At 36.2% G+C, this 48,539-nt stretch carries 40 protein-coding genes and 1 tRNA gene (1 of these 41 only partly in view); 29 read left to right on the plus strand and 12 right to left on the minus strand.

Annotated features, from left to right (window positions below; all coding sequences use genetic code 11):
* A protein-coding gene (gene bcp / locus DCS95_RS18305; protein ID WP_116772246.1) for a thioredoxin-dependent thiol peroxidase crosses the window boundary here: on the plus strand, nucleotides 1-98 show its 3' portion. Its footprint begins 355 nt before the window's first position; only the last 98 of its 453 coding nucleotides appear in the window; its start codon lies off the left edge, out of view; its stop codon occupies nucleotides 96-98.
* A gap of 76 nt (nucleotides 99-174) precedes the next feature.
* Here bcp and DCS95_RS18310 read toward each other — a convergent pair whose 3' ends face one another.
* The gene (locus DCS95_RS18310) at nucleotides 175-1,629 is read right to left on the minus strand and encodes a TonB-dependent receptor (protein WP_116772247.1); all 1,455 of its coding nucleotides are present in this window, start codon (nucleotides 1,627-1,629) and stop codon (nucleotides 175-177) included.
* Between the two features lie 171 nt (nucleotides 1,630-1,800).
* Here DCS95_RS18310 and DCS95_RS18315 point away from each other — a divergent pair, with 171 nt between their 5' ends.
* Both DCS95_RS18315 and DCS95_RS18320 read left to right on the plus strand, forming a co-directional pair.
* Nucleotides 1,801-2,577: an MBL fold metallo-hydrolase gene (locus tag DCS95_RS18315; RefSeq protein WP_116772248.1), complete on the plus strand. Its 777-nt coding sequence runs from the start codon at nucleotides 1,801-1,803 to the stop codon at nucleotides 2,575-2,577.
* A 2-nt stretch (nucleotides 2,578-2,579) separates the two neighbouring features.
* Nucleotides 2,580-3,074 (plus strand): hydrolase, encoded by a 495-nt coding sequence (locus DCS95_RS18320; protein ID WP_116772249.1) that lies wholly within the window; start codon nucleotides 2,580-2,582, stop codon nucleotides 3,072-3,074.
* On the opposite strand, the gene DCS95_RS18325 is transcribed toward DCS95_RS18320, so the two are convergent.
* From DCS95_RS18325 to DCS95_RS18345, 5 genes are all read right to left on the minus strand, one after another.
* Nucleotides 3,071-3,730: an alpha/beta hydrolase gene (locus DCS95_RS18325; RefSeq protein ID WP_116772250.1), complete on the minus strand. Its 660-nt coding sequence runs from the start codon at nucleotides 3,728-3,730 to the stop codon at nucleotides 3,071-3,073. The two genes, DCS95_RS18320 and DCS95_RS18325, sit on opposite strands and share 4 nt — an antisense overlap.
* 4 nt (nucleotides 3,731-3,734) lie before the next feature.
* A complete protein-coding gene (locus DCS95_RS18330) occupies nucleotides 3,735-4,064 on the minus strand; it encodes a hypothetical protein (RefSeq protein WP_116772251.1) in 330 nt (109 codons plus the stop codon).
* Nucleotides 4,065-4,067: 3 nt separating this feature from the next.
* Nucleotides 4,068-5,327: a dihydroorotase gene (locus DCS95_RS18335; protein WP_116772252.1), complete on the minus strand. Its 1,260-nt coding sequence runs from the start codon at nucleotides 5,325-5,327 to the stop codon at nucleotides 4,068-4,070.
* Nucleotides 5,328-5,353: 26 nt separating this feature from the next.
* Entirely contained in the window at nucleotides 5,354-7,267 is a 1,914-nt protein-coding gene (locus DCS95_RS18340) for a BatA domain-containing protein (RefSeq protein WP_116772253.1), read from the minus strand.
* A gap of 82 nt (nucleotides 7,268-7,349) precedes the next feature.
* Complete coding sequence (locus tag DCS95_RS18345) at nucleotides 7,350-8,357, minus strand: glycosyltransferase family 2 protein (protein WP_116772254.1); 1,008 nt, start codon at nucleotides 8,355-8,357, stop codon at nucleotides 7,350-7,352.
* A 158-nt stretch (nucleotides 8,358-8,515) separates the two neighbouring features.
* Here DCS95_RS18345 and DCS95_RS18350 point away from each other — a divergent pair.
* Together DCS95_RS18350 and DCS95_RS18355 are read left to right on the plus strand one after the other, a co-directional pair.
* A tRNA-Ser gene (locus DCS95_RS18350) sits at nucleotides 8,516-8,600 on the plus strand.
* 238 nt (nucleotides 8,601-8,838) lie between these two features.
* Nucleotides 8,839-10,050, plus strand: a complete 1,212-nt coding sequence (locus DCS95_RS18355; protein WP_027066583.1) for a site-specific integrase — start codon at nucleotides 8,839-8,841, stop codon at nucleotides 10,048-10,050.
* Nucleotides 10,051-10,054: 4 nt separating this feature from the next.
* Here the strand turns inward: DCS95_RS18355 and DCS95_RS18360 are convergent, their stop codons facing one another.
* From DCS95_RS18360 to DCS95_RS20355, 3 genes are all read right to left on the minus strand, one after another.
* Nucleotides 10,055-10,738 (minus strand): hypothetical protein, encoded by a 684-nt coding sequence (locus DCS95_RS18360; RefSeq protein ID WP_116772255.1) that lies wholly within the window; start codon nucleotides 10,736-10,738, stop codon nucleotides 10,055-10,057.
* A complete protein-coding gene (locus tag DCS95_RS18365) occupies nucleotides 10,738-11,154 on the minus strand; it encodes a BfmA/BtgA family mobilization protein (protein WP_027066584.1) in 417 nt (138 codons plus the stop codon). Before DCS95_RS18365 ends, DCS95_RS18360 begins: the two co-directional genes overlap by 1 nt.
* A 1,067-nt stretch (nucleotides 11,155-12,221) precedes the next feature.
* On the minus strand, nucleotides 12,222-12,515 hold the full coding sequence (locus DCS95_RS20355) for a hypothetical protein (protein WP_164674239.1): 294 nt from the start codon (nucleotides 12,513-12,515) through the stop codon (nucleotides 12,222-12,224).
* A 178-nt stretch (nucleotides 12,516-12,693) separates the two neighbouring features.
* On the opposite strand from DCS95_RS20355, the gene DCS95_RS18370 reads away from it, so the two are divergent.
* The 10 genes from DCS95_RS18370 to DCS95_RS18415 all read left to right on the plus strand — a co-directional run bounded on the left by DCS95_RS18370 (nucleotide 12,694) and on the right by DCS95_RS18415 (nucleotide 27,455).
* Nucleotides 12,694-13,053 carry a hypothetical protein gene (locus DCS95_RS18370; protein WP_027066585.1) on the plus strand — a complete coding sequence of 120 codons (360 nt, stop codon included), beginning with the start codon at nucleotides 12,694-12,696 and terminating at the stop codon, nucleotides 13,051-13,053.
* 17 nt (nucleotides 13,054-13,070) lie between these two features.
* Complete coding sequence (locus DCS95_RS18375) at nucleotides 13,071-14,636, plus strand: trypsin-like serine protease (RefSeq protein ID WP_027066586.1); 1,566 nt, start codon at nucleotides 13,071-13,073, stop codon at nucleotides 14,634-14,636.
* A 460-nt stretch (nucleotides 14,637-15,096) separates the two neighbouring features.
* The gene (locus tag DCS95_RS18380) at nucleotides 15,097-15,762 is read left to right on the plus strand and encodes a recombinase family protein (protein WP_116772256.1); all 666 of its coding nucleotides are present in this window, start codon (nucleotides 15,097-15,099) and stop codon (nucleotides 15,760-15,762) included.
* Between the two features lie 55 nt (nucleotides 15,763-15,817).
* Nucleotides 15,818-18,574 carry a class I SAM-dependent DNA methyltransferase gene (locus DCS95_RS18385; RefSeq protein WP_116772257.1) on the plus strand — a complete coding sequence of 919 codons (2,757 nt, stop codon included), beginning with the start codon at nucleotides 15,818-15,820 and terminating at the stop codon, nucleotides 18,572-18,574.
* Complete coding sequence (locus DCS95_RS18390; RefSeq protein WP_116772258.1) at nucleotides 18,571-20,619, plus strand: DEAD/DEAH box helicase; 2,049 nt, start codon at nucleotides 18,571-18,573, stop codon at nucleotides 20,617-20,619. Before DCS95_RS18385 ends, DCS95_RS18390 begins: the two co-directional genes overlap by 4 nt.
* Nucleotides 20,612-21,823: a GIY-YIG nuclease family protein gene (locus tag DCS95_RS18395; protein ID WP_116772259.1), complete on the plus strand. Its 1,212-nt coding sequence runs from the start codon at nucleotides 20,612-20,614 to the stop codon at nucleotides 21,821-21,823. The genes DCS95_RS18390 and DCS95_RS18395 overlap by 8 nt, the downstream gene beginning before the upstream one ends.
* Before the next feature lie 97 nt (nucleotides 21,824-21,920).
* A complete protein-coding gene (locus DCS95_RS18400; protein WP_116772260.1) occupies nucleotides 21,921-22,301 on the plus strand; it encodes a hypothetical protein in 381 nt (126 codons plus the stop codon).
* Between the two features lie 151 nt (nucleotides 22,302-22,452).
* Nucleotides 22,453-24,231 carry an ATP-dependent nuclease gene (locus DCS95_RS18405; RefSeq protein WP_116772261.1) on the plus strand — a complete coding sequence of 593 codons (1,779 nt, stop codon included), beginning with the start codon at nucleotides 22,453-22,455 and terminating at the stop codon, nucleotides 24,229-24,231.
* A gap of 16 nt (nucleotides 24,232-24,247) precedes the next feature.
* Nucleotides 24,248-26,665, plus strand: coding sequence for an HD domain-containing protein (locus DCS95_RS18410; protein WP_116772262.1), 2,418 nt, complete (start codon nucleotides 24,248-24,250; stop codon nucleotides 26,663-26,665).
* A complete protein-coding gene (locus DCS95_RS18415) occupies nucleotides 26,610-27,455 on the plus strand; it encodes a DJ-1/PfpI family protein (protein WP_244178492.1) in 846 nt (281 codons plus the stop codon). Before DCS95_RS18410 ends, DCS95_RS18415 begins: the two co-directional genes overlap by 56 nt.
* Before the next feature lie 139 nt (nucleotides 27,456-27,594).
* Here the strand turns inward: DCS95_RS18415 and DCS95_RS18420 are convergent, their stop codons facing one another.
* Nucleotides 27,595-28,065 carry a response regulator gene (locus DCS95_RS18420; protein ID WP_116772264.1) on the minus strand — a complete coding sequence of 157 codons (471 nt, stop codon included), beginning with the start codon at nucleotides 28,063-28,065 and terminating at the stop codon, nucleotides 27,595-27,597.
* Nucleotides 28,066-29,412: 1,347 nt separating this feature from the next.
* Here DCS95_RS18420 and DCS95_RS18425 point away from each other — a divergent pair.
* Nucleotides 29,413-30,414, plus strand: coding sequence for a sensor histidine kinase (locus tag DCS95_RS18425; protein WP_116772265.1), 1,002 nt, complete (start codon nucleotides 29,413-29,415; stop codon nucleotides 30,412-30,414).
* Nucleotides 30,415-31,526: 1,112 nt separating this feature from the next.
* Here the strand turns inward: DCS95_RS18425 and DCS95_RS18430 are convergent.
* Nucleotides 31,527-31,910 carry a response regulator gene (locus tag DCS95_RS18430; protein WP_164674240.1) on the minus strand — a complete coding sequence of 128 codons (384 nt, stop codon included), beginning with the start codon at nucleotides 31,908-31,910 and terminating at the stop codon, nucleotides 31,527-31,529.
* 627 nt (nucleotides 31,911-32,537) lie between these two features.
* Between DCS95_RS18430 and DCS95_RS18435 the strand changes: the two genes are divergently transcribed.
* The 5 genes from DCS95_RS18435 (at nucleotide 32,538) to DCS95_RS18455 (ending at nucleotide 36,181) form a co-directional block, all read left to right on the plus strand.
* A complete protein-coding gene (locus tag DCS95_RS18435; RefSeq protein ID WP_116772267.1) occupies nucleotides 32,538-33,113 on the plus strand; it encodes a Crp/Fnr family transcriptional regulator in 576 nt (191 codons plus the stop codon).
* Between the two features lie 63 nt (nucleotides 33,114-33,176).
* Nucleotides 33,177-33,953, plus strand: coding sequence for an MBL fold metallo-hydrolase (locus tag DCS95_RS18440; RefSeq protein WP_116772268.1), 777 nt, complete (start codon nucleotides 33,177-33,179; stop codon nucleotides 33,951-33,953).
* Nucleotides 33,954-34,149: 196 nt separating this feature from the next.
* The gene (locus DCS95_RS18445; RefSeq protein WP_116772269.1) at nucleotides 34,150-34,407 is read left to right on the plus strand and encodes a type II toxin-antitoxin system HicA family toxin; all 258 of its coding nucleotides are present in this window, start codon (nucleotides 34,150-34,152) and stop codon (nucleotides 34,405-34,407) included.
* Nucleotides 34,392-34,745, plus strand: a complete 354-nt coding sequence (locus DCS95_RS18450) for a type II toxin-antitoxin system HicB family antitoxin (RefSeq protein WP_116772270.1) — start codon at nucleotides 34,392-34,394, stop codon at nucleotides 34,743-34,745. The genes DCS95_RS18445 and DCS95_RS18450 overlap by 16 nt, the downstream gene beginning before the upstream one ends.
* A 329-nt stretch (nucleotides 34,746-35,074) precedes the next feature.
* Nucleotides 35,075-36,181: a RelA/SpoT domain-containing protein gene (locus tag DCS95_RS18455; RefSeq protein WP_116772271.1), complete on the plus strand. Its 1,107-nt coding sequence runs from the start codon at nucleotides 35,075-35,077 to the stop codon at nucleotides 36,179-36,181.
* Between the two features lie 265 nt (nucleotides 36,182-36,446).
* Here the strand turns inward: DCS95_RS18455 and DCS95_RS18460 are convergent, their stop codons facing one another.
* Nucleotides 36,447-37,196, minus strand: a complete 750-nt coding sequence (locus tag DCS95_RS18460) for a DeoR/GlpR family DNA-binding transcription regulator (protein ID WP_116772272.1) — start codon at nucleotides 37,194-37,196, stop codon at nucleotides 36,447-36,449.
* Between the two features lie 208 nt (nucleotides 37,197-37,404).
* Here DCS95_RS18460 and DCS95_RS18465 point away from each other — a divergent pair, with 208 nt between their 5' ends.
* The 8 genes from DCS95_RS18465 to DCS95_RS18500 all read left to right on the plus strand — a co-directional run bounded on the left by DCS95_RS18465 (nucleotide 37,405) and on the right by DCS95_RS18500 (nucleotide 48,288).
* Nucleotides 37,405-40,383: a SusC/RagA family TonB-linked outer membrane protein gene (locus DCS95_RS18465; RefSeq protein WP_116772273.1), complete on the plus strand. Its 2,979-nt coding sequence runs from the start codon at nucleotides 37,405-37,407 to the stop codon at nucleotides 40,381-40,383.
* The gene (locus DCS95_RS18470; RefSeq protein ID WP_116772274.1) at nucleotides 40,370-41,731 is read left to right on the plus strand and encodes a RagB/SusD family nutrient uptake outer membrane protein; all 1,362 of its coding nucleotides are present in this window, start codon (nucleotides 40,370-40,372) and stop codon (nucleotides 41,729-41,731) included. The genes DCS95_RS18465 and DCS95_RS18470 overlap by 14 nt, the downstream gene beginning before the upstream one ends.
* Before the next feature lie 123 nt (nucleotides 41,732-41,854).
* Nucleotides 41,855-42,514: a class I SAM-dependent methyltransferase gene (locus DCS95_RS18475; RefSeq protein WP_116772275.1), complete on the plus strand. Its 660-nt coding sequence runs from the start codon at nucleotides 41,855-41,857 to the stop codon at nucleotides 42,512-42,514.
* Nucleotide 42,515: 1 nt separating this feature from the next.
* Nucleotides 42,516-43,592, plus strand: coding sequence for an anhydro-N-acetylmuramic acid kinase (locus DCS95_RS18480; protein ID WP_116772276.1), 1,077 nt, complete (start codon nucleotides 42,516-42,518; stop codon nucleotides 43,590-43,592).
* Nucleotides 43,593-43,623: 31 nt separating this feature from the next.
* A complete protein-coding gene (locus DCS95_RS18485; RefSeq protein ID WP_244178493.1) occupies nucleotides 43,624-45,078 on the plus strand; it encodes a sodium:solute symporter in 1,455 nt (484 codons plus the stop codon).
* Between the two features lie 2 nt (nucleotides 45,079-45,080).
* The gene (murQ, locus tag DCS95_RS18490) at nucleotides 45,081-45,902 is read left to right on the plus strand and encodes an N-acetylmuramic acid 6-phosphate etherase (protein WP_116772278.1); all 822 of its coding nucleotides are present in this window, start codon (nucleotides 45,081-45,083) and stop codon (nucleotides 45,900-45,902) included.
* Between the two features lie 211 nt (nucleotides 45,903-46,113).
* A complete protein-coding gene (locus tag DCS95_RS18495) occupies nucleotides 46,114-47,484 on the plus strand; it encodes a S41 family peptidase (protein WP_116772279.1) in 1,371 nt (456 codons plus the stop codon).
* Between the two features lie 198 nt (nucleotides 47,485-47,682).
* Nucleotides 47,683-48,288, plus strand: a complete 606-nt coding sequence (locus DCS95_RS18500) for a hypothetical protein (RefSeq protein WP_116772280.1) — start codon at nucleotides 47,683-47,685, stop codon at nucleotides 48,286-48,288.
* The last annotated feature ends 251 nt before the right edge of the window (nucleotides 48,289-48,539 follow it).

A 48,539-nucleotide genomic window follows, 5' to 3' on the forward strand; every position in this document is an offset into this window, starting at 1 on the left:
TTCATAGAAAAACCTTTGTAATTGATGGTGATGGAATTGTTACGAAAGTGATTGATAAGGTAAAAACAAAAGACCATGCAGCTCAGTTATTAGATTGATTGTCAATATTTATAAATAAATAAAAAGCCCACTAGTAGTGGGCTTTTATACTTTGTATCAGTATTGTTTAGATGCTTATTTTGTTTCTTGTTCTTCAGTTTTTCTAGTGAACAATTGTTTTTGCTTTATAATTTCCGCAATACCTTCAGGTAACATTTCTTCCCAACCATCTTCATTGTTCATAAGCTTCTTAAGAACATCTCTAGAGAAAATATGCATAACATCTGGTTCGTAATCTATAATGTCCATTACCTTTCCATTGTATTTAAAGAATTTGTACAACTCTTTCATACGTGGGTGTACTTTAACATTGTTACTTGTCATGATCTGCCCGGTATCTGGGTTTTTCATTGGGTACAAGTATACCTGTAAATCCTTAAAGAATAATTTACCAAAAGCTTCAAGTATACCACCACTTAAATGGCGGTAATATTTCTCATCGAATATATCTACCAGGTTGTTGACACCCATGGTAAGACCAATTCTGTTCTTGGTATAATTGTTAAAATATTCTACTAATTTATAATACTCTTGAAATTTAGAAATCATTACAGAATGACCTAGAGAACACAGTAATTCTGCTCTGTCCATAAAGTCTTGCTCGTCAATTTCACCAGAAGCTTTTAGGTTTGAAAGTGTTATTTCAAAAATTACAATAGTATTGTTTTGATCAACACCTTTATCTCTAATGAAAATGTCATATGACTTTTCAAACATGTCTAAATTGACCTTGGTAACGGGTCTAAAACTACCACGTAAAGCCAATATGTTCTTTTTGTAAAGAACGGCAGCAGGTAAAAGGTTATTACCATCTGGACCGAACATTACGGCATCTGTCATATCATTTTTAATAAGCTGTAAGCTCATTAAACGATTATCTACCTCTTTAAAATTTGGTCCGGAGAAATTGATCATGTCAATTTCCAATATATCTTTATCTATATGGTCATATAGATATTTCAACATTTTCTTTGGTTTATGATATTTGTAAAAAGCACCATAAATTAAGTTAACGCCCAGTATACCCAAAGTTTCTTGTTGTAATCTTGCTTCGTTCTGCTTAAAACGAATGTGAAGAATGATCTCGTCGAATTCTTTTTGATTAGGGTCTAATTGGTACCTAATTCCTACCCATCCATGACCTTTGTAACGCTTTGAAAAATCTATGGTCGCTACTGTATTTGCATATGAGAAAAACAATCTTTCAGGGTGGTTTTCTCTGCTAATACGTTCTTCCATTAACTGCATTTCGTAATCCAGCATTGTTTTTAATCTTGCTTGGGTTACATAGCGTCCATCAGATTCTATGCCGTAAATAGCATCACTAAAATCTTTATCATAAGCACTCATTGCCTTGGCAATGGTGCCAGATGCACCACCGGACCTAAAGAAATGACGGGCAGTTTCTTGCCCGGCGCCAATTTCTGCAAAAGTTCCGTAGATATCCGGATTTAAATTTATTCTTAAGGTTTTTGCCTTTATAGAGGGAATATTTTCAAAAACACTATCTCTTTTTAATACCGATGCCATTTTGTTAGCTGTTTAACTTTTAACAAAGTTATAAAGAATGGTTGTGACAACGAGCAATAGCCGTGAAAAATTGGAAGAAGTTTTGGTAATTGTTTTAATTGCCTTTCATTTCTGTCAATCTATTTAAATTCCATCATCAATTTTATTAAAAAGGAATTAAATTTGTAGCACATGACCAATGAATTAAGTGTTACTTTTTTAGGAACGGGAACTTCTCAAGGTATTCCAATTATTGGCAGTACGCATCCTGTTTGTTTGAGTAGTGATCAAAAAGATAAAAGACTTCGGGTTTCGGTATTACTTTCATGGAAAGAATATAACTATGTTATTGATTGTGGTCCAGATTTTAGGCAACAAATGCTGAAGCAGAACGTAACTCGACTTGACGGTATTTTGTATACTCATGAGCATTCTGATCATACTGCCGGTTTAGATGATATTCGCCCCTATTTTTTTAGACAGGGTAACATTCCGCTGTATGCACATAGTAGGGTAGTGGCCTCTTTAAAGAAAAGATTTGACTACATTTTTGTGGAAAAAGATAAATACCCTGGGGCACCCACTGTTGATATTCATTTGGTAAATAATAATCACCCATTTACAATTGGCGATAGGTTGGTAACACCCATTAATGTTATGCATAATAAAGTGCAGGTTTTTGGGTATAGAATAGGCGATTTTACCTATTTAACGGATGTTAAAACTATAGCGCCAGAAGAATTGGAAAAAATTAAAGGTTCTAAAGTGGTAGTGGTAAACGCATTACGACAAGAGCCTCATATTTCACATTTTAATTTAGAAGAGGCTCTGGACTTTATTGAATTAATTAAACCAGAAAAAGCATATTTAACACACATAAGTCACTTACTTGGTTTTCATAATGAGGTAGAAAAATCTTTACCTAATAATGTACATTTGGCTTATGATAATTTAAAAATTACCATTTAACTATGAAGAGCAAAATATTTCTTTACCTGTTTTTATTTGTATCATTAATTTGTCTGTACTTATTTGTAAGTAGTAATAACATAGTAAAAGCCGGATCGGAGAAAATTTTAAAATTGGAGGACCAAGTGGAACTTTTAAAAGATTCTGTACAGAAATCTTCTTTAAAAGTATTGGATATGCAGTACTTTTCATTGGAAAATAATGATGACGCCTTAGCTTATTTTGATCATTTAGATTTGGAAAATCCTGCTGGCTATATTGCTGATAAATTATTGGAAACCAATGCCCAAAAGGGTGATAATCCTTTAGTGCCTTATGAAGGCATGCAAAACGATTTTAAAATCAATAAGATAAAAGTTCTTAACCATAAATGGATATTGACCGATTTTTCCGATGGAAAATATTGGGGAGAACTATTGATTAGATATGAGCTAAAAGATGATCTCGGAGTGGATTTCACTTTAATAGATCACTTGTTATATACCCGTAGCAATTAGAGTTTAGTAGAAATCCATTTTTGTAGCGAATAAAAATTTTGCGGTGCTACACCATGCCCAGCGGGAAATTCTTCAAAAACATGTTTTATATTTAATTTCTCTAATAATAAAGGAGCTTTTCGTGCCCATTCTATTGGGATAACCTGATCCATGTCTCCATGAGAACAATAAAAGTTAAGATGTTCAAAATTGTTCTCTTTATAGGTTTCTACGAGAATATTTTCATTGATATAACCACTTAAAGCAATAATGTTATTAACCTTTTCGGGGTATGACAAAGCCACGGCATAACTAAGTATGGTACCTTGACTAAACCCTAAAAGGCTCACATTGTTTTCATCTAAGCCATAGGTAGAACAAGCTTCATCAATAAAGCTTTTTATTTTATCACGAGATTCAATGGCTTGATCGTCATCGCTCCATTTTCCTTTGTCATTATCAAAATTTATGGCATACCATGCATAACCGTAGGGTTGTAAAACGTAAGGTGCGCGCACGGATATTATACATAATTCCTCAGGTAATTCAGACGCAAAAGAGAATAAATCTTCTTCATTGCTACCGTAACCGTGCAGCATAAAAAGTACTGGTGGTTTTTTATCGGTAAGGCTAGAAGGTCTAATAATGTGTTCTAAAGATAGGGGAGCTGTTGTCATGATATTAATTGATAAAAGTGAACCATTTTTGGAAATAGGGGCCCAAAACGGGAACCGATTGTTCTTTGTTTGCCAATGCGCCTATAAAGCCATAAAACCAAAGTACAATATAGAATATGTAAAGACCATAAAAGCCATAAACATTTCCCCATTGCGCATTTAATAGAGCAAAAGCAATAAAAATTAGGTGAAGTCCGAAAGCTTGTCTTGTATGAAACCGAGCAAATTTGTGCTGTGGTTCGGCATTCATAGAAAGGGCAATTAAAGCCCCTACAATTGTTAGGTAGGCTACAATAGCCGTAGTTTTCCCAGGTATGTTAGAATTTTTTTCCACTACTTATGCATTTAATACTAATTGGTTATTTGCAATGGCGCCTACTACTTTTCCTTTCATTTGTTTGCCGATTGCGATGGAGTTTTTACTAGAACTAAAAATGTGATCTTTTGAAAATTCGTAAGTATCATTTACTGTAAAAAGCGAAAGATTCGCTTTTTGACCCACTTCCAATAGTGGTTCTTCCATGCCAAAGATAGAGCGACCTTTTGTTAGTATTGCAATGGTCTCTTCTACATTGAATAATTCATTAAGCATACCAAAAGCACTTTCTAAACCAATGGTACCAAAATCGGCATTATCGAACTCCACATGTTTTAGTTCAACATTCAAAGGGGTATGGTCTGTGGTAACTAAATCTATTGTTCCGTTTGCAACACCTTTTTGTAAAGCTTTTATATCTGCTGAAGTTCTAAGTGGCGGTAATACTTTATATTGTGTGTCAAAATCTTCTAGGTCACTATCGGTTATCACAAGGTTATGTGCTGCAACACTACAGGTTACTTGTAAACCTTTCTTCTTTGCATCAGCAATAAGCTTTACTGATTTGGCAGTGGAAATCGTTGGTATAAAAAGTTTGCCGCCAGTATATTCCAACACGAATAAATCTCTTGCAATCTGTAATTCTTCCGCTAAAGCCGGTATTCCTTTTAAACCTAATTTGGTACTTGTAATTCCTTCGTTTACGATACCTTTTCCGGAAATACTTTTATCCAGCGGAAACGAAAATACCATTCCGTCAAAATTTTGAGCATATTGCAAGGCTATCTTTAACATGTTGGCATTTGCCAAAGAATGCTTGTAATCGTAAAATCCTAAAGCTCCTGCATTTTTCATATCATAAAGTTCGGCAAGAACCTCTCCTTCACCGCCCACAGTTAAATTTCCTAAAGGATGCAAGGTTGTCAATTGGTCTTTTCCTGCATTTTTTAAGTATACTATATCTGAAGCTGAATCTGGTGTTGGGTGGCTACTGGTATTTAAGACCACATCTGTAAATCCGCTTTTTGCAGCCGTTTGTAGTCCGTTTTCAATAGTTTCCCTTTCTTCATAACCTGGTTCGCCAAAACTTACACCGCTATCGAACCAGCCTAAAGAAACATGTAGGTTTTTTATATCGATTACCTTGATTTTTCCAGTAGGTTCAATTTGGTTCTCTATAGCCTCAATGACCCCGTTCTTAATGAGAATGTCTCTCTTTTTTAAATGAAGATCTGTAGTGTTCCCATTTATTATAGTAACTGATTTTAAGAGTGCATTCATAGGGTTATGGGTAGTTCGTTATTAGCTTATTTTAAGAATCTTTGAAGTGCCGTTTCAATCAAAACAAATGCCAGTGCTAAAATAGCAAACCATTTCCAAAACTCGTTTATGGCGTTGTTTTTTTGACTTTCTAAAAAGAAATTCGACAATGATGTATTACTGTTTTCTGGAAGTGCTGCATAAAGTAACTCACTTTCCTTTCTGTTGTCATTAAAGCTGATATGCCTTAGAATTTTTTTATTATGCATTATTTTATAAATGCCCGCATCTGTAGGATTGTCCATAAAATTAATCTGTACTTTTTTAGGAAGCACACGTTGTTGCGGAATAAACTCATTGTTTTCGTTTGATATTTTTATAATATCATCTTGTTGCAATGTAATTGGTACCTCCACCTCTGTGTTATTACCAATGCTGGTATATAAAGGAGGGAGCTTTAAACTGTTCATGCCCATGTTATAAAAGACGGGAACAATTAGCGGGGAGTTTTTAAAATTAGAGTTATCATTATTTAACGCTGCAGAAAAGAAATACGAACCATCGTTGCCAATTATAAAAGGGTCTTTATTTTGAAATTCAATAGCTATTGGTGCCTTAGTATTGATCTTAAAATGCCCACTTGCTTTTGGAAACTGAAAATTGGTTACCTGTTTTTCAAAAACATTTGTAAATAGGGAATGTGCCGTTATAACGTTGGAAATTGCTGCTTCTTGAGCAATGGTATTGCTGTATTGGCTATTGTAATAAGATGTTGCTAAGGTATTGTATGAATTGGTGTCGCCATTGGTTGCCGGTATTAAAACAAAACTTCCACCATTTTTACTTAAAGTGTTTATTGCTGTAACCAGTGAACTTGGTAAGTTTTCAATTTCATTGAGTATTACTAAATCTTGATTTTCGATACTACTATAATTCAACTGACTTAATGAACTTGTAGAAAAATTGAATTCATCATCGGTGTAAATACGCTTTAAAAAGTCGGCAGAAGAATTACCGATTGCCAACACATTAATTTTCGACTTTTCGTCAATATTAAAGTAGAACTGGTTGTCATAGTCCAACCCTGTATCGGTAATGGCTACTTTACCCAAAAGAATATCTTTAGCGTTGATGGTAAAACTTACTTCAGCCTTTTTTCCATTATTGAACTTGGCGGCAGTTTTGGCAATAAGTTTATCATCGTTAAATAAGGAAACGGGTATTGTTTCATCTTCCGTATTTGTACTCAATTGTGCTATTAACTCTATGTTCTCATTTGTTCGATCGCCTATGAAAACAGAGTCAATTGAGGTGTTTTTAATTTGAGAATTAATTGGTTTAATAAACTCAATGTTGATATTCTCTAAAGTATCTATTTCAGTAGGATTGCCCATGCGCTGTTGAAAATCCGATATGAGAACAAGGTTCTTTTGTGATGCATTGTTTTTGGAAAAGAAAGTATTTCCTTTTAAAACAATTTCGTTAATATCTAGTTGTTCAGAAGAAACGGTAAGATTCAGCAGTTCGTTTTGAATATCACTCACTACTACATTCTTAAAGACCTGTTTATTGGTAAATAGTGTAAATCGTTTGTCTTTTGGTATATATTTAATAAAATCTTGAATGGTGTTATTAAAGAGATTGCTGCCTTCCACTTGTCCATTCATACTATATGAATCGTCTAAATAAAATACCGTTTCCTTTTCTTGAAGTGCGGTACTATTGGCAATAAAGGGCTGGGCAAAGGCGATTACCAAAGCTGCCAATAACCCCATTCTGGCAAATAACAATAGCCATTTTTTTAATGAGCTACTCTTTCTAGATTCAGAAACTACTAGTTTTAAGAATTTTACATTGGTAAATGGTGTTTTCTTAAAACGGCGTAATTGAAATAAATGAATTAATATAGGAATAAGTAGTAGTAAAAGACCCCAAAGAAGTTCTGGATATTTAAATTGCATTCCTAATTTTGATTAGGTCAAAGATAATTATTTTGAATTTAGAAGTTTGTGAGAATACAACTATTATTTTTTGAAACTGAGATTAGCAAAAGAAGTAGTAATCTATTGCAGGTTTTAGATTCAATTTTTGAAAAAAGGATTTGATCTGCACTTGTTCTTCTTCATTGGCAACGGTTATTATTGTTTTGGAATGGTCAAGGTTCTTCAATGCGGAATAGTGTAGCAACTTAACACCATAAATATCTTTCCCTATTTTCTTTTGGTTATCGCAGACCCAATGAAATGGAATGTCTTTTTCCACTAAAGAACTTGCTATTGTCTTCCCTTTTTTACCTGCTCCCCAAACCACTAACTTGTGAGTTGGTTGCAGTTCAAGTTTCAAGAAATAATACAGTTTTATATCCAAAAAATAATTTTGTGCGTAGTGCTCGCTGGTGCGCGATGTTCTATGGTCATAATCTCGCCAATAGTGTAGGGTAGTAGTACAAGGTATGCATTGCAGCCCTTTTTCATAAAAACGAAAAGCCAGATCATAATCTTCTGGATAACGGTCTGGATTGAATGCATCGCATGCTTCAAAGTCAGCTCTGTGAACCATCCAGCAGGGAGAGGGAATTACACATTCTTTGTATGTCTCATTAAAATTGTCTCCGCTAGCTGTCAATTTGTTCAGCCACTTTTCATAACGGTCGTAGCCATCATTGACACCCTTTTCAGAAAAGTACTTTACTTTACCAACGGCAAGATGACCTTTTCCTTTTTGTATTAATGAGGTAACCATTGTTTCAATACGGTCTTTGGTCATATGGTCATCGGCATCCATTCTGGTAATATATTCGCCTTTGCTATGTTGATAAGCTTTTCTGAGAGCCGTTATGATGCCAGATTCATCATTGGAATATATTTTAAATCGAGCATCTTTGGTTGCAAAAGTATTGGCAATGGCTAAACTATTATCACTAGAATGATCGTTGATAGCAATAACTTCCCAATTTTTATAGGTCTGATTTTGTATGGAATTCAGGCATTCTTCAAAATATTCATCAACATCTTTAAAGGGAATAACAATACTTACAAGGGGATTTACCATGGCGGAAAGGTAATAAATAACTGAAATTCAATCTTTTCATTTGTCTGAAAAATAGACAGAAATAAAGAGATGAAAAATAATTAAGAAAAGGCTTTATTAGATAAGAAAACCTTTATATATTTGCACCCGCATTCAGGGAATACCTGATGAGGCACTCAGGAGAAATGGCAGAGTGGTCGAATGCGGCAGTCTTGAAAACTGTTGAGGGTCACACCTCCGGGGGTTCGAATCCCTCTTTCTCCGCGAAAAGTCCTTTAAAAGGCACCAAAAACCCTGTAAATCGTTGATTTACAGGGTTTTTCATTTTTATTGATTTCATTTAATATCAAATAATATCATTCTAAAAGGGGCTAATTCGGTGGAGGTTGAGTAAATCCAAAAAGGTCCACCAGATATTCATAAATAACTGATAATAAGTTTCTTACAATAATTATTAATTGTGATTTTTTGATTAAATTAAAGCAAATTTAAGCTCAAAATTATGTCACGTCCACTTTCCCTTCTATTTTTCATCAAAAAAAGTAAAGTAAATTCTGCAGGTAAGACTACGATTTTCCTGAGAATAACACTTGACAGCCGTCGGTCAGAATTTAGCGTCCACCGAAAAGTCCACCTTGACTTGTGGAACTCTCGAACCCAACTAGTGATGGGAAACTCTGCTGATGCTCAAGAAATCAATAGACATTTAAGCGATATAAAAAATAGAATTTATTCGATTCAGAGGAATTTTGAACAGGACAAAGCTTCTTATTCCGCTTCTGATATGCGCGATGTACTATTGGGCAAGGACAAAATAAAAAAAATGCTCCTAGAAATATTCCAGGAACATAATGATGAAGTCGAAAGTCTTATAGGCAAGGGTTTCTCCCCTGGTACAGCGGAACGCTATCGCACCTGTAAAAAACACGTCACGGAATATATTAGGAAGAAGTACAAGAAAAATGATATTCCGGTCCAAGATGTGGACCACAAGTTCATTACAGGCTTCGAATACTACCTTAAAATGACCCGTAAGTGTGCGCATAACTCCGCAATTAAATATATTACCAATTTTAAAAAAATCATTCGCATAGCTTATGCGAATGATTGGATCGATAAAGACCCTTTTGTAAATTGGAAGGGAAAGCTGAAAATTGTTGAGCGTGAATTTTTAACCGAAGGGGAGATTCAACGTATTATCGATTTAAAATTTAAGATAAAACGCTTAGATCAAGTACGAGACATCTTTGTCTTTTGTTGTTTCACAGGCCTAGCCTATGCAGATGTTAAGAAACTGACCAATGCCGATATCGTAATAGGTTCAGACGGCGAGAAATGGATTAAAACCAGACGGACCAAAACCGATACTAGAAGTAATATTCCTATCTTACCCATTGCCCTGGCTATCATTGAAAAATACGAAGATGATGAGCTTTTGAAAGAAAAAGATTTGGTTCTGCCCGTACTGAGCAATCAAAAAATGAATTCGTATATTAAAGAAATTGCAGATTGCTGTGGTATTGTGAAGAACTTGACTTTCCACTTAGCCAGGCACACCTTTGCAACAACGGTGACGCTTACAAATGGGGTTCCTATAGAATCCGTTAGTAAAATGCTCGGTCATACGAATTTGCGAACCACGCAACATTACGCCAAGATTTTGGATATGAAAGTAGGAAAAGACATGGCAGTTTTAAGAAATAAGTTTATGTAAATCTTTAAAGTTGGTCTTCAAAATTTCTTTCAACCCTACTCTGAAGTTTTTTTAGATAGCCAGAAATTGGCGTGGTCAATTCTTGTTTACCTTCAATACCCTTCTCTACAAACTTTTTAGCTTGCGCTTTCCAGTTTTTGATGTTTAGACCTCCTCGTAGTTTCCAATTTTTTGATTCATAGTAGGCATAGAATTTTCTACCTTCCGTTTCCTGCCAATTATTCTCTCTAAAAAAAATTAAAACAGCCCGGCCATTTTTTGGTCTTTCCAGTTTATTTAAGTTTTCTTTTGTTTTATGTTTAAAAGAAGGTACCAGATTTTGGCCAGGTTCCGGTACGCTGCTGGCCAAATTTTGACGTGGAAGTGTCCCAGAGGTTGTACCACTACTTGTCCCGAAAATGGGAAGCCTTACTCTTGAGCCCCTTGCCGGATGAAAGGAGGGAAAGTAAACTAGATATCCCCAGTCGTTCAAATCCTTCAGATAATTGTGGTAAGTCGTTTTTGATTTGAACTTTGCCCTTTTCATTATGGCTGTCCTATTTATGGTCAAGGTCTTTTTAAAGTACTCCCTGTTCCATTTCTGGAAGAACGCCAGGTACAAGGTAATGTGCCCTTGTTTGACCCTATCGTCCTCGTTTAATTTTTCGAAGACGGCATTCAGGTGAGCGATGTAGTTCACTTTTTCCATCACATTCCCGTGATTTTGTTATCGTTATTTCTTTCTTGGTACCGTACCTGCTTTTTTTCTTTGAAGTACTTTTTCTCTACCATCATTGGCTTTTTGACCGGTTCGGTTTGTTCAAAGAGGGCATACAGCATTGCCGCCGTAGGTTTGGTCTGGGATTTTTCGATATCCTTCAGTATCGCGATCATTCCGTTCATGCGTTTCTTTATCAGCAAAGAAATCCTGTTTTCCAAGGTCTCCATCCGTGGTCCTAAATTCTCTGTCGGTGAAATTCCATTTTCTTCAAAAAAGTCCATCATCAGGAGTAATGTCATCGACTGGGACCTTGATAACATTTTACTAAATTTTCTAAAATGACCGGCTACTGAACTTTTAATCTTTAGTGTTTCAAATTCTTCTTTTTCATATCCCTTATCCATAGTTTTTAGTAAAATTGATGCCTATTCACGGCGGTTAACGATTGTTTTTACTAAAAAGCAGCGATAATCCATAGATTCAAAATATTGAATAAACCCTGTTAACCCATATAAACGTTAGGTTTATGGCAAAATCGAATAAACGAAACATAGCTTTAGCGTGTTACCCTCTTGCTATTCGATTCCTTCATTTCATTTCAGGATCTTCATACTTTCCAACTACTTTTGAAAAGCTATTTTATACGCTTGGAATATCAATATTTTTTAGTAATAAACAGAAGTTATTCAATTTTAATTGATTGACAATTAGATATTTGCGATACTTTTCGAATTCATTTTGCATGGTTTCTATTGCTATATTTTGACATTCATTTTCCTTTAAGATCAGCTACTTATTATATCTTGAGCGTATTCCTTTTCTTTTGATATGGAATGCTATATTTCCAGTTAGTTACCGCTATTTTTTATAGCAAAATAATACGGATTACCATTCATTCCAGTTTTAATCAGTTACTTCCCATAGCGCCATCGCCGTTACCTTTTCTGTAACCCTACCTAAAATTAGATTGGGTAAGAACTTATAAAAGTGAGCGTGCGAATGATTATGCAGTTCGTCCCAACTCAAATTTTAATTCTTTGTGCAGGAAAGTGTCAACGTGGTATTTGTTCTGGCGAACGTAATCCTGAATTTTAGCTCGGGAAAGTAGTGTCTCTTTCCAGCACAACGGAAAGAAGAAAATTGACTGGCAGGCGTAATAGAAAGTCAAAATTCAGGATTGTGTTCAAGACCTTTTGTAGTGAAGCGCTTTCTCCTGCAATGGAGCTTTTCGCAAAATGAAAGGGAATGTGCTGAGTGATCCTATTTGTCAATTATCTAAATTATAATCTTAGATTTATCTAATTCTAAATAAACCTGGGATTAAACATACTCGTCTAATTAAATGGAAACAGGTTTATTTGAACGTCAGAGATAAATTGTAGTGCCGTAAAAGGTTCCTTTTTAGAGAACTATCAAAATTTCTACTTGGCCTTCATCCAAAATTGGGATGAAATGTTCATTAGTGATAAAATCAAGGGATTATCAATGATTCCATTCTGTCCATATCAAAGTGGTATTCCTTGCTTTTTCTCTTGAAATCATATTCCAAGTGCAAATTGATATGCTGAGATGACATTACAGAACGGCTCCCAAACGCTTCTTTTAAACTGTCATATTCCTCTTTTATGCCCAAAGACGAAAGCCTAATGAAAAACGGATACCATACCGGAGATAAAAGAAATAAAGGAGTAAAGGAAATTAAATCTTCAGCAGGCAGATTGGATAGGGGTCGATTCTTGTATAAAAACACATGAAACAGAGTCATAAAGCGTCGGAGACTAAGCAACTCTTTCGACTTTTCCACATCTTAAAAGAAATCTTTGTCGGATGAACTGTTTATCGACTTTAATGTAAGTATTTTCCTACTTTAATTAATATTAACTAAATTTATCTTTATGAAATCAAAAGTATTGATCAAAACGATGATTTTTCTTTGCATCTCAATGATGATGTCCTGTTCCAATGGTCAAGAAAATGAAGATGTCGACCTTAATGCTCTATGTATAGAGCCTGACATACTTATTGAGCTGACCGAAGCCATTCCGGCAAAAGTAAGAGTTGTGGAAGATGGTCAGCCTTTCTTCAACGGTATCAAGACCTATTATGAAGTGGATGCTGAAACACATCTGCCCTCGTTGTTCGAAATCAATGGAGAAAAGACCATAAGGATTTTCCCAGTAAAAAAAATTAAGTCAGATGAAGGTTCAGATGTTGAAATAACAGGAAAATTAATATCGTGTCTTACTGGAGCGCATGGACTTGTGACGAACGATTACAAAGGTTTCACCCTTCTCGAAGAATAGTCATAAATATAAAAACTATGAAAAAAAAATTCCTACTAATCCTGATGTCCTTAATGTTTGCGGCTACTTATGCCCAACAGCGTATAATTGGAGGCAATAATACTACAATAGACCAGAATCCTTGGCAAATATCAATGCGAGGATCAGGTACATACCATATATTGGCTGCACGAAATCAACATATTTGCGGGGGTTCTATCTTAACTCCGGAATGGATATTGACCGCAGCCCATTGTATAACAAATTTCAACACGGGTAATGTAATCGGAGTAAATGAAATAACGATATCCGCAGGGATAACACAACGAAATGACCTCATTACCGGACAATATAGAAATGTGGCGCAGATTATTAGGCATCCCAATTACAATCCGGCAACCCAAGAAAACGATGTTGCCCTTATTAGGATTACCGCTCCGCTTAACTATAACAACGACGTATTGCCAATTCAACTAACTGATAGCGCTTTTGATGCACTGCCCGGGGGAATGGCTAGGGTGACCGGATGGGGAAATACTTTGGATGGAACCGCAACTACTCCATCAAATATTTTGCAGACACTGGATATGCCCATTATATCTAATAACTCTGCGAACAACCTTAATACTGGAAACGTTACTGTTTCAAATAATATGTTTGCGTTAAGGTTGGTAAATTCAGGCGTGTCCCGAGGGGATAGCGGAGGGCCGGCAACCGTTCTAAAAAGCAGTCAACGATTTCTTACTGGTTGTAGCAGCTGGGGCGAATCTCCAAAAGATAATAAACCGACCATATATACAAGACTGTTCAATTATAGGGGCTGGATAAGTAACAATTTACAATTACCTGATATCACTGGGAATAATTTGGTCTGTAATACCAACAGCACGTATACTTTGCAGAATGGAACCGGAAATATAACATGGACTGCATCGGGCAACATACAAATAGTATCACAAAACAATACTTCTGCTATAATAAGGGCATCTAATGCATCAACATCTGGAAGTGGGTGGTTAAGGGCAACTTCCAACAATGGATCCACATTTACGGAACGTTTAAACGTAAATCAGGTTGAGGGACAAACACCGATGTCCATTAGTATATACAGTTCAAGTAGCAACTATATTGATGTGACCATAAACGGTGGTAGCGGTAATAGCCCTTATGATTGGTATGTTAACAATTCTTTTTCACGTACAACTACTGGAAGAACAACAACATTTTATTATACGGAGAATAGTATCCGTATTGAGGTGAGAAATCAGAATACCTGTGGTACTGGTCAAGTTTCAGCTTTCTTTACAGGACCAATACCTGGGCGATACGGTTATTATCGTATAAGTCCTAATCCCGCAAGTACAACAATTACTATCTCCAAGGAGAGTGCCACATTTGGAGACTTTAAATCAGCGGAAATTGGGAATAGTGATGTTTTTGGCTACCAACTTATTGATTTAAACAACATTGAGGTTATGAATGGTAAGGGAACTTTTAATAACGAGAAGTTTGATTTAGATATAACAGCTCTTAAAAAAGGGTTGTACATACTGGAAATTGTTTCGGATAAGATAAAGGAAACCCACAAAATAATCAAGGAATAAATTTATACTATTAAAACCTTAAGAAATTTACATTTACCTAATGGACAAGTAGGGAAAGCTGAAACAATCTTATTGGTTTAAGATTCGCTAGAATATATTGCATAGCAATTTCAGATATGGATTTATCTGGGCAGAATTTCAAATGGATTTTAGAAATCGATTATATGGGTATGACAAATTGTTTATTTTCATTAGTTATTTGAAGATAAGTGCAGAATTCTGGGTCCCATAAAACGGCCGTTTTATGGGACTATCGATATTCGCGTCAAACAAATCCTTATCCAGTTCCATTTGTCGTTCTTTTTAAAAGTTCTGGTAATTCACGTTTTACGGAACTAAAAAAGTATAAACAAACGACCGTTTTTATAAACTTTTCGACTGCTTTATGATTTAAATAAACAGCGGTTCATTTTATCGGTATAATTTATTAGTTTATTTTTAGAGCTATAATTATACCATTATGCTATTCGGTTATGTAAGGGTCAGTACAAAGACCCAAAACCCCAGTTTGCAGATCGATGCCCTTTTGAAGGAAGGTGTCGCGGAGAAAAATATATACAGAGATGTTTCTTCCGGTGCAAAGGCCGAGCGCCATGATCTCGATTTGATGATTTCTAAACTTCGCGAAGGAGATACGGTTATCGTTTGGAAACTGGACCGTATCGCCAGGAGCATTTCTCACCTACTAAAATTGGTAGAGCAATTCGAAAAACTAGGCGTTAAATTCAAAAGTATCAATGACCCGTTCATCGATACGACTTCTGCACACGGCAAATTTATAATTACATTGTTTGGGGCGGTGGCTCAATTAGAAAGAGACATTATCATTGAGCGCACAACGGCCGGGCTTAAAAGTGCAAGAAGAAGGGGAATACAATTGGGCCGTAAAAAAGGACTTGGAAAAGAAGCCAAACAAAAGGCGATGTTGGCTGCATCATATTATCAAGAGAACAAATTACCTATTGTTGACATAATGAAATTGGTGGGGATAAAATCAAAGCCCACCTTATATAAATATCTGGCGATTCAAGGTAGGCGAAACTGTAAAGAATGTGGTGTTGTGTTTTGGGATCAAGAGCAGGATTTGGAGGAAGCATATTGTAAAAAACATCATAAGAAAGCTTAAACATTTTAATTCTTTAAATTTTAATAAACCTATTTTTGAATTAAGTAATTTTTAGATGAACGCAGTAGAAATAGAAGAAGCAGTATCGAAACTTGCTGGTCAACCATTTGACAGGGAAGAATTCCCCTATTCTTTTTTGGAATCTTTCGGCAATAAGGCAACAACCATAAAGCGTCTGCGTGAAGGCAACTCCAATAAATCAGAGATTAATAGCGGTGTACTTCAACGAAACAATATTCATATTGCTACTTGTGATGAGGGCAAGGTTTCGGAAACCTTAACGAAATTAAGGGGAAGCCCGGCCACTAAAAAAGCGAAGGCAAAATTCATTCTTGCGACCGATGGCAAAGATTTTCAGTCTGAAAATACTAATAGTGGTGAGACCATAGTATCGGAGTACAAAGATTTTCATGAGCATTTTGGTTTTTTCCTTGAATTGGCAGGTATAAGTACCGTAAAAGAAATCAGGGAAAGTGCTTTTGATATTAAAGCGACCGGTCGTTTAAATCGGCTCTATATAGAATTATTGCGTTCAAATCCAAACTGGGCAACAGCGGATCGTAGGCATGATATTAACCATTTTCTTGCCAGGCTAATATTTTGCTTTTTTGCAGAGGACACCAATATTTTTAGTGGTGATAATCTTTTCACAGGTACGGTACAGCAAATGAGTGCTTCCGATGCTTCTGATACGCATGAAATTATTGCTGAAATTTTTCGTACAATGGATACGAAGGTTTCCGACCGGAAAACTAAAGAAATACGTAACTGGGCAATGAAATTCCCTTATGTAAATGGGCAACTATTTTCCGGCTCTATAGACTGTCCCCAGTTTACTAAAATTGCCCGTACGTACTTGTTACATGTAGGTAATTTGGATTGGAAGAAAATCAATCCAGATATTTTCGGTTCAATGATTCAAGCTGTAGCCGATGATGACGAGCGCGGAGCGCTTGGCATGCATTATACATCGGTGCCGAATATCTTGAAAGTATTAAATCCTCTATTTCTTGATGACTTAAGGTCTCAATTGGAAGAAGCCGGTGATAATTCAAGGAAGCTGCTTAATTTACGAAAACGAATGTCTCGTATTCGTGTTTTTGACCCTGCTTGTGGCTCAGGAAATTTCCTTGTGATTGCGTATAAGGAAATACGAAAAATAGAGAATGAGATTAATATAAGACGTGGAGAACCTAATATTTCATCCGAAATTCCATTGACAAATTATAGAGGTATTGAGCTGCGGGATTTTTCAGCTGAAATAGCAAGATTAGCATTGATTATTGCAGAATTTCAATGCGATGTCCTTTACCTTGGCCAACAATTAGCCTTAGCTGAGTTTTTGCCTTTAGACGCTCAGAATTGGATTACTAAAGGTGATGCTTTAGAAGTCAATTGGCTTTCTGTATGCCCGCCAACGGGAACAGGAGTTAAACTTGTTGGGGAGGATTTATTTAGCACCCCTTTAAAGCAAGCAGAAATCGATTTTGAGAACGAAGGTGGCGAAACCTACATATGCGGAAATCCACCATATTTGGGAAGTAAAAAACAGGAAGGTTTTCAAAAACGTCTTATGAGAGAAACCTTTAGTAAATATACAAAAGGTTGGAAACCTCTAGACTATGTTTCTGCTTGGCTTATGAAAGCGACTGAATATGGTAAGCATACCAATACAGCCACTGCACTTGTTACAACAAATTCTATATGTCAGGGACAGCAAGTTGCAATTTTATGGCCTCTTATATTGAAAACAGGACACGAAATATTTTTTGCCCATACTTCATTTAAGTGGTCAAATTTGGCAAGCCACAATGCAGGTGTTACAGTGGTGATAGTTGGGATTAAAAAAAATGTAAAAGGTAAGAGAATAATTTTTGAACTTGATGAAAGTAAACAAACCATTTCACGAGATGTAGAAAATATAAATCCATATTTAATTTCTGGAGAGAACACTTTCGTATATGGTTTAAGAGAGCAAATAAGTAACCTGCCAAAAATGAGTAGGGGTAACTCTCCCACAGATGGCGGTCATCTATTACTGGATGCTAATGACATCGACGAGTTGGGTTTGACAAAAGAGCAGCAAAATAAATTTATTAGACCTTTTGTAGGTTCATATGAGCTGATTCGAGGGATACATCGTTATTGCATTTGGATTGAAGATGACCAACTGAACGAAGCCTTAAAAATTCCTTCATTCTCTAAAAGAATTGAAAAAGTAAAATCATTTCGTTTAGGTAGTTCGAAAAAATCTACAGTTACAGCTGCAGACTGGGCGTATAGATTTGATGAGAGAAAGCCGTTGCCTGATAGCCCAATTATTTGTGTGCCGGTCACAACATCAGAAAATAGAGATTATTTACCTGCGGGATTATTAAATAGAAAGACTGCAATCTCAAACTCTTCTTTTGGGATGCCCTGTTCAGATTTATGGGCTTTTTCTTTAGTGGTATCTCGAATGAATCTATCTTGGGTAGCAACTGTTTGTTCAAGAATGAGGACGGATTATCGTTTCACAAATACACTTGCATGGAATACTTTCCCCGTGCCTAAATTGACAACCAAAAATAAAGAAGATTTGACTTCATCTGCTGAGGAAATTTTAATTGCAAGAGAACGCCATTTCCCTGCAAGCATTGCTGATTTATATAATCCTGAAAAAATGCCGCAAGACCTTAAGCGTGCACACGAACGTAATGACGAAGTTTTGGAACGCATCTATATAGGTCGTCGGTTTAAGAATGATACGGAGCGCCTAGAAAAACTTTTTGAACTGTACACCCAAATGACTTCGAAAGAAAAAGCTTTATGAAAGAAACTAAAATAATACCATCGGTTACCGTGAACTATAAAAGTACAGGTAACTCTATAAAATCTAATGAGTTGGGTATGCGTGCTATGCAAGAGCGTGCTTATGAAAAGAGAGGAGAACAGTATCTTTTGATAAAGTCACCACCGGCATCGGGTAAAAGCCGCGCATTAATGTTTATAGCACTTGATAAACTTAATAATCAAGGGATAAAACAGGCTATCATAGCTGTACCGGAAAAGTCCATTGGTTCTAGTTTTGCAAATGAACCGCTTTCAAAATTTGGCTTTTATCATGATTGGTTTGTAGAACCCAAATGGAATCTTTGTAATGCACCAGGAGAAGATGGTAGTAAGGTCAATTCTGTGAAATCTTTTTTAGAAAGCAAGGACAAGGTTTTAGTCTGTACGCACGCCACGTTTCGTTTTGCTATAGATCGTCTGGGAATAGAAGTCTTTGACGACCGATTAATCGCAATTGATGAATTTCATCATGTTAGTGCCGATGAGAATAATGTTCTTGGAACGCAACTTAAGCAACTGGTAGAACGTGATAAAATACATATTGTAGCCATGACCGGTTCGTATTTTAGGGGGGATGCCAACCCCGTTTTAATGCCCGATGATGAAGCCAAATTTGATACCGTCACCTATACCTATTATGAACAGCTTAATGGTTACGAGCATTTAAAAACATTAAATATTGGGTATTATTTCTATAGTGGTGCCTATGCAGATGAGATTCTAGATGTTTTAAACCCTAATGAAAAGACCATTATTCATATTCCTAATGTGAATTCCCGTGAGAGTATGGGCGATAAAATAAAGGAGGTTGAACATATCATCCATGAACTGGGAGAATGGCAAGGCATTGATTCAAAAACAGGTTTTCATTTGGTCAAAACCAAAGATGGTAACATCTTAAAAATTGCCGATTTAGTTGACGATGACGCAACAAAGCGAAATAGAGTATCTGCCGCATTAAAGATGCCAGAAGCAAAAAAGAATCGAGATCATGTCGATATAATTATTGCACTAGGTATGGCCAAAGAAGGTTTTGACTGGATTTGGTGTGAGCATGCGCTAACAATCGGTTACCGATCTAGTCTAACTGAAATCGTGCAAATTATAGGTCGTGCCACTCGTGACGCACCTAACAAAACTCAGTCAAGATTTACAAACCTTATTGCAGAACCAGATGCATCTGAGGATGCTGTAACAGATGCCGTTAACGATACGCTAAAAGCTATTTCCGCTAGTTTATTGATGGAACAAGTGCTTGCGCCAAGATTTAATTTCACCCCTAAGAATCCGCAAAGCGAACCGGTAAAAGGTTATGATTACGGTGAAGAAGGTTATAATCCGGATAAGGAGAATGTCGGTTTTAACGAAGAAACAGGACAATTTCAAATTGAGATTAAAGGACTTACTGAACTAAAAAGTAAAGATGCACAGCGTATTTGCAAGGAAGATTTAAATGAAGTAATCGCTGCCTTTGTTCAAGATAAGCAAACCATAGAAAGGGGCATGTTTGACGAAGAGTTAGTGCCTGAGGAATTAACCCAGATTAGAATGGGGAAAATTATAAAAGATAAATATCCTGATTTAGATGAGGGAGATATTGAATCGGTAAGGCAGCACGCCATTGCCGCACTAAATATAACCCAAAAGGCAAAGGAAATTGTCAATGGAGAAAGTGGGATTGGCGAAAAAGCGAATACCGCTTTAATTGATGGTGTGCGTAAGTTCGCAATGGATGTTCGCGAACTGGATGTGGATTGGATTGATAGTATTAATCCTTTTAGTGAAGCGTATTCGATTCTCGCTAAGTCAATGAACGAAAGTAGTCTAAAAGCAATGGCGGAAGTCATATCGGCCAGAAAACAGAATATATCCTTAGACGAAGCTAGAGACCTAGCGAAACGAGCATTGAAATTTAAGAAAGAACGGGGAAGATTACCAGATATAAAATCTGCAGATCCTTGGGAGCAAAGAATGGCACAAGGCATAGCTGTTCTCGCCCGATTAAAATCTGAAAGTAATGGCTGAAAATAATAAATTTACGGATGAGGATGATGCGCTTTTAGCTGAACTAGGTATAGAAGTTGAAGTTAAAAAGGTTCAGCAATATAATACGAAAGAACAGCGTATTATCGCTGGTTTTGAGGAGATTTTAAATTTTGTAGAGGAGCATGGCAGGATGCCTGAGCATGGAGAGAACAATGATATTTTTGAAAGACTCTATGCTGTTAGGCTAGACAAAATAAATAGTTCGGACGAGTGCTTTGAATTACTGGAACCTTTTGATACTAAAAACTTGTTAAGGCAAGGGGAGAAAATAGAGGAAATCTCAAATGATATTGATGACGAAGAATTACTAAAACAACTTGGTGTAGATATAGATGCAGATAAGTCTATCACCAAATTAAAACATGTAAAAACCCGTGCTGAAAAAAAAGCAGCCGAAGAGATTGCCAATAGAACACGATGTGAGGATTTTGAAAAATTCAAGCATCTATTTGAACAAATAAAAAAGGAAATTGATTCAGGGTTAAGGGAAACTGTTCGGTTTCGCAAGGATGCTGGATTTACCAAAACAACATTGAAGCAAGCCCAATTTTTAATCGTGGGAGGCCAAATTGCGCTAATAGCAGAAATAGGAGAATCATTTAAAGCGCCAAATGGAGAAGAGGATTCGCGTCTAAGAGTAATATATTCAAATGGCACCGAGAGTAATATTTTATTGAGGTCATTGATTAGAGCTATGTATAAAGATGAAACAAGTAGATTTATAACTGATCCTGGTTTAGGACCGCTCTTTTCTGGAGAAGTAAATGAAGATGATCAGGAAAGCGGAACTATTTATGTATTACGCAGCCTATCCAATCATCCAATGGTTCAAGAAAATAAGGATGTTGTCCATAAAATTGGTGTAACAGGGGGAGATGTTAAGAAACGAACATACAATGCGAAAAACGACCCTACGTTTCTAATGGCAGATGTAGAGATTGTAGCAACTTATAAATTAGCTAATATTAATCGGGTCAAACTTGAAAAGGTCATTCACAAATTTTTCAATACCGCAAAGTTAAATATTGAAATTAAGGACCGTTTTGGAAAGCCTGTAAAACCAGATGAATGGTTTTTAGTGCCAATCTTCATTATTGACGAAATGGTAGAAAAAATTAAAGATGGTAGTGTTAGTGATTATTATTATGATATAGCTTCTGCCTCTATAAAAAGAATGAATTAGGATTGTATGTGTCGATTAAAATATTTTATAATATTTATCAATTCAAAGCACCAGTTTTATTGCTAAAAAACAGTAATTACACTTTATAAAATATTAGATGAAAAAGGCCCAAGTAAGATTTAACATTTTTAATTTTAATCCTTACAATAGCAGTGCTAAAAGCAAGGATTCTTTAACTATTTTAAAAGAAGCTATTCAACATATAAACGATGAAAAGACTCAAAGACAAAAAGCAATAGTTATTGACAGGCACGACAATAGACAAGATTCAGAATCTCGAAGGTTATTTGTTAGTAGTGCGGCGTATATTCTAAAAGATAAAGTTTTCAAATTTAGAATCGCCCTAATTAAGGATTACCAAAATGGTGGTGTAATCCCGAAACTTAGAGCTCTAATAAACGATGCATTAAGAAGCTTTCAGAAAAGCAGCGATACTCCTTTGAACTTTTCAGGAGTAACAGTAGGGATGTTGAAATAATGACTTTTGATGAATTACAAACCCTAATGAAAAACAAATACCACTGCACAGCAATGGGCATATTGCATAGCTTCCTAACGTCAGCTACGACAACATACCCGGAATGTTCTGCTTCATGTTGAGAACCGTAAAAAAAACTAAAATTTGATGAATGTCACATTTACTCTCTGAAATATCAATTAAAAACTACAAGTCAATTATTAATGAAAGTTTTGAACTTTCAGCTTTTACACCATTTGTTGGATATAATAATGCAGGGAAATCTAATATGCTGGAAGCTATAAAATGGTTATTGAGAAAATCTGCTTTGGCGGAAACTGCATTTTATAATAAAACAGAAGCAGTAGAAATGGAAGGTAAAATTTCGGGTATTTCAGAAACCATACTTGAACAATTACCTGAAAATCAAAGAACTTCTATCCAACCATTTTTATTTACAGATTCACTTTATATAAAGCGAGTTCAAGCACAACCAGGAATTCCTGCTGGCCAAATTCGATTGCTAGTTAAAGACCCTTCAAATGTTGGGAGCCCCAATGAGTGGCATGCTAACCCTACCGGATTAGACCAAGCTTTGCAAGCATTATTTCCTGACCCAATTCAAATAGGAGCAATGGAAAACTCAGAGGAAGATGTAAGCAAGAGTAAAAACACCACAACAATTGGCAAACTTCTCTCTGAAATAATTGGCCCTATTCAGGCAAGCTATAGCACCCAAGTTCAGACTGCTTTAAACGGAATAAAAGAACTTCTTGATGTAGATGGAACTTCAAGGGCAACCGAGCTTAATGATTTTGATATCGCAGTAAGTGAAAAAGTTGAATCCTTCTTCCCAGGCGTGAATATCAAAGTTCATGTTCCTACACCTGAACTCAAAGAAGTTTTCTCAAAAGGAACTATTAAAGTTTTTGAAAACTTAAACCCAGATGGTCGAGATGTTTCCGCATTAGGACATGGGGCACAACGTTCAATTCAAATGGCTTTAGTTCGGCATTTGGCTGATATTAAAAGAGAATCAGGAGAGCAAGCATCGAATACAATCCTACTGATTGACGAGCCTGAATTATACCTACATCCACAAGCTATAGAAGTTTTAAGAGATGCTCTCAAAACTCTATCAACACAAGGTTATCAAGTAATTTTCTCAACGCATTCACCTTTTATGATTACCTCAAAGGATGTTGAGAATACTTTATTAATTCGGAAAAACGTCACACAGGGAACTCATAAAAGAAATTCACTAAAAACTGCAATAGCTACGGTTGCTTCTGCGCATCCAAGCCAACTTGCAATTGTGTTCTCACTTAGCAACTCATCAAACATACTTTTTTCAGAAAGAGTAATTCTTGCCGAAGGCAAAACGGAAAATAGACTTCTTCCAAAAATCATCCAAAAAGTAACAGGCAAAACTTTGGGACTTTTAAAAACTGCATTAGTACCAATGGATGGTTCGGGAAGCACAAGAAAAACCATTGAAGTATTATCTGCAATGGCAATTCCAACCAAAGCGATAGTTGACCTTGATTATGCCTTAAAAGAAGGAGAATCTCAGGGGTTTCTTTCAACAGGCGATACAGATGTAGCAGCAATAAAAGCTCATTTAGCTACAATTGCTCCAACTTATTCAATCAATTTGAATAATGGTTGGCCTACAAAATCAGGCAGTGATTTAACAGCGGCGCAAGCATTTGCTTTGTTGGCTCAAGAAGCAACAATTCAAGGAAACTTAGCATCACTAAAAACAAAAATGCAAACCGCAGGCGTTTATATTTGGACAAAAGGAACAATAGAAAGTCATTTAGGCGGAATTCCAAAAAATGAAATGGGTTGGGCTAATTTCAATGCAAGGCTAGAAAGTGAAGAATTAAAAGTGATTTTACCTAATGACCATTCAGAAATAGTAGATTTAGTTGCGTGGATAACTGCATAAAAAACAAGTACTAAAGATGAATGACGATTATAAAGATGAATTTTTACTAAGACTTAAGAAAAGTGCTTTATATAAAGCTTTGGTTAATAAATGTTCTGAAAAAGATTCAGATGTTATTACCCTTGTTCAAAATACTACCTCCTATGCCTTTCAAAGAACCAAAACAATAATTAGGCATATGGGAGAATTTACTCTACACGATGGGGACCATTTGTTTAGAGTATTGCATTTAATGGAAAGACTAATTCCTGAAGAAACCATAATAAAACTATCAAGCCCTGAACTACTTCTACTTATTACAAGTGCGTTCTTCCATGATATTGGAATGGCTCCTGATGAAAAAGAAGTTTTAACTTGGAAAAAGATATGGGATTTTAACCCAACATTAGATGATGATGAGATTGCTGATTTTAATGATTTCAAAAGGTTTTTTAATTCAAGACCTGAAGATGAAAAAAAATTAAAGGACTTATCTTTAAAAGGACAAACCTCTCAGGTTGAACTTATAAAGTCATATTTAATTACCGAATACATTCGACAAACTCATGCAGATAGAGCAAGAGATATCATTGAAAAAGATTGGACAGATAAAATCATTTTTCGAGAAACAGACTTAACTGTTGAGTTAGCTCAAATTTGCTATAGTCATAATGAAGATGCTTTAAAATTATTAGACTTAGATAAAAACGTTTTATGTGGTTCTGAAATTTATGCTTGTCTACCCTTAGTTGGAGTGATTTTAAGACTTGCAGATATTCTTGATTTTGATGGCAAAAGAACTCCTTCCATATTATTCTCACATCTTTATGTTAGAAATCCAATATCAGTAAAGGAATGGAATAAACATCGAGCAGTAGAAGCTTGGGAAATCACACCTGAATTAGTGCAGTTTAGTGCCAAATGTTCTCATCCAGTAATTGAAGCTTCGATTCATGAATTTTGTTCAATGATTGATAACGAGCTTAGTCTTTCAAATAATATAATATCGACCTTAAATGACTTTCACTTTGCAAAAGAACGTGACTTACATATTAAATTACCACTTAAGGTAAATAGAGAAAAAATAAGAACTAAGACGGATATAAAGAATAAACCAATTTATATATATAAAGACACTAAATTCAATTTGAGCAAGACTCAGGTAATTGAACTATTAATGGGCACTAAACTGTATGGCAATCCAGAAGTTGCCTTAAGGGAGTTAATTCAAAATTCAATTGATGCTTGTTTATTGAGGCAAGCTCAAGAGAAGGAATGGGGTAATTTATATGTACCTAGAATCTCCGTTAAATACTTTACCGAAAATGGAGAAAACATTTTAGAAGTAATTGATAATGGCACTGGAATGGATGAGTATATTATAGATAATTATTATTCTAAAATAGGTTCTTCATTCTACAAGTCAAAAGATTTTTATACTCTTAAAGCAGAATCAAATGCGGAGTTTTATCCAACTTCTAGATTTGGAATTGGAATACTTTCTTGTTTTATGATTTCTGATGTATTAATTGTAGATACTAAGAGAATATATGGACCTCACAAATCAAGTAATCCGTTAAATCTAACTGTTGAAGGTCAAGAAAGCATCTTCTGGATTAAAGATGGGCATAGGGAGAAGCCAGGAACCACTACTCGACTAATACTGAGAAAAAACAAGAATCCTTGGGAGGATATGAAAGATGATAAGTTTATCCAAAACGTTGAAAATGTAATTCCTAACCCTCCATTCGAAATTGATATTGAAACAACTACACATAAAAAAATAAGGAACCAGAATAGTTTTAAAGAAATGACTTCTTACTCTCTGAAAGATTATTCTTGGAATGAAAATGAAAACATAAAATTTATCGAAATTGATATTGACCGTACTGATATAGGAATTCTTGGCTCTGCAACAGTTGCTATTTTGGAAAGTCAAGATAAGCCAGTAGAAAGTATTGAATTAAATTCTAGAGATATAGAAGTTGAAGGACAGACTTATACTCTAGAACGAGAATTGAAAATTGAGATCAATTCTATCGAGGAAACTTCGAAGTCGATAACAATTAGTGACGATGGTGAAATTAGAACTGATGACTCATCTAATACTTTAGCAAAATCCAAATCCAAATTATCTTTACATGGAATCGAAATACCGTCTACCCTTTTTCCAGAAACTTGGAGAATGAAGAACAATCAGGTGAAAATAGTTTGGCCATTTCCATTGATATTGGTAATTGACATTTTGGGAGAACGAGACTTAGATTTAAATTCCCCTAGAACAGAAATTATAATAAGCGATAAATGGACTGATTTCGAAGAAAATCTAGCAAATATTATTTGTGTGGGAATTAAAAGTTCAGTTTCAAAAGAATATTGGCACGAATTATTGGAGATTTTTGATACAGCAAAAAGTAGTGATAATTTCAAAAGAGCAGTTAAAGAATTTAAATAAAGCACAACAGTGTATAAACAATAGTCGAAACAGTAATAGGCTAAAGGCTTTTGGCTCGTGTCGAACTTGGTGCTTAACAGAAAGTTTAGTACTTCGTAATTTTCAAATACTTAACTTTAGGAAAGTTCAAATAAAGGATGGTTTAACGATGCTAGATGCAATTGGACCTTATGAAGTTTTAAGGAATATTTCAAATGCCGAGGTACTATTTGTTGCTGAAAAAAAAGGTGAAATTACAGCTGATTCTAAATTTGTTCATCTCAATGCAAAATTTGGAATAGACGAGATTAATGAGGCAGATATTTTAGTTATTCCAGGTTCAGCCATAACCTTTTTAAGAGAAATCAACAATGTAAAAGTGATGGAGTGGATAAAAAAAATTAACCAAACTACACTTTGGACAACTTCTGTATGTTCAGGCTCAATAATTCTTGCTTCAACTGGACTATTGAACGGATTAGAAGCTACTTCACATTGGAAACCTATGGAATTATTGAAAAAGTTTGGGGCTGTTCCAAAAGCGGAAAGATTTGTAGAACAAGACAAGTATATTACAGCCGCAGGAGTTTCAACGGGTATTGATATGGCTTTGTATTTATGTAATAAAATTGTTGGCGAAGCCAAGACCAAGGCTATTCAGCTCTTTATTGAATATGACCCTAAACCGATTTACAAATCTGGAAATTATTCAACTGCTGAAAAAAATGTTATTGAAGAAGCTGAGTTTATTTTGCTTGAGGAAGCCAAAAAGGAACCTGAATTATTTGAAGAGATAAAAGGGGAAATATAAAAAACTATGTACAACACTGGTAAGCGTTGCACAAGCCATTGATCAGCAACAAATACGATCGATATAAGCCTCTTAAAAGGGCTTTATTATAGCCTGTTAGTAGTTGAACGTCAATTTTTAAATTCCAAAAGAGTCGTCACTAAGAACGAGAGATTTTTCTACGATCCGGCTTAAATATAAATTCATTCCTATCGGTTTTGGTAATATCGCTTCTCCAAGGCTTACACAAAATTTCTGATAGACTTTGTCTAAGAGTCTTCATATCATTTGGTTTTTTTAAATAGAGATTAGCACCTAAGTTATAAGTATCAATAACATCGCGCTCGCTATCAGAGGTGGAAAGGATAATTACAGGAAGCTTATTAGCCGTATAGGATAACCTAAGTTTTCGTAAGCATTCTTTACCGTTCATAACCGGCATGTTCAAATCCAGGAAAATAAGATCCGGTGATTCCTTCTCGCAGCTATCCAGATGTTCAATTAAATCTGCACCATTTTCAAATTGTAGGACTTGTAAGGAGGTATCCAGGCTACCGAGTGCATCTATAAAAAACTCACAATCGTCTTGGTCGTCATCCGTCAAGGCAATAATTAGTTTTGCTGAAACCATACTATAAATTGTTTAAATATGTTAGTATTCCTAAATTTCAATTTTGTATCGTGAAAATGTTTCACGGCCCATTCTTAATTATAAATAATCGCATTGGATAAATTCGTATTTAAAACAATCGAAGCCGAGACTGGATTAGCCTATCTAAAGAACTAATTCCCAATCAGATCTTCCATTCATAGAACGTAGACGAACAGTGAACAGCAAAATTTTAGTTAAAGTTAAATTTAAATTTAATAATTACAAATAATTTCTTTTTAGTGGGTCGAATTTTTCATAATGTTAACCTAATTAATTAAAAAAAAAGTCCTGTACCTTCGAATTATCCACATTTACCTTATTGAAATGATTGTATCTATTTTATATAATTTCGCCATTACACACCAGTCTGGATTTTTGTCAGGTATAATATGTAGAGTATGATAAAGTTTTTAAGACCACAATCGAAGCTTTTTAAGCAAATCATGGAAGGAAGCTTTCACTTGGTTATTACAATTGAAAATTCATGTTACAGACGAAATCCGCATAACATTATTTCTCCCCATAATCCGGTTTGCTTGATTTTCGGTATCCGCTCGGTCCTATGCAAAATATCAAACAACAAAGAAAAATGGGCTAAACTCGTACACCGAATGACGGGCAATTTCGCTCAGGTTACCATATGATTTGAAAATGTGGTTGGCTTGCCCTGTGCTTAAGTTGGAAACATACTATGTACCAAATTTCCGAAGAGTAGTTATCCCGTTTCTTGAGGCTATTCCCAAATGAACGCATTTCTATCTTCACCCCTAAATTTTCTTAAAGGTTTTCCATAACATAACTCCAACAATGAAGAAATTCGAGATAGTTCCGCTTTGGTCAGCGCCTCTACTAGTTTGAATCTTATCAGTACTATCGAACTCCTGTCTGAGCCGTCAACATATTGAGAACCATACTTTCTATTAAAAATTTATTACAAATTTTTTGTTGTTATTTGAACATATTGGCGAAGCAAATTTTACGTATTGGATATAATCCGCTAAGATAACGGTAAAGTTGTTTGGAAACTTTATTAAATAGTGCCCGCAATCCATGAATACTGTAATTTTTGATCTACTGACTTTTGAATATAGATATATTCTCTTACTATAAAAAGAAGTAATAGAAGGATTTATGACATATTGGTCTATAAAAAAAGGATCAATTGTCATGATGTCAGAGATTTACAATTAAATTGTAACTTTATGCAACAAATGTTCTATGGTTGTTACACTCGTTATTATTTATCAAACTTAAAGTCTAGATTAAGTATGAGTTTACATCGTTTGGCCAAAAACCTGGTTTCAGTTTTAAAAAATAACAACAATCATGAATTCTATGGATAAAAACAACGACAGAAAGATAACAGATCGAATAGAGGATAACCAATCATTGATCAATGACCTTTTCGCTCTACTGTTAACGAAGGATAGATTGACCGAAGATATTACTGAAAATATCAATCATGAATTAGGGGATTTAAAGCGAGGTGTGGGTTCAGGTTTTGCCAGTTGCGTTCAAACTGGTCAGATGAAATCCGTTCTAATTGAAAATCTGGCGTTAAGGGAAGAATTGGCGCTAGCCGAACGAACCTTGTCTGACTTTAAGAAAATTTTGGAAAATAGGGATAGACTTTTTTCAATCATCGCCCATGATCTGAGGGGTCCAGCCAATAATATCGTATGTATTGTCGATACACTTGGAGAAAGTATTGAAAATAACGGTTATTCTAAAATGTCCAGACCTATCGAACTGTTGTCAAGGTCCGCATATTCGATGAAGCATCTGCTTGACAATCTTTTGAATTGGGCCAGACTTCAAGGTGGAAAAATAATCTTTTCCCCTAAAGAAATCGAGATCATTCCTTTAATATATGAAAGTGTGGAAATAGTATCGGCGACCGCACTTTTAAAGAAAATCGTTATCCAGGTTGACCAAACCAATAGTGCCAGATTAATGGCGGATGAATCGATGCTTAAGGTTATACTTTATAACCTACTCTCCAACAGTATAAAATTCACATATTCTGGGGGGCTCATAACAATTAGGATATGGATAGCGGATGGTTCTTGCCGAATCAGTATCAAGGACAATGGAATCGGTATGGACGATGAAATGTGCGCCAATCTATTTATTGACACCAATGCCGTATCGCGATACGGTACAAACGGGGAACCCGGATCGGGACTGGGCCTTAGGCTCTGTAAGGATTTCATCGATCTTCATTGCGGTGGAATCGAAGTCAGTAGCAAACTGGGAAGCGGAAGTAAGTTCATTATTTCGTTGCCGATTAAAGGAAAGGATACAACGAAAAACAATAAGGCCCATTAAATATTGTGGAGATAAATCGAATTATCGCGGGGAGCTTTGCTTTTACCACAAGTCGACCAATCCGACGATTGCCTGAAAATTTGAAGGAAGTTTTTAAAGGCTAACGGATTAAATGGCATTTTATTTATTCCATGCCATATAGTCAAGTTAGTGATTTTTTTGTTGTAAAGTAATTATTAAGGTTCATTATGATCGAACGGGGCTAAGATCAAAGAGCACGTTAATTTTAAAGTTTAAAAAGAGTTGATTCGTCCGGCTTATTTATGGTTTAATATTGTTAACTACTGTTATCTTCAATTTCCTTTTAAACGGTCTAAGTAAAAAAAGAAGCGATTCTTACCAGGGGGACGACGATCTTAATGATTCGAAGTATAATTCGATCTTTACACTTTACTCATTATCATAAATAAAATCTTGATATCATTTTTCTAACAATTCCAACACATAAAAAAAACTCAAATATCCAATGCTATTTTCGAAACCCATGAACAGATTCAGGGACAAATAAAAATAATACATGGAAAGGTATCGATTATTAAGGTAACTGTTGAACTACTGTAGGTTGTTCCCTGACAATTACCAAGAGCTTTGGGCAGAGCAGAATAGTTCAACAAAAATAAAATCAAAAGGACCCAAATGGTCCTCTTGATAATATAGTCGATAAAAAAGATTTACGGGGGGCTATGTTTGAACAATATTAGGGAAATTTTATAAGAAATAAAGAAAAAAATATGTGCTATTTTATTTTAAGTGGGGTGAGTTCATTTTAAATAATGGTTAGCGACTTTACAAAGGTTTTTTTTTACTTAGGAGGAATCTTTTATCAAAAAACTAGATTTGTTTTAATAGAACCTGTAAATAATATCAAAGAGTTAAAAATTTGATATTAAAGCCACGGTAATTCAATTTACCAAGAAGTTTAAAGAATAGCCCAATGAATTTTCGAATTTTGAACGGTAACGGATTATTTAACCTTTGGATGGGATTATATCCAAAATGTTTCCGTTAAACACACAAATTCCGGTAACCTTGATGAGAGTTATTGTAAAAGAAACAGAGTTTATCGTATGGAAATGGTATAAACAAAAAACCAATGAAAATTTGTTGTAGCCTCAAGTAAATATCGAATCTATGTTCGTCTTTGTTATTGGCTTATTAAAATATCCTTCAATTGCCACGTGGTCCATTGCCCTTTTTCTATCAAGGGAGTTGTTAAAAGCAGACAAAATGTAAATTCTTGTCTGTCCCATATTAGCAAACGTTTTTTGAGTAATATCTATAAACTCCCAGCCGCTCATCTTTGGCATGATTAGGTCGACAAAAATGATATCGGGGAAACCTTTTCCAGATGTTACCATATCGGACAGTAATGCCAGAGCTCCTATTGAATTATCGGAAACCATTATCTCTGTATTGGATATTGCCTGTTCAACCGCATACCTTGTAGCAAACTGCGAAACTAGATAATCATCTATAATCAAAATTTTAACTCTCAAACTATTTAGTTTTAAATTATATTTATAGTAAATTTATACCAGAGGATAACATATTAATGGTAAAGACTACCTAATTAAACTTCTGTGTTAATTTGGTGAAACGTGTCAATACTACGTTTTTCTTTGCCTAAATAAGATAAATTTTAATTTGTTATAAACGAAATCTCAAATAAGAATTTAACAGTATCAACAAACTCGGTCATATTCTCTACGTGTTTTATCGTAATCAGTGAATGCAATGTTTCTAACTTTTTATAAAAGATCAATATTTTGCAGTATCCCTTCAGTTTTTGATATTGGAACTTTGCTCATAGTCAATTTTAAACAGGTTATCGGAATTATTGAAGTATAGTAATTATAAATTTAAAAGTTTGTATAGTTCGAATTAGGAGTATGACTGGGCACCTTGTCGTAATTCGTAAGGTCAAATAAAGAATGAATTCTATCTTGGCCAAACATTTACCAGAGTGGTCCATGCTAAAAAACAGCCAAAAATGCAATCAGTTAATACAAAACCAAAAGATTGCATTTATCTTTAGATTATAAATCAGCCAATCACGTGCATCGATATGCCGCTTAAAACTTATTTTAACATTTAGCCGTATTTTAGGATGTGACAGCTCAAAAATGAAAAATTTCTCTGAAATATCTAAGTTTTTTAAATCTGAATATTCATTAGATCGAGATGGATTAGAGGAACTATTCTCATTATTTAGAGTTAGAAAGCACAAGAAAGGAAGTTTATTGATTGAGGCCCAAACTAAAGAAAAACAGCTTCGATTTTTAAATAAAGGTATAGTGAGAGAATACTATTCGAATCAAGAAAAAGAAATTAATATTAATTTTTACGTAAAACCACAGTTTATTTCTGATTTATTAACCTTTAGTCAAAACTCTAAAACTAATAAAAATCAAGAATGTCTTTCTTCAGTGGAAGTTTTGAGTATCGAAAGAAAACCTTTTTTTGATTTACTGGAAAAATATCAGTGCGGAAAATCTTTTGTAGAATTATCGTTTCAAAAATTATTGAAACAAAAAGAAATGCTGGAGTTTAATCGAATTACCAAAACTCCAGAGGAATTATATAACGAACTATTCATTTTTAAACTTGAATGGCTTCAGTCTATTCCACAATACCATATTGCTTCTTATTTAAATATAACTCCCGAAACATTAAGTCGTATTAGAAAACGTACTTCTTGATTTGAATCAATGAAAATGGTTAATCATAATTGGACTTTTGTATAAACATTAAAATCAAACAAAATGCTAAAGATTCATCATATAAGAAATGCAACTATGATTCTGGAAACAGAAAAAGATGTAATTTTAGTTGACCCAATGTTAGGAGATATAGGTGTTATGCCTTCTTTCACATTATTCAGACACAAAGCAAGAAAAAATCCAACAGTTCCCTTGCCTAAAAATGTAGAACTGATATTAGATAAAGTTACACATTGCCTAATTACACATCAACATCCGGACCATATTGATAGCACAGGAGTTCAATTTTTAATAAAAAATAAAATCCCTGTAACCTGTAGTTTTAAAGATGAAAAAAATTTCTCAAAAAGAGGTTTAAATGTTATTCAAACACTTAAATATTGGGAACAACAAGAATTTTTAGGAGGAACTATTGAAGGTATTCCAGCAAAACACGGTTATGGATTTGTGTCCAGACCAATGGGAAACGTAATTGGGTTTTATATAAAATTACCCGAACAAAAATCTATTTATCTTAGTTCTGATACTATTTACACAGATTCGGTCGATAGGGTTCTTAAGAGTTACAAACCTGATATCAGTGTTTTGGCTTGCGGAACTGCTCAATTCGATATATTTAAACAACTTATTATGAATATTGACGATATTCTAAAGTTTGTTAAAAACACACCAGGTAAAGTCATTGCTAATCATATGGAATCTATAAATCATTGTCCATTAACTCGAAAGGAATTAAAAAAGATATTGACAGATAAACAATTGATAAATAAAGTTTTAATTCCGGAAGATGGTGAAATAATGGAAATAGCCAGTAGGTAATAAAGAACTGAGGCATGAAAGTTCAAATAAAGGGTACTCTTTACAAATCGTACCTTCTGTAAAGAGTTTCTCAAATAACAATATGGATATATTACATATTCATGGATACGGTCATGATTTAGTACACCTTGTCGACAAGCTCATGATTATTTTGAAGTAACTATTATTTAGTTACAAAAAATTTGTATATTTGAATATGAGTAAAATCGAAAAATTGATTTTAAAGTTCAAGAGTGACCCAAAAGATTTGACTTGGGAAGAACTAATAAAGATCTTAGCGCATTTTGGTTTTACTGAAAACACCAAAAAAGGAAAAACCGGGGGTTCTCGTGTAAAGTTTATAAACGACAATAAGGACATCGTTAATCTGCATAGACCACACCCAGGGAATATTATTAAGCCTTATTTAATAAAGCAAATCATTAATAAATTAAAGTCATGGCAGATTATTTAAAACACAAAAATTATTTTGGTTCTGTTGAGTTTAGTGCTGAGGATGCAGTTTTACACGGCAAAATTATTGGAATTAATGACTTGGTAACTTTTGAGGCTAATTCAGTTGAAGAACTACAACAAGCCTTTATCGATTCTGTCGATGATTATTTAGAAACATGTATGGAGGTTGGAAAAGAACCGAACAAGTTTTTTAAAGGAGCATTTAATGTTCGAACCTCACGAAGCGTTCACAGGTATTTGGCAGTCATAGCGGAAAAGAAACAAATGAAGCTCAATGAAGTTGTTAATAAAGCTTTTGATTTTTTAATCAAAAATGAAGATGAAGTTCTCAACTAAACTTTAGATTCAAGATGTTTAAGGAAACCATGTCGTAATTCTTAAAATATAAATAAAGGATAAATGGCTTTTAAGAAAATTAATCCCAAATTACTATTTGATCAACCAAAAAATGACCCCAGGAATTATTGCCAAGAGGAACACCCTGTTAGCAGAATTGATGGCAAATTTAGATTGGGAGATGTATGCTCTTGTTGTAGTAAGTATATTTAATGTTCAAAAAAAGGATTGCCAAAAGGTGGTGTAATCCTGAAAACCAAACAACAAAAAAAAATTGACTTGAACGCTCTGCAGAAGTGTGACCCATTATTAAGGTTCTACAAAAAATTATGGAAGTTATTTCTAAAAATCAGATAAAGAAAGCTGGTAAAATTCTTGCAGACAAGGATGCCCACTCAAAAGAAGATATTCTTAATTCTGAATCAATTCTACAATACTGGAGAATTTTGCACGAGCAGATTATGACAGAATTTTATAGCATAGTTCTTAAAGAAGCAAAGTGCATTGATACTTTTGCCACCGTTGCCCAGCGAGTAAAAAGAAGTGAATCAATTATAGCAAAATTACGACGTCAACCAGTCAACCAACTAACCACCATGCAGGATATAGCAGGGATTCGAGCAATTATGCCTGATTTGAACACCGCTCAATCACTTAGAGAACGATTAAAGGGTATTGGAGAAGAACACAAGTTTAAGACCTACGATAATTACATTACTAACCCAAAAGAAAGTGGTTATAGAAGTATTCACCTAGTATATAAATACGTGTCACCTTTATCTGTTCCACTCAACGGTTTAATGATAGAGATTCAAATCCGAACTGAACTTCAGCATTCATGGGCAACTGCGGTAGAGACAATGAGTACGTTTTTAGGTACTCATTTGAAATTCGGGGAAGGACAACCGAAATGGCTGAAGTATTTTGCATTAACAAGCAGCTCTTTTTCTTATTTAGAGAACACCCCACAAGTGCCAGGATATGGGCATATGAGTGAAGAAGAAACTTATGAAATGGCTTTGTATGAGTTTAGATATAATGAAATTGAAGAGAAATTAAGTGCATTTACTACAGCGGCCAATCATATTACTAAACAAAAATATCCAAATAAATTTTACCATTTAATCACCTTAAACACTTCTATTCGAAGGGTTAATATTAAAAGCTTTCAGAAAAATGAATTTAAACTTGCAAACCAAAATTATACAGATTCTGAGCGAAAGTACAGAAATACACCAAGTGTACAGGTAGTTTTGGTTTCCACTGAATCAATTCAAGAACTACGTAAAGCATTTCCTAATTACTTTCTTGACGTAGCAGCATTCTTAGAAAATATGTCCAAAATAAGTATACGCCTTAATAAATTGAAAGACCGTCGGATATTTCGAGAAATGAACGAAAATAGCAAATTAGATAAAAGAACAAAGTTCAAATAAAGGATTAATTCCTTCGCGAATTGATAAAATAAAAAAGCCGATAACTTTTACCGGCTCAAACTAGCTAATTCAAACTTAAGAACGTATCCACGAATGGCACTGCGAAGTTATTTAGTTCAAATCGGATGGGATAGAAATTTAGTTATCGAAATTGTTACTAAATTGTATTGTGAAAGTTCAAATAAAAGATTGTCTTGTTTTAATTCCAATGATGATTTTGAGTTTAAAAAGCAAAACATCAAGTTAAATATTGACTGTTACATAATCATTTCAGGTCAACCCCTGCTTTTTTAAAAACTTCAAGTTTTTCGTTGGACGGTTCCAATTCAGTTATCATATTTGTAATATCGCTCATTTCACAGGTTTTGTAACGGTTCTTGGAGTTGAGTTTTTCCGAGATGGTAAGGAGTACCGTATTCTTTGATGCCTGCAAAACCGCATTTTTGACCTGAACGCTTTCCCAATCGAATTCCGTAAGGCCATAATCTGCATCCACGTAACCAGTTCCAATAAAACCGAAATCTGCACGTATCCTGGAAAGATTTAGTATTGCCTGACCTCCAGATGCAATCTGCGATTCCTTTGCCATCGTGCCCCCGAGAAAAATAACTTCTAACTTTGGCTTTTTGCAGAGTTCGATGGCAACGGGTAGGCTCAAGGTAAAACAGGTAAGGCTCATCTTTTCGGGAATATTCCGGGCGAACTCCAAACAGGTGGTACCACCGTGTATAATAATGATATTTCCGTTTCTTAACAATTGAACGGCTTTTTTGGCGATCACTCTTTTCTTATCAAGCGCGTATACTTTGGTCTGTTCACCAATATTGTTGGCATATCCCAACGATACGGCCCCGCCATGGACTTTTTTAAGTTTCTCTTCGGTATCCAGTTGAATTACGTCCCTTCTTACAGTATCCACGGAAACATTAAGAACGTCGGAGATATCGGTCAACAAGACCCTATTGTGCAAAGCAACTTCGTTCAATATCAGTTGGTGTCTTTCCTCCTTGAGCATAGTTTTAATTTGGTCGGTTTCTTACTATTCGCAGTAAATGTAGCATGATTTTGCAATATCTATCAAATTAAAATCAATATTTCGGTTTATTGCATAAAAAAACGGCAAAAACTTGCAGAATAAGAGATTTTGGTTAAATTTACATGGAACAAACATCTTTCAGAAAATGTTCGTCAATCAAAAAGTTAATTAACTAACTCAGAACCTTATGGAAAAAACAACTTTTAAGAACGGTAAGATTTTATCGCGACTGGCTATTTTTCTGATGTTGATCGCAAGTACTTTTGGCTTTGCACAAACATCGGATTATACCTTAAGCGGTACAGTTTCGGATAGCAACGATGGTGCTCCCATTCCTGGCGCGTCGGTTTTCATTAACAATACTACAATCGGAGGCGTGACCGATTTCGACGGAAACTACACGTTTACTGCAAAAATATCCAGTGGCGAATATCAATTAAAAGTCAGCTATTTAGGTTATTCTACCAAAACAGTTCCCATTACTTTGGGCTCATCATCGAATATAGTGACGGACGTCGTTCTTACAGAGGACCTGCTGAGCTTGGACGAAGTGGTAGTGACCGGTTCGACGGTCGGTGTAAACAAACGAACCTTAGGTAACTCCATTTCATCGGTCAAATCGGAGGATTTGGTAAATAATGGGGCAACGGCAGTTGATCAGGCCATATCAGGTAAGGTTACCGGGGCTTTGGTCCAACAGAATTCAGGTGACCCGGCAGGAGGGATAAGTATACGTTTAAGAGGTCCAAGTACTGTTTTGGGAAGTTCCGACCCGTTGTACATCGTTGACGGAATTATTATCAGCAATTCAAGTAACCAGTTGGTGGACCTTGGAGGGAACGCACAAAATAGATTGGCCGACTTGAACCCAAATGATATAGAGCGTATCGAGATAATCAAAGGTGCTGCCGCGGCAGCGGTCTATGGTTCAAGGGCAAGTAATGGTGTGGTCCAGATATTTACGAAAAAAGGAAAATCCGGGGAACCAAGGTTCAGTTTCTCCACTAACGTAAAAATTAATGAACTTCGTGATAAAATTGACTATAATACCGCACCGTTATCCTGGGTAGACCCGTTCGACAGAAATAATTTGGAGACCGTGCCAGCAACTAGGTTCGATTATCAGGACGAATTTTTTGGATCGGGATTTGGGGTCGAAAACTATCTTTCCATGAACGGTGGTACGGATAAGACTTCTTATTTTCTTTCGGCATCGCACCTTGATAATGAGGGTATAATAGAAAGTACCGATTTTCAGCGAATAGGGTTTAAGGCCAACCTGACACAAAAAGCGTTTGATTGGCTTACTGTAAATGCCGGCCTCAATTACGTGAGAAGTCAAAGTAGTGATATTCCCAACGGTGGAATTAACGCTGCCTACGGTGCAATTACAGGTTTCGTATTCAGTGATAATTCCATAAGTCCGTTTCCAAATGAATCCGGTGTTTATCCTGTAACTTCCAATCTCGTTCCGAGGACCAATCCTCTGGAGGCGGTCAACCGATTTGATTTTGGACAAAAAGTGAACCGTTTTATAACAAGCATCGGGTTGGATGCAAAAATAACCGAAAAGTTGTCCGCGAGCTACACCTTGGGGTTGGACTATTTTAATCAATCGGCCACTGCATTCATTCCTATTAACAATACATCACCAAATGGAAATGGATTCGCAAGAAGATCCGATATCAATAATTTTCAATATAATAGTGACCTGAACATTTCCTATAAAACAGATTTGACGGAAGCGATTTCGTCAACAACCACATTGGGCGGCTCGTGGCAATATGAGGAGTTCGATCGAATAGGCATCAGCGCCGACGGACTTCCGCCAATCGTTGAAACCGCTGAAAGCGGCAGCATATTGGCACAAGGGGAGAGTAGGTCACAGATTTCATATTGGGGCGCTTTTGTTCAACAATCCTTTGGATATAAGGACAAACTTTATGTCAATGCTGCCTTACGCCAAGATGGGGCTTCCACCTTTGGTGAGGACGAGCGCAACCAGCTCTATGCCAAGGCGAGTTTATCCTATATCATGTCCGAGGAGGATTTTTGGAGAGATACGTTCGGTGATACTTTTAGCACATTTAAATTAAGGGGGTCATGGGGCCAAGCAGGGAACTTGACCGCCCTTACCGCTTTTCAACGTTTTACTTTGTTGAATCCCGGCGCGATCAATGGTTCACCTAGTTTAGTGCCCAGTACCCAACAGGGGGATTTGAACATAGCCCCGGAACGACAAGAAGAAATCGAATTCGGATTCGATGCCGGATTTTTCAATAATAGGTTGGGGGTAGAGGCAACCTATTACAAGCAGGACGTAACCGATCTATTATTGCCCAGAGAACTGGCCTCTTCAACCGGTTTTGGTTCCCGAATAGAGAATGTAGGGAACTTGGAGAACAAGGGTCTGGAAATACTCTTAAAGGGTTCGCCCATAAAATCAGAAGACTTTTCTTGGGACATTACGGCAACCTACTCGAAAAATGAGAATACGGTTACCAGCGTTGCCGGGGGCGGTCAATTCGCACTTGCCGGTAGTTTTTCAACAAATTTTGTCATTGAAGGTGAACCACTCGGAGTTTTCTATCGACAATTTTATGCACGGGAGCCTGATGGAAGTATTTCCTTGGATGCCAATGGATATCCTTTTACAGGTGTAAACGAGGACGGGACGACCTCTAAGGTTATCGGTGACCCGAACCCTGAATGGTTCGGTTCCTTGATCAATGAATTTTCCTATAAGGACTTTTCATTCAGGATTCAGCTAGATGCGGTTCAAGGTTTCGATGTATTTAATTGGAATCGTAGACTTCTAGATAACGTAATATTTGGAGGAGGGTCTAATGTAGGACAGGAATTATTGGGTAACCGGCCTAAAGGTTTCGGAGGTGCACAGGCAGGTATTTTTGAAGAATTTGTGGAGGATGGATCTTTTGTGAAATTGAGGGAATTGGCCCTGAGTTACAATTTCAGGGAACCTTTTAAAGGGGTCGATAACTTGAAGTTCAGTTTAGTTGGCAGAAACTTGATTTCTTGGGACGATTATAGTGGATGGGATCCAGAAATCAATTCTGCAGGGCAGAGCAATGGCGTTAGAGGATTCGATTTTGCCGGTGTACCGATTCCCCGCACATATCAAATAGGTGTAAATGTCAACTTCTAAAAAAGTAAAAAAGATGAAAAATAGCAACTTAAATATATTAGTATTCACAATAATGTCAATGTTAATTTTGGCATCGTGTGAGACCGATTTTGATAATCCGAATGCCGCCACTGTTGAGGAGACCTTTTCCTCGCGAGAAGGTATTTTGGCCGCATCCGTTGGCCTGCAACAACTGTATTCGACCACCGGCGTACGTTGGGTGGTAGAGACCCCGGCGATAACTACTAGGGAAGGTGGTATCACCACAACGTTCCAGAACATGATCGAGCTGGAGGATGGTGGGGCGAACCTGCCAAATTTTAACTCCAATGTTCAGGGGTTATGGTCCACAATGCTTCGTATTATCAAGATAGCGGAAGATATAGAGGCAAACGCCACTAACATTGACCTGGAGGTAGGTACGCAAAGCGGATTGATCGCACATGCCAAACTTTTTAAGGCCTTGGCCATCGGTAACCTGGCCCAGAATTACGAGCAGGTGATTATCGTATCCAACAACGAAAATGAAGCGGAATTCGTTCCTAGGGCAACCGGTTACGAAAACGCCATCACGCTTTTGAACGAGGCAAAGAACGCCATTGAAGCGAATCCTATTTCGGATGAATTTACGGCGGCAGTAACGCTAGGAAATATCGATGTTCCAAATTCCATAGATGCGCTTCTTGCCCGGTATAACCTTTTCGTGGGAAACTATGACGCGGCAATCTCCGCTGCCAATAACGTAGATTTGACAAGTACCTCCACATTTGTATATGACTCCCAAAATCTTAACCCGATATGGAGCAGGGTCTTTTTGAACGATGCCCCTAATTTTAAGCCGAGGGATAATTTTGGTCTACCCTCGGAATTCGTATTCGATCCGGCCGATGGACGCATTTCCTTTTATTTGGTGCCTTTGGACGAAACCAACCAAAATGGACTACCGATCGAAGATCTCGCAGGGTTTTTTGATGTTAATACCGGCTTCATTCCATTGTATATTCCCGATGAGATGAATCTGATTTTGGCCGAAGCAAATCTAAGGAAAGCGAGTCCGGACCTTGGTGCCGCTACGGCCGCCTTGAACGAAGTGCTCACGGATACGAACGATCCCTTCGATATCAATGCCGATGTTGACCCCTATAGTGGGGCGTTGACTTCCGAAGCACTTTTATCCCAAGTCTATAAGAACCGTAGGGCGGAGCTGTTTTTGACAGGAACAAGTCTGGAGGATAGTAGAAGGTTCGGTAGACCTGAGCCAAGTGGTGCCCCTATGATCTATACGGAGGAAAGAAACCGCAATTTCTACCCTTATCCCGACCTTGAAAGGAACAGTAACCCGAATACCCCGGAAGATCCGAACATTTAAATGTCTTAGTAGTTGTTTGAGTTAGTTTTAGTTTTATGGACCTACAACTTTAAAGCTGTTGTAGGTCCTTTTTATTCATATCAGTGCAAGGTGTATATTTTATTATTCAATTAAATAGGTAGGATGGATCAAAAAATTATAGAATCTTGGAATAAAAATTCCGCGGAATGGGTAAGGGTCGTCGATAATGATCAAATCGAATCGAGGAGGTTTACGAACACGGCGATCGAGAATGAAGTAAAGAAGTTATCCGGTGGCAAAATAATCGATATCGGTTGTGGTGAAGGTTGGCTGACACGGTCGATGACCGCAATAGGTAAAAATGCGACCGGGATAGATGCTATAGAGCAACTATTGCTGTCTGCCAGGACAAAAGGCCCGGAAACCTACCATCAGATGCGCTATGAGGATTTAATCCAAGGAAAGCCGATTCCCGGAGGCCCATACGATGCAGCGGTCTTTAATTTTTGCCTCTATCAAAAAGATGGACTGGACAGACTTTTGATGGCCACAAAAAATCAATTGAGCAGCGAGGGTGAGATCTTAATCCAGACCCTGCATCCGTTCTTTCTGTTCGACAACGGTTTAGCGTATAAAAGCCAAACGATTTCAAATTCATGGAAGGGTCTCCCCGGAAACTTTATAGACGGTCACGAGTGGTACGCCCGAACTTTTGAGGATTGGGTTGATACAATCACGGAATCGGGCCTAAAGATCAGCGGCTGCAGGGAAATCGTTAATTCTGAAAAAAGACCCGTATCACTGATACTAAAGATAAACTAATATGAAAATTTACAAGGTCATTGGTTTAATGTCGGGAACATCCCTTGATGGCCTGGACATTGCCTATTGTCATATTTGGAAAGCAGGGAACAAGTGGGAATTCGAGATAAAGAAAACCAAGAGTATAGCGTATTCACTTGAATTAAAGGATAAACTCAAATCGTCCATTGAATTATCCGCGCAAGACTTATTGGCCTTCGATGTGCAATACGGTATATGGCTGGGCGAAAGGGTAAAGGATTTTATTCAGAGTACGAATATCGAGGTAGATTTTATCGCAAGCCACGGACATACTACCCATCACAGACCCGAACTTGGCTTTACCTACCAGATAGGCTCAGGGCAATACGTGGCCAATACGGCCGGACATCGGGTAATTTGTGACTTTCGAAACAAGGATATATCCTTGGGTGGGCAGGGAGCCCCACTCGTTCCCATTGGCGATAGATATTTCTTCGGTGAATTCGATTTTTGTCTAAACTTGGGAGGCATCAGTAATATATCCTTTGAACATAAGGGCCGTCGAATCGCTTATGATATCGGATTGGCGAATATGGTGCTAAACCATATTACTGCAAAGATCGGTTTACCTTACGACAGTGGAGGGCGGCTTGCAAGCAAGGGGAATATCAATGTAAAGCTGTTGAGGCAACTGAACCAGCTCGCATATTATAAACTACCCTTTCCAAAATCGACCGGCTATGAATGGTTTGTCGAACAAGTGGTCCCTATTATAGACCGATACAGGGATGACACTTCAGATATGTTGAAAACCAGTATATACCATATATGCGAGCAAATAGTTGAACAAGTCAAATCTTTTGAAATCGGTAAAGAACAAAACATGTTGGTAACGGGGGGAGGTGCCCTAAATAATTACTTGATGCATGTTTTAGAAGAACTTTTGGGCCCTAATGTAAAATTGATTACTCCGTCCAGGGAAATCATAGAGTTCAAGGAGGCATTGGTATTTGCACTGATGGGTGTATTAAAGGATGTTAACGAGCCCAATGTTTTGGGATCCGTAACGGGGGCAAAAAACGATTCCATAAGCGGAACACTTTATGATCCCAGGTAGCATATTCTTTTCTAATTAAAGTTCACAAACATTGGATACCACACAGATTTTCTTTGTCATTCTATCTTACTTTCTGGTGCTTATGGCCATTTCTTACTTTACCTCCAGGGTAAGCGACGAAGAAACTTTCTTTACGGGAAACCGTCGGTCACCTTGGGTCTTGGTGGCTTTTGGAATGGTCGGTGCCGGACTTTCGGGCGTGACATTCGTTTCATTGCCCGGAATGGTGGGGAACAATAATTTCCACTTTTTTCAATTCATCCTTGGAAACGTGGTAGGATATCTGTTCATAACCTTTGTACTTGTTCCGTTATACTATCGGTTAAAGCTGGTATCCATCTATTCCTATCTCTTCAATCGATTTGGAAATAACACCTATAAGACCGGGTCTTTGTTTTTTTTGATTTCGCAGTCTTTTGGTGCCGCATTGCGTTTATTGTTGGCTGCCAAGATTCTGCAATTTGTGTTCTTCGAAAAGATTGGAAGCCCATTTCCGGTATCGGTAATGATCATTTTGTTAATGGTCTGGCTTTATTCATACAAATCAGGAATAAAGACGATTGTTTGGACAGATACGCTCCAAACTACGTTTTTAATTTTAGGTGCGTTGATTACATTTTACTATGTTTTGACCAGTTTGGATTTAACGTTTATGGAATCAATCCATAAAATCTCCCGGCATCGTTACTTTGAAATTTTTAACTGGGAAGGTAGATCCGATAATAATTTTTTCAAACAGTTTATTGCCGGTATCCTTGTTGCTATCGCGATGATAGGATTAGATCAAAATATGATGCAAAAGACGCTGACCTGTAAAAATGTTTGGGATGCCCAAAAGAATACCTTAAGCTACAGTCTGATTCTAGCGGGTACCCAATTCCTTTTTATGGGCTTGGGAATCCTGTTATATATCTATGCTGAAAATATCGGGATAGTACTGCCTTTGGGCCAGGATGGTGCTTTGTTGGATACGGATACCTTGTTTCCCGAAATAGCTTTGAACCAACTGAGTCCAATTACGGGGATCTTTTTTTTACTGGGTATTATTGCGGCCTCATTTTCCAGTGTCGACTCAGCGTTGACAGCGCTGACCACCTCCTTCACCTACGACTTCTTGGATATTTCGAAGAAACCCGCCAGGCAACGAAAAAAAACAAAGAATTTGGTCCTATTCGGTTTTTCAATAATCATTTTTATGATAATAATGCTGTTCTCCAAGAGTAGGGGTGACGTAATATCGCTGATATTTAACGTTGCCGGTTACACTTACGGTCCATTGTTGGGACTATATTTAGTAGGTATGTTTACCAGGGTCAAGGTCAATGATCGTGTGGTTCCCGCCATATGTCTTTCGGCACCCGTGGCAACATATCTTTTTAGTTCCTACCTTGAGAGTCATTACAATTTTGACATGGGATTTATCACAATCGCAGTGAACGGATTTTTAACGATATTGGGTTTATTGCTCATTAAAATAAAAAAGTGAATATGCATAAATTTTCGACAGAACAGCCATCAAATTATGATAATCTGGAACAAATGGACACCTTGGAGCTGTTGACTAATATAAACAGGGAAGATCAGTCCGTTCCATTGATCGTTAAAAATGCAATATCTCAAATAGAGAAATTTGTGGACCAAACGGTTACAAGAATGGAAAACGGGGGTAGGCTATTCTATATTGGTGCGGGAACCAGCGGTAGGTTAGGTGTTTTGGATGCATCGGAATGCCCTCCCACTTTTGGGGTGCCTGATACGTGGATTATAGGACTCATCGCAGGTGGGGATAAGGCCTTACGAAAAGCTGTTGAGAATGCGGAGGACGATACGGATAAAGCATGGCAAGATCTAAGAAAGTTCAATATAAATGATAAGGATGTATTAATGGGGATTGCTGCCTCTGGAACCACACCCTATGTTTTAGGGGGAATACGGAAAGCCAAGGAAAACAGGGTTCTTACAGGAGGTATATCCTGTAATATGAACGCACCCCTTTCTAGGGAGGCGGACTATCCTATCGAACTTGTGGTCGGGCCTGAATTCGTTACCGGTAGTACAAGAATGAAAGCCGGTACGGCTCAAAAACTGGTATTAAACATGATATCCACTTCAATTATGATAAAACTAGGAAGGATTCGAGGAAACAAGATGATCGACATGCAGCTTTCCAACAAAAAATTGGTAGACCGTGGTAAGCGAATGCTAATGGAGGAACTGGACATTGATGAACAATTAGCAGACAAGTTATTGGAAAAGCATAAGAATATTAGAAAGATTATCGAGATGTTTGATTCCCAAGCTAAGGATTGATTGGCACATAATTCTTGCAAACCAATATTTTATGTTTTAGGGTTAAATTATTCTTTTTGGTATTAAAGTAAATTCAATTAACACTATTGGGCTAATAATTACTATGGTCAAAATTGGAACGATTAAAATAAAAAGGTTCTAAAAGAATAATGGTATTATTTTGAAAGTACAAATAAACGATTTGTTATATAAACTATTAAAAACATTTTTAATGAAAATTAAAATAGGCTTATTCCTGGTTATTTTCACCAGCATGCTTAATGCCCAAATCCCAAATCAAATTTCAGTAGAAGATAAAATTTTCGGCCTTTCAAAATTTTGGCAAGAGGTCAATTATAACTTTGTTTATCTAGACAAAGTAAATAAGGATGAATGGGACAACTTGTATAAAAGCCTCATTACGGAAGTACAAAACACACCGAATGATTATGAATACTATAAGGTCTTACAAAAATTCTGTGCGCACCTAAAGGACGGACATACCAACGTATTTTTCCCTAGTATTATCCAAGATAGCATCCTCAATACCAATTTTGGAACGTATAGACTTTTTCTCAGCAATATCGATGACAAAGCGATTATAACAAAGGTCAATGCAAGTAAGAAAGAAGAGTTGCCAATCGGAACGGAAATAGTTAAGGTAAATGGGATTCCCACTAGCGAACATATTGAAGAGAACGTATTTCCTTATATATCGTCTTCAACAGAACACATTTTGCAAGATTTGTCTGTGAGCAAAATGCTTGAGGATTGGGTTGGCACATCATACGAGTTGGAGTTAAAACTGCCAAATGGAAAGATTAAATCACTAAACCTTACGCATGGCACTACTAAAGAAAAAGAATTATATCCACCTTCTGAAACGCGGTTGTTAGAATTTAAATGGGTCAAGAAAGATATAGCCTATATCGGTATGAATTCTTTTTCAGATTGGGAAATCATGGATTTATTCATGGAAAAATTACCTGAAATCCTTAAAGCAAAAAAATTGATAATCGATTTAAGAAATAATGGAGGGGGTAACACAAATATAGGGAGGGAGATCATCAAATATCTTACGAACGATACTATTTTGTACGGCTCAAAATCACAAAGCAGACTACATATTCCAACATATAAAGCTTGGGGTAAATGGATCCAAGAAAAAGACACAGTCAATAATTATTGGTCTAAACAGGGATACTTGTCTTATCGTGACCGATTCTATCATGATTTTCCTTATGATCCATACCCTACAATGAATTTGGATATTTCAAGAATCGAGGTCCCCACGGCAATTTTGATTGGGCACAATACAGCTTCTGCCGCTGAGGATTTCTTAATCTTTGCAGATAACCAAGAGCATATGGTGAAAATTGGGGAACCAACATTTGGAAGTACTGGACAACCCATGCTATTTACTATGCCAAACGGCGGATCTGCGAGAGTATGTACCAAAAAAGATACATATCCGGACGGCAGGGAATTTGTAGGATTCGGGATTCAGCCGGATATTGAGGTCAAAAAGACTATTTTAAACTTTTTAAACAACGAAGACCCAGTTCTAACTAGAGCAATTGAATTTTTGCAAAAAGATAATTAGTATTTTAACTAACAATGAACCAAAGTTCAAATAAAGGATTATTTTATGTCCTTGTTATATACTTTTCTATTAATTATTAACTTGAACTTTATAAAAAATATATATAACATATGTTATATATATCTCGTATTGGAAGGATATATAACATATGTTATATATTTAATTGTTACCAACTATTTTGAAAAACATTAATAACCAATGAAAAAATTATTCTCAATATTGATTATTTCTGCCCTTTATTCGTGCGGTGGGGCGAAATACAATTACTTTTTCGATGCTGGAAAACAATTGGACTTTAGTGATGGAAAATGGATTTTAAATAGTACCAAATCGAATTCAAGAATATTTGATACCGAGCTTTATGACAATTCACTAAAAGAGTTCAAAAAAATTCTAGGAGATTCTTTAATAGAAATGAACAACTTAAGAAGTACAAAATTGGTGGCACCAAAAATTAAATTTGACTTAACCGATTCAGATTTAAAAGAATTAAAAAGAGATACCGACTGTGATTACCTAATAAATATAGGCGGAAACGTTATTAGTGATGGCGCAGGAACATTGTCTTTTCCCAATCAAAACGATAATTCAAGTAATAGGGCATCTGTTTCAATATCAATATACGACCTAAATACAGAAACTCTTATCTCATCTTCTCAAGTCTATGGAAAAACAGAAAATCAAGAGTCAATTTTCCCTGATGATAATCAAATACCGACAATTAATCCTAGTTCCCATATGATTATGCTAAAAGGGGCTGAAAAACTTATCCGAAAATACAAGAAGAACCAGTTGAAATATTGAAAATCGCACAATGGACTTTTTACTCAGGCGCAACTGCTGAGTAGTTGGACTTCTTTCAGGGGCGTAGTTGAAAAACTATACGGAGAAGGCTAACTCGGACGAACAAAAACAGTTGGTAACAAAAGTAACCGTTGCACAAGTCGTTGATCAGAAACAAATACAAACGATATAAGCCTCTTTAAGGGGCTTTTTTTATGCTAAGCTAGAAGTTGAACGTGAATTTTCCGTGCGCCGGAGAAAGGCTTTTCACG

It is taken from the genome of Maribacter litoralis, from assembly GCF_003075045.1.
GTDB lineage: Bacteria > Bacteroidota > Bacteroidia > Flavobacteriales > Flavobacteriaceae > Maribacter > Maribacter litoralis.

Coding starts and splice junctions, on each gene's coding strand:
- DCS95_RS18310 (WP_116772247.1), bottom strand. CDS start 1,629: ATGGCATCGGTATTAAAAAGAGATAGTGTTTTTGAAAATATTCCCTCT.
- DCS95_RS18315 (WP_116772248.1), top strand. CDS start 1,801: ATGACCAATGAATTAAGTGTTACTTTTTTAGGAACGGGAACTTCTCAA.
- DCS95_RS18320 (WP_116772249.1), top strand. CDS start 2,580: ATGAAGAGCAAAATATTTCTTTACCTGTTTTTATTTGTATCATTAATT.
- DCS95_RS18325 (WP_116772250.1), bottom strand. CDS start 3,730: ATGACAACAGCTCCCCTATCTTTAGAACACATTATTAGACCTTCTAGC.
- DCS95_RS18335 (WP_116772252.1), bottom strand. CDS start 5,327: ATGAATGCACTCTTAAAATCAGTTACTATAATAAATGGGAACACTACA.
- DCS95_RS18340 (WP_116772253.1), bottom strand. CDS start 7,267: ATGCAATTTAAATATCCAGAACTTCTTTGGGGTCTTTTACTACTACTT.
- DCS95_RS18345 (WP_116772254.1), bottom strand. CDS start 8,357: ATGGTAAATCCCCTTGTAAGTATTGTTATTCCCTTTAAAGATGTTGAT.
- DCS95_RS18355 (WP_027066583.1), top strand. CDS start 8,839: ATGTCACGTCCACTTTCCCTTCTATTTTTCATCAAAAAAAGTAAAGTA.
- DCS95_RS18360 (WP_116772255.1), bottom strand. CDS start 10,738: ATGGAAAAAGTGAACTACATCGCTCACCTGAATGCCGTCTTCGAAAAA.
- DCS95_RS18365 (WP_027066584.1), bottom strand. CDS start 11,154: ATGGATAAGGGATATGAAAAAGAAGAATTTGAAACACTAAAGATTAAA.
- DCS95_RS20355 (WP_164674239.1), bottom strand. CDS start 12,515: ATGACTCTGTTTCATGTGTTTTTATACAAGAATCGACCCCTATCCAAT.
- DCS95_RS18370 (WP_027066585.1), top strand. CDS start 12,694: ATGATGATGTCCTGTTCCAATGGTCAAGAAAATGAAGATGTCGACCTT.
- DCS95_RS18375 (WP_027066586.1), top strand. CDS start 13,071: ATGAAAAAAAAATTCCTACTAATCCTGATGTCCTTAATGTTTGCGGCT.
- DCS95_RS18380 (WP_116772256.1), top strand. CDS start 15,097: ATGCTATTCGGTTATGTAAGGGTCAGTACAAAGACCCAAAACCCCAGT.
- DCS95_RS18385 (WP_116772257.1), top strand. CDS start 15,818: ATGAACGCAGTAGAAATAGAAGAAGCAGTATCGAAACTTGCTGGTCAA.
- DCS95_RS18390 (WP_116772258.1), top strand. CDS start 18,571: ATGAAAGAAACTAAAATAATACCATCGGTTACCGTGAACTATAAAAGT.
- DCS95_RS18395 (WP_116772259.1), top strand. CDS start 20,612: ATGGCTGAAAATAATAAATTTACGGATGAGGATGATGCGCTTTTAGCT.
- DCS95_RS18400 (WP_116772260.1), top strand. CDS start 21,921: ATGAAAAAGGCCCAAGTAAGATTTAACATTTTTAATTTTAATCCTTAC.
- DCS95_RS18405 (WP_116772261.1), top strand. CDS start 22,453: ATGTCACATTTACTCTCTGAAATATCAATTAAAAACTACAAGTCAATT.
- DCS95_RS18410 (WP_116772262.1), top strand. CDS start 24,248: ATGAATGACGATTATAAAGATGAATTTTTACTAAGACTTAAGAAAAGT.
- DCS95_RS18420 (WP_116772264.1), bottom strand. CDS start 28,065: ATGGTTTCAGCAAAACTAATTATTGCCTTGACGGATGACGACCAAGAC.
- DCS95_RS18425 (WP_116772265.1), top strand. CDS start 29,413: ATGAATTCTATGGATAAAAACAACGACAGAAAGATAACAGATCGAATA.
- DCS95_RS18435 (WP_116772267.1), top strand. CDS start 32,538: ATGAAAAATTTCTCTGAAATATCTAAGTTTTTTAAATCTGAATATTCA.
- DCS95_RS18440 (WP_116772268.1), top strand. CDS start 33,177: ATGCTAAAGATTCATCATATAAGAAATGCAACTATGATTCTGGAAACA.
- DCS95_RS18445 (WP_116772269.1), top strand. CDS start 34,150: ATGAGTAAAATCGAAAAATTGATTTTAAAGTTCAAGAGTGACCCAAAA.
- DCS95_RS18450 (WP_116772270.1), top strand. CDS start 34,392: ATGGCAGATTATTTAAAACACAAAAATTATTTTGGTTCTGTTGAGTTT.
- DCS95_RS18455 (WP_116772271.1), top strand. CDS start 35,075: ATGGAAGTTATTTCTAAAAATCAGATAAAGAAAGCTGGTAAAATTCTT.
- DCS95_RS18460 (WP_116772272.1), bottom strand. CDS start 37,196: ATGCTCAAGGAGGAAAGACACCAACTGATATTGAACGAAGTTGCTTTG.
- DCS95_RS18465 (WP_116772273.1), top strand. CDS start 37,405: ATGGAAAAAACAACTTTTAAGAACGGTAAGATTTTATCGCGACTGGCT.
- DCS95_RS18470 (WP_116772274.1), top strand. CDS start 40,370: ATGTCAACTTCTAAAAAAGTAAAAAAGATGAAAAATAGCAACTTAAAT.
- DCS95_RS18475 (WP_116772275.1), top strand. CDS start 41,855: ATGGATCAAAAAATTATAGAATCTTGGAATAAAAATTCCGCGGAATGG.
- DCS95_RS18480 (WP_116772276.1), top strand. CDS start 42,516: ATGAAAATTTACAAGGTCATTGGTTTAATGTCGGGAACATCCCTTGAT.
- murQ (WP_116772278.1), top strand. CDS start 45,081: ATGCATAAATTTTCGACAGAACAGCCATCAAATTATGATAATCTGGAA.
- DCS95_RS18495 (WP_116772279.1), top strand. CDS start 46,114: ATGAAAATTAAAATAGGCTTATTCCTGGTTATTTTCACCAGCATGCTT.
- DCS95_RS18500 (WP_116772280.1), top strand. CDS start 47,683: ATGAAAAAATTATTCTCAATATTGATTATTTCTGCCCTTTATTCGTGC.